The 57,671-nt window shown below is 39.4% G+C and carries 42 protein-coding genes (1 of these 42 running past the window's edge); 6 read left to right on the forward strand and 36 right to left on the reverse strand.

Annotation, left to right across the window (positions count from 1 at the left end; genetic code table 11):
* Positions 1-114: 114 nt before the first annotated feature.
* The 3 genes from frr to bshA all read right to left on the reverse strand — a co-directional run bounded on the left by frr (position 115) and on the right by bshA (position 2,628).
* Entirely contained in the window at positions 115-678 is a 564-nt protein-coding gene (frr, locus tag J2X77_RS22695; protein ID WP_209581773.1) for a ribosome recycling factor, read from the reverse strand.
* A gap of 28 nt (positions 679-706) precedes the next feature.
* Positions 707-1,411, reverse strand: coding sequence for a UMP kinase (gene pyrH, locus J2X77_RS22700; protein ID WP_075991132.1), 705 nt, complete (start codon positions 1,409-1,411; stop codon positions 707-709).
* Between the two features lie 74 nt (positions 1,412-1,485).
* Positions 1,486-2,628, reverse strand: a complete 1,143-nt coding sequence (gene bshA / locus J2X77_RS22705; protein WP_209581770.1) for an N-acetyl-alpha-D-glucosaminyl L-malate synthase BshA — start codon at positions 2,626-2,628, stop codon at positions 1,486-1,488.
* A gap of 360 nt (positions 2,629-2,988) precedes the next feature.
* Between bshA and J2X77_RS22710 the strand changes: the two genes are divergently transcribed.
* The 5 genes from J2X77_RS22710 to J2X77_RS22730 all read left to right on the forward strand — a co-directional run bounded on the left by J2X77_RS22710 (position 2,989) and on the right by J2X77_RS22730 (position 6,796).
* Positions 2,989-3,708 carry a DUF1003 domain-containing protein gene (locus J2X77_RS22710; protein WP_209581766.1) on the forward strand — a complete coding sequence of 240 codons (720 nt, stop codon included), beginning with the start codon at positions 2,989-2,991 and terminating at the stop codon, positions 3,706-3,708.
* A complete protein-coding gene (arfB, locus tag J2X77_RS22715) occupies positions 3,705-4,109 on the forward strand; it encodes an alternative ribosome rescue aminoacyl-tRNA hydrolase ArfB (protein WP_209581763.1) in 405 nt (134 codons plus the stop codon). The genes J2X77_RS22710 and arfB overlap by 4 nt, the downstream gene beginning before the upstream one ends.
* Positions 4,110-4,244: 135 nt before the next feature.
* Entirely contained in the window at positions 4,245-4,613 is a 369-nt protein-coding gene (locus J2X77_RS22720; RefSeq protein ID WP_209581760.1) for a BlaI/MecI/CopY family transcriptional regulator, read from the forward strand.
* A gap of 29 nt (positions 4,614-4,642) precedes the next feature.
* Entirely contained in the window at positions 4,643-5,887 is a 1,245-nt protein-coding gene (locus J2X77_RS22725; RefSeq protein WP_209581758.1) for a M56 family metallopeptidase, read from the forward strand.
* A gap of 18 nt (positions 5,888-5,905) precedes the next feature.
* Entirely contained in the window at positions 5,906-6,796 is an 891-nt protein-coding gene (locus tag J2X77_RS22730) for a hypothetical protein (RefSeq protein ID WP_209581742.1), read from the forward strand.
* Between the two features lie 22 nt (positions 6,797-6,818).
* Here the strand turns inward: J2X77_RS22730 and J2X77_RS22735 are convergent, their stop codons facing one another.
* The 12 genes from J2X77_RS22735 to J2X77_RS22790 form a co-directional block, all read right to left on the reverse strand.
* Positions 6,819-7,109 (reverse strand): chaperone modulator CbpM, encoded by a 291-nt coding sequence (locus J2X77_RS22735; RefSeq protein ID WP_310082643.1) that lies wholly within the window; start codon positions 7,107-7,109, stop codon positions 6,819-6,821.
* Positions 7,110-7,113: 4 nt separating this feature from the next.
* Positions 7,114-8,049, reverse strand: a complete 936-nt coding sequence (locus J2X77_RS22740; RefSeq protein WP_209581739.1) for a DnaJ C-terminal domain-containing protein — start codon at positions 8,047-8,049, stop codon at positions 7,114-7,116.
* A 157-nt stretch (positions 8,050-8,206) separates the two neighbouring features.
* Positions 8,207-9,781, reverse strand: coding sequence for a M28 family peptidase (locus J2X77_RS22745; RefSeq protein ID WP_209581736.1), 1,575 nt, complete (start codon positions 9,779-9,781; stop codon positions 8,207-8,209).
* A 177-nt stretch (positions 9,782-9,958) separates the two neighbouring features.
* Complete coding sequence (gene rpiB, locus J2X77_RS22750; protein WP_209581732.1) at positions 9,959-10,405, reverse strand: ribose 5-phosphate isomerase B; 447 nt, start codon at positions 10,403-10,405, stop codon at positions 9,959-9,961.
* Between the two features lie 13 nt (positions 10,406-10,418).
* On the reverse strand, positions 10,419-11,279 hold the full coding sequence (tatC, locus tag J2X77_RS22755; protein ID WP_209581730.1) for a twin-arginine translocase subunit TatC: 861 nt from the start codon (positions 11,277-11,279) through the stop codon (positions 10,419-10,421).
* Positions 11,280-11,355: 76 nt separating this feature from the next.
* The gene (accC, locus tag J2X77_RS22760; protein ID WP_209581726.1) at positions 11,356-12,711 is read right to left on the reverse strand and encodes an acetyl-CoA carboxylase biotin carboxylase subunit; all 1,356 of its coding nucleotides are present in this window, start codon (positions 12,709-12,711) and stop codon (positions 11,356-11,358) included.
* A 74-nt stretch (positions 12,712-12,785) separates the two neighbouring features.
* On the reverse strand, positions 12,786-13,265 hold the full coding sequence (gene accB / locus J2X77_RS22765) for an acetyl-CoA carboxylase biotin carboxyl carrier protein (RefSeq protein ID WP_209581723.1): 480 nt from the start codon (positions 13,263-13,265) through the stop codon (positions 12,786-12,788).
* Positions 13,266-13,339: 74 nt separating this feature from the next.
* Positions 13,340-14,329: a beta-ketoacyl-ACP synthase III gene (locus tag J2X77_RS22770; protein WP_209581697.1), complete on the reverse strand. Its 990-nt coding sequence runs from the start codon at positions 14,327-14,329 to the stop codon at positions 13,340-13,342.
* 7 nt (positions 14,330-14,336) lie between these two features.
* On the reverse strand, positions 14,337-15,275 hold the full coding sequence (gene plsX, locus J2X77_RS22775) for a phosphate acyltransferase PlsX (protein WP_209581695.1): 939 nt from the start codon (positions 15,273-15,275) through the stop codon (positions 14,337-14,339).
* Between the two features lie 106 nt (positions 15,276-15,381).
* A complete protein-coding gene (gene rpmF, locus J2X77_RS22780; protein ID WP_046672269.1) occupies positions 15,382-15,573 on the reverse strand; it encodes a 50S ribosomal protein L32 in 192 nt (63 codons plus the stop codon).
* 14 nt (positions 15,574-15,587) lie between these two features.
* A complete protein-coding gene (locus J2X77_RS22785) occupies positions 15,588-16,124 on the reverse strand; it encodes a DUF177 domain-containing protein (protein ID WP_209581693.1) in 537 nt (178 codons plus the stop codon).
* A gap of 102 nt (positions 16,125-16,226) precedes the next feature.
* Entirely contained in the window at positions 16,227-16,895 is a 669-nt protein-coding gene (locus J2X77_RS22790; protein ID WP_310082653.1) for an epoxyqueuosine reductase QueH, read from the reverse strand.
* Between the two features lie 160 nt (positions 16,896-17,055).
* Between J2X77_RS22790 and J2X77_RS22795 the strand changes: the two genes are divergently transcribed.
* Entirely contained in the window at positions 17,056-18,216 is a 1,161-nt protein-coding gene (locus J2X77_RS22795) for a hypothetical protein (RefSeq protein ID WP_209581689.1), read from the forward strand.
* 8 nt (positions 18,217-18,224) lie between these two features.
* Here the strand turns inward: J2X77_RS22795 and J2X77_RS22800 are convergent, their stop codons facing one another.
* From J2X77_RS22800 to J2X77_RS22900, 21 genes are all read right to left on the reverse strand, one after another.
* The gene (locus J2X77_RS22800) at positions 18,225-19,073 is read right to left on the reverse strand and encodes a transglutaminase-like domain-containing protein (protein ID WP_209581687.1); all 849 of its coding nucleotides are present in this window, start codon (positions 19,071-19,073) and stop codon (positions 18,225-18,227) included.
* A 100-nt stretch (positions 19,074-19,173) separates the two neighbouring features.
* A complete protein-coding gene (locus J2X77_RS22805; RefSeq protein ID WP_209581685.1) occupies positions 19,174-19,833 on the reverse strand; it encodes an ABC transporter ATP-binding protein in 660 nt (219 codons plus the stop codon).
* 106 nt (positions 19,834-19,939) lie between these two features.
* Positions 19,940-22,342 (reverse strand): ABC transporter permease, encoded by a 2,403-nt coding sequence (locus J2X77_RS22810; RefSeq protein WP_209581683.1) that lies wholly within the window; start codon positions 22,340-22,342, stop codon positions 19,940-19,942.
* A 254-nt stretch (positions 22,343-22,596) separates the two neighbouring features.
* Positions 22,597-25,035: an ABC transporter permease gene (locus J2X77_RS22815; protein ID WP_209581681.1), complete on the reverse strand. Its 2,439-nt coding sequence runs from the start codon at positions 25,033-25,035 to the stop codon at positions 22,597-22,599.
* A 205-nt stretch (positions 25,036-25,240) separates the two neighbouring features.
* Positions 25,241-25,465: a helix-turn-helix domain-containing protein gene (locus tag J2X77_RS22820; RefSeq protein ID WP_209581680.1), complete on the reverse strand. Its 225-nt coding sequence runs from the start codon at positions 25,463-25,465 to the stop codon at positions 25,241-25,243.
* Positions 25,466-25,711: 246 nt separating this feature from the next.
* Complete coding sequence (locus J2X77_RS22825; RefSeq protein WP_209581677.1) at positions 25,712-28,108, reverse strand: ABC transporter permease; 2,397 nt, start codon at positions 28,106-28,108, stop codon at positions 25,712-25,714.
* Positions 28,109-28,135: 27 nt separating this feature from the next.
* The gene (locus J2X77_RS22830; protein ID WP_209581675.1) at positions 28,136-30,541 is read right to left on the reverse strand and encodes an ABC transporter permease; all 2,406 of its coding nucleotides are present in this window, start codon (positions 30,539-30,541) and stop codon (positions 28,136-28,138) included.
* A gap of 192 nt (positions 30,542-30,733) precedes the next feature.
* On the reverse strand, positions 30,734-30,967 hold the full coding sequence (locus J2X77_RS22835; protein ID WP_310082659.1) for a hypothetical protein: 234 nt from the start codon (positions 30,965-30,967) through the stop codon (positions 30,734-30,736).
* Positions 30,954-32,228, reverse strand: coding sequence for an FtsX-like permease family protein (locus J2X77_RS22840; RefSeq protein ID WP_209581670.1), 1,275 nt, complete (start codon positions 32,226-32,228; stop codon positions 30,954-30,956). The genes J2X77_RS22835 and J2X77_RS22840 overlap by 14 nt, the downstream gene beginning before the upstream one ends.
* The gene (locus J2X77_RS22845; RefSeq protein WP_209581667.1) at positions 32,219-33,136 is read right to left on the reverse strand and encodes an ABC transporter permease; all 918 of its coding nucleotides are present in this window, start codon (positions 33,134-33,136) and stop codon (positions 32,219-32,221) included. The genes J2X77_RS22840 and J2X77_RS22845 overlap by 10 nt, the downstream gene beginning before the upstream one ends.
* A gap of 32 nt (positions 33,137-33,168) precedes the next feature.
* Positions 33,169-35,556: an ABC transporter permease gene (locus tag J2X77_RS22850; protein WP_209581665.1), complete on the reverse strand. Its 2,388-nt coding sequence runs from the start codon at positions 35,554-35,556 to the stop codon at positions 33,169-33,171.
* A 51-nt stretch (positions 35,557-35,607) separates the two neighbouring features.
* Entirely contained in the window at positions 35,608-38,001 is a 2,394-nt protein-coding gene (locus J2X77_RS22855; RefSeq protein ID WP_209581663.1) for an ABC transporter permease, read from the reverse strand.
* A 75-nt stretch (positions 38,002-38,076) separates the two neighbouring features.
* The gene (locus J2X77_RS22860; protein WP_209581661.1) at positions 38,077-40,437 is read right to left on the reverse strand and encodes an ABC transporter permease; all 2,361 of its coding nucleotides are present in this window, start codon (positions 40,435-40,437) and stop codon (positions 38,077-38,079) included.
* A 97-nt stretch (positions 40,438-40,534) separates the two neighbouring features.
* Positions 40,535-42,925 carry an ABC transporter permease gene (locus J2X77_RS22865; protein WP_209581659.1) on the reverse strand — a complete coding sequence of 797 codons (2,391 nt, stop codon included), beginning with the start codon at positions 42,923-42,925 and terminating at the stop codon, positions 40,535-40,537.
* A 215-nt stretch (positions 42,926-43,140) separates the two neighbouring features.
* On the reverse strand, positions 43,141-45,504 hold the full coding sequence (locus J2X77_RS22870) for an ABC transporter permease (RefSeq protein WP_209581656.1): 2,364 nt from the start codon (positions 45,502-45,504) through the stop codon (positions 43,141-43,143).
* A gap of 55 nt (positions 45,505-45,559) precedes the next feature.
* A complete protein-coding gene (locus tag J2X77_RS22875; RefSeq protein ID WP_209581653.1) occupies positions 45,560-47,968 on the reverse strand; it encodes an ABC transporter permease in 2,409 nt (802 codons plus the stop codon).
* Positions 47,969-48,011: 43 nt separating this feature from the next.
* The gene (locus tag J2X77_RS22880; RefSeq protein WP_209581650.1) at positions 48,012-50,414 is read right to left on the reverse strand and encodes an ABC transporter permease; all 2,403 of its coding nucleotides are present in this window, start codon (positions 50,412-50,414) and stop codon (positions 48,012-48,014) included.
* Between the two features lie 69 nt (positions 50,415-50,483).
* Complete coding sequence (locus J2X77_RS22885; protein ID WP_209581647.1) at positions 50,484-52,904, reverse strand: ABC transporter permease; 2,421 nt, start codon at positions 52,902-52,904, stop codon at positions 50,484-50,486.
* Positions 52,905-52,964: 60 nt separating this feature from the next.
* Entirely contained in the window at positions 52,965-55,370 is a 2,406-nt protein-coding gene (locus J2X77_RS22890) for an ABC transporter permease (protein ID WP_209581644.1), read from the reverse strand.
* A gap of 44 nt (positions 55,371-55,414) precedes the next feature.
* A complete protein-coding gene (locus tag J2X77_RS22895; RefSeq protein WP_209581775.1) occupies positions 55,415-56,092 on the reverse strand; it encodes an ABC transporter ATP-binding protein in 678 nt (225 codons plus the stop codon).
* A gap of 90 nt (positions 56,093-56,182) precedes the next feature.
* A protein-coding gene (locus J2X77_RS22900) for an ABC transporter permease (protein WP_209581640.1) crosses the window boundary here: on the reverse strand, positions 56,183-57,671 show its 3' portion. 878 nt of this gene lie beyond the right edge of the window; 1,489 of the gene's 2,367 nt are visible here — the last part of the coding sequence; its start codon lies beyond the right edge, outside the window — the gene reads right to left on this strand; its stop codon occupies positions 56,183-56,185.

Genomic DNA, 57,671 nt, shown 5'->3' on the forward strand with positions numbered 1-57,671 from the left:
CACTATAAATATATGAAAATCAAACAATTAAAACAAATTATAAGCCTTAGATAATGCAAAAAAAAGAGACTGTCATTTTGAGACAGCCTCTTTTTCCCATTTAAGTAGGAAGACTTAAACAGTCATGATATCTTTTTCTTTTAGTTCAGCCAATTTATCAACTTTTACAATGAATGCGTCCGTTAACTTTTGGACTTCACCTTCGGCAGTTTTAATTTCATCTTCTGACGCACCATCATTTTTCAATTTCTTGATGGACTCATTGACATCCTTACGGATATTACGAATACCGATACGGCCTCTTTCAGTTTCCTCTTTTACCTTCTTAACTAGATCACGTCTCCTTTCTTCTGTTAAAGGGGGAACATTCAGACGAATAACGATACCATCGTTCTGCGGGTTGATGCCTAGGTTAGCGTCTGTGATAGATTTTTCAATTGCGTTGATAAGCGATTTCTCCCAAGGCTGAATAACAATAGTCCGTGCATCAGTCGTATTGATGTTTGCCACTTGTGAAAGTGGAGTGGCGCTACCATAATAGTCTACTGAAATACCATCTAACATAGATGGAGAAGCTTTACCGGCACGAATTTTAGTTAATTCGGATTCGGTGTGAGCAACTGCTTTGGACATCTTGTCTTTACAATCGTCCAATTCAATTGAAATTAGTTCGTTCATATAAGATTACGTTTTTAACAGATTTAAATTATTTAACCACAGTTCCAACATGTTCACCATTAGCAAGTTTTAATAAATTGCCTGGTTTGTTCATATCAAATACGATGATTGGTAATTTGTTTTCTTGACAAAGGGTAAAGGCAGTCATATCCATGACATTTAATCCTTTCTCATAAACCTCTGTGAATGATATTTCCTCAAATTTTGTTGCACTAGGATCTTTTTCCGGATCAGCAGTGTAAATACCATCTACACGTGTTCCTTTCAATACTGCATCTGCATTGATTTCGATCGCACGTAAAGATGCCGCAGTATCCGTTGTGAAGTAGGGATTTCCAGTACCAGCTCCGAAAATAACAATACGGCCTTTTTCCAAGTGGCGAACGGCTCTTCTACGAATAAAGGGCTCACATATTTGCTCCATTTTGATCGCAGTAAGCAAACGTGTCTTTTTCCCAACTTTCTCAAGTGCATCCTGCAGTGCCATGCTATTGATGACTGTGGCAAGCATGCCCATATAGTCTGCTTGAACACGGTCCATTCCTGATTTTTCAGCGCTTAAACCACGGTAAATATTACCGCCACCGATAACAATTGCAATTTCTAAACCTTGATCGTGAATTTCTTTGATATCATTAGCGTATTGTGATACACGGTTAATATCGATACCATAGCTTTGGTCACCCATTAAGGATTCACCGCTAAGTTTTAATAAGATACGTTTGTATTTCATAATTGTTTTTTTGGAAATTTTCCAAAGGTCAAAGATAAAATATTTTTTTTATCCCCTAGGACTTAAAGTGATATTTATTGTGGTTTTATTGTTTCACTAATGACTTTTTGGTAATATTGCTCATAAAGAGGCATAATATTAGACAATTGGAATTCTTTGGCGTGATTTAATGCTGCTTCTTTAAATTTATCTAGACGCTCACCATCTTCCAGAATATAAATTGCATTTTTTGCCATGTCATCCACATCGCCCACCGCACTGAGAAATCCAGTTACACCATTTTCATTCAGTTCAGGTAAACCACCGGTATTGGAAGAAATCACCGGAACTTGACAGGCCATGGCCTCTAGTGCTGCGAGTCCGAAGCTTTCCGAGCTTGAAGGCATTAGGAAAAGATCCGATACAGACAGTATTTCTTCCACTGCATCTTGTTTACCCAAGAAACGTATGTCTTGACATACATTAAGTTCTCTCGAAAGCTCTTCTGCGTTTCGACGCTCAGGACCATCTCCTACCATTAAGAGCTTCGAAGGGATTACATCATGTACTTTCTTAAAAATACGAATGACATCTTCAGTATTTTTAACCTTTCTGAAGTTGGACGTATGAACCAATATCCGTTCATTGCCCGGAGCAATCGCTTTTTTGAAATGTGAACGGTCTTTATTGCTGAACCTGTCCAAATCAATAAAGTTTGGGATCACCTTGATGTCGCGGGTAATGTCAAAGTATCCCAGCGTCTGATCTTTTAGATTCTGTGATACAGCAGTTACGCCATCTGATTGATTGATGGAGAATGTAACAACGGGACTAAAACTCTTGTCCTTACCTACAAGTGTAATATCTGTGCCATGCAAGGTTGTTACTACCGGAATATTAATGCCATAGGTAGTAAGCAAGATCTGTTTTGCCATAAATGCCGCTGATGCATGTGGGATTGCATAGTGGACGTGGATCAAATCCAACTTTTCGAAACGAACAACATCTACCAGTTTGCTGGCTAATGCAGATTCATAGGGTAGAAAGTCAAAAAGCGGATATTGCGAAACAGCTACCTCATGGTAGTATAGGTTTTCAGAAAAGAAATCCAGCCGTGCAGGTTGTCGATAGGTAATAAAATGGATCTCATGTCCATTAGCGGCCAAAGCCTTTCCTAGTTCGGTTGCAACTACACCACTTCCACCAAAGGTGGGATAACAAACAATTCCTATTTTCATCTGCGTAATTATGTCTGAGCGTATATTTAACTGCATCTCTAGTATGCACTGTTCAATTTTGTTTAAAGGCTAACGTGAACCTCATGTTAGTATTCCGACTATTTTCGTCTAAACACATGCGATGTTTATCGCATATATAGTACATTTATTCATCAGACAACGAAGAAGCAATTTTAGTCTAACGATTGTCTTCTTCAATCATTTCATGAAAACATGAAAAATTGAGGATGCTTATTCCTAAATTTTGTGCTGCAAATTTCGACTATTTATGCGTAAAATAACAAAAACCAATTGCCATAGTTTTGTGAATTTTTTGATTGGTTAAAAAGCGCTATCTTTAAATAGACATTTAATCGGTATATGGATAACTTTATAAGTGATATTTCAGGACAGCAATTTCCTTCTGAACAACGTATTTTGGGGGCTTCAATTCGACAGCCAATTTTTAAACTTATAAAAAAGGAGTATCCGAGCTTTGGTAAAGATAAATACATCGCTTCCACAGAGTTGACACGGTTCAAAGAAGCTTATATATCCGAATTTTTAAGGGATGAGTCGGGACAGTTAAGTCAACTGGATCAACAGGTAATTGATAGCTTCAAGGAAAATAAGGTAATCAGCGCGAGTCTGGATGGAGATACAAATGAACCGATCAGCTTAGGGGACAAAGTTGCAGATAAAGTGGCTGAATTTGGTGGAAGCTGGGTATTTATTATTTCCTTTATCTTTTTTTTGATCGTTTGGATCTTAGCCAATATCTATTGGTTAAATAATAAAGGTTTTGATCCCTATCCCTTTATTTTACTTAACCTGATTCTGTCCTGTGTGGCAGCGTTACAGGCTCCCGTTATTATGATGAGCCAAAATAGGCAGGAAGATAAAGATCGCGAACGGGCAAGAAATGATTATATGGTTAACTTAAAAGCTGAACTCGAAATTAGGGAATTGCATGAGAAAATTGATCACCTCATTATCCGCAAAGAGCAAGAACTTGCCGAAGTACAACGGGACCAAGTGGAAAAATTGGGTTTTTTACTAAAAAAAATGGAAAAGATAGAAGAAGCATTTAAAGAAAAATGAATTTAGAAGGAGTAATAGGCGAACTGACGTTTAAGTTTTCCAGGTCGGGCGGAGCAGGTGGACAACACGTAAACAAGGTGTCATCCAAAGTATTGCTGCAGTGGAATGTCGAGGTTTCCACAGCTGTTTCTGTTGAAGAAAAAGCGATGATTTATACAGTTTTGGCAAATCGCATAAATAAATATGGAATATTGCAACTGGAATGTGATATCGATCGATCACAGATTCGGAATAAAGAAATTGCAATCGATCGCTTTAGGCGTATTTTGGAGTCCGCGCTTGTACCAATAAAGGCCCGAAAGAAAACAAGAATACCTTATTCAAGCATTTTAAAAAGGTTAGACAGAAAGAAGCAACAAGCTCAACTGAAAGCTTCACGCAAGAAGAACTTCGAAGATTAAATTCGAATCTTTAATAAAAAGTATTGTTTATCAGTCATTTATTTTAAAACTAAAAATATAGTTGTAAAACTAAATATTTAGTTTTAACTTAGAGAACGTATTATTATTACAGTATTTTTTTATTCTATAGAGGTTATGGAAGATTTTAAAGAGTTAACGAAAGCTGAAGAGCAAATTATGAAAGAGCTCTGGGAGATGGAGCGTGGCTTTGTCAAAGAGATTATTGATCGGTTGCCAGAACCGAAACCTGCCTACAATACAGTGTCGACTATCGTTCGTATTCTCGAAACGAAGGGTTTTGTGACGCATGAATCTTTTGGAAAAAGCCATCAGTATTTACCGAAGATTTCAAAAGAGGAATATAAGAAAGGTCTTACAGGAAAATTACTAACCAATTATTTTGATAATTCCCCCAAAAGTATGCTTTCTTATTTTTTGGAAGAGAATAGATTAGACGTTAGGGAACTTGATGAAATCCTGTCTATAATTGAACGTAATAAATAACAACCAAAACCTTTATAAACTTTTTGATTATGATTTATTTATTGATTGTCAATGTTTCATTGATTATCAGTTTTGTACTCTATAAACTGATTTTTAGAAGGCTCACTTTTTTTCAATGGAATCGGATCTATCTCATCGGAATGTCCATATTTTCGCTATTGGCTCCGGTAGGTATTTTTATTGAATTACCAAAGACTGAGCTGATTTCCAAACATCTTGTAAAGATCGATCTGGGAACATATGTGGATATAGGAATTGGAAACTCAATTGAAAAGCCCTTATTTTTTTTAGATATAATTGTAAAGATTTATTGGATAGGGGTGGTACTCGCCTGCCTTTTCCTAATGATCCGAATCAGCTATCTTTTTCGGGTATTGCGTTCTTCGCCTGATCACCTAAGTTTTTCCTTTTTTAATAGGATTGTAATCGGGAGATTGACCTACAACAAGGAAAATATTGCATGGCATGAACAGATCCATACTGAACAGGGGCATTCATACGACTTGCTATTGATTGAGATCCTGAAAATTTTCAATTGGTTCAATCCTGTTGTCTATTTTCTTCAAAGAGAAATACGGTTTCAACATGAATATATTGTAGATGAAATTTGTTCTGCCGATAAGGTGGCCTATGCAGAAATGTTGGTCGCTCATGCATTGCGAACAGACCAATTGGTTTTTTCACAAGAATTTTCGAATCATTCGTTTTTAAAGTTGCGCATCAGGATGTTATTTAAAGATAAATCGAAACCGAGACAGCGCCTGTTATACGTAACGGTGTTACCCATGCTATTGTTGATAACCTTATCTACTTTAGTATTCAATACGAGTAGGGCAAAAGGAATGGTTTTAGCTGTTGAGTCAGGGGTTAAGCAGGTGGCAGCATTCGATCATCAGACCTACCCGCCTAAACAAACAAAGCGTAGCCACATACAGTCCAATGAACAACCGGATACGATGCCTTTTGATCAGGTCGAAGTGAAGCCAGTTCCAGAAGGAGGAATGCAGTCATTTATGATTTGGGTAGGCAATAATTTTCAGTTTCCAAAACAGGCTGTGGAACATGATATCAGTGGTATGATTGAAGTCAATTTTATTATTGAAATAGATGGTAGCTTATCCCATATTAAAGTTAAAAAGGATCTCGGTTATGGCACCAAAGAAGCAACGTTGAAACTCATGGAACGTGCAAAGCGATGGAAACCGGCGCTCGTCGGCGGTAAACCAGTACGAGTTGCCTATACATTGCCCATTCGTCTTAATCTAGCAAAATAAAACACCAAGTATTATAGTATGCACACCATAATCATCCGAGTCTTCTATGTCATTATCGCCTTTGCGACGCTCTCTTCATGTAAATCTTATCAGGTCGTTCCTAACGGTTTTGCTGTCGAGGGAGACGAATATTTTGTTAATCTCAATAAAGAGCTCACCGTATTTTTAGGGGATGATATTATGGAGGATAAAAATTGGCAAGGCAATACGAGTCCAATCAATGCCGATAAAGTTACGCGTAGGTTTCGCAAGGTGTTACGCCACTTGCGATATTCGGACACTGCTTACAGCGTGCTATTTTCTGGACATTTAGCGGGGAAATATAGCTATGATATGCTTGCCATAGTGAACAATTCACCAAATGTAAAAGGAAAGAAAAACCATCTGCTGAATCTAAGTTATTTTCAGCGTGAGCAGCATAAAGAAGGTCGATATTTTTATAGCATCACAACGTTTAAAAGGCAGAAGTTGCTTCATTTTGTCATCCCTTTTAACGGCCGCCTTTGGCAAGAAAAAATGGTGTCTTTGATTTTTCTCGTCCCCGAGAATTTTACCGACGTTGCATGGGCTAAGGATATTGTAATGTCGAATGTGGCCATGTATCGCGATCGTTATAAGTTTACACCGAGCCGTACCGAAATTTTATGCCCAGATGACGGCATTAGCCGTTCACATTTGGATTATAAAATTCCTGAAGAAAAGGTAAACAAAACAGGCTTTATGTTAATGAAAGCCTATGGTGTGGTTGAGGGGAAAAGAAAATTGGTTGTTTATCGTGTAATGAAGCCCAATGATTTTTATGGATCCTTTGTCACCTGTAAAGGAGATTATGAAATTCTGTACACGACTTTGAAAGATAAAATTGTTTGGCAGACCAAAGTAAATACAGAGCGAGATGTCGAATTTTAGAGAATAAATTAAAATCCTTGGATCAGTATTCCAAGGATTTTAATTTATTCTTTAAATGCAAGATTTCGTTTTGAAGCTGTTCCACTTTTTCCAATAAATGGCTAGCCACCTCAATTCCGGCAGGATTCACTTCTAGCTCGTAATAGAGATTTGAAAAACGTTCCAGTTTCTGAAGATCGTCTTCATCGATATATTGTTCTTCCTGTTGAATGACGATGTGTATGAGCCCATATTCCACCATAGTTTCCAAAAAGGTTGTTTCAACCTTTCTAGACTGACAGAAGTCTATGACTCTTATAAGTGTCGTTTCCATAATATTATTTCTTTAGATCCTTCAATTGTTGAAACAATGTTTTTTCTTCGGCAGTCAGATTGCTCGGCATTTGTATATTCAATGTAACATATAGATCTCCAAATTCGCCCTCCTTTCGATACACAGGGAACCCTTTTCCTTTAAGACGCATTTTTGCACCATTTTGACTTTCAGCTTTTATTTTTAATTTTATTTTTCCACCGAATGTATCTAGCGTAGCCTCGCCGCCTAAGATAGCGGTGTAGAGATCGATGTCAAGTGTTGTATACAAGTCGCTTCCCTGACGTTTAAAACGACCATCGGGGGCGATGTTGATTGTTATGTAGAGATCTCCCTTTGGACCACCATTTATACCATCGCCTCCATAACCTTTAAGTTTGATTTTTTGGCCATCCTCGACTCCCGCATGAATCGTGATACGGATATTTTTTCCGTTGATATTAAATGTTTGTGAATGGGTGGTGTAAGCCTCTTGTAAAGATAAGCTGAGTTCGGCATTAAAATCCTGTCCACGGAATGTGCTTTGCCGTCCGCCACCACTTCGGCTCCCAAACATCTGTTCAAAGAAATCAGAAAATTGGCTGTCGTCAAAGTTTCCGGTATACTCGTGAGAACCGCTGTTTCCGCCAAAGGGATTGCCAGTTCCGCCAAATGGATTGCCTCCAGCCGACTGGGATTGGCGGTATTGCTGTTGCGCTTTTTCATATTCCTCCCCATGTTGCCAGTGCTCACCATATTGGTCATACTTTTTACGCTTTTCAGGGTCAGATAATACCTCATTTGCCTCATTAATCTCCTGAAATCTTTGTTTTGCCTCATTGTCGTTAGGGTTGACATCAGGATGGTATTTGCGGGCTAGTTTTCGATATGCTTTTTTGATCTCATCAGCTGAGGCTGTCTTATCAGTGCCAAGCACTTTATAGTAATCTACAAAAGCCATAAATTATACTTGTTTTTTTGTATTAAAGTTAACAATAATTACCCATAAAATGTTTATTCTGAAGGTCATTTTACCGTATAAAAAAAGCAAGTAAACTTTTGTTCACTTGCTTTTTTTATACGGTAAAATAATTTTAATTACAGCGGATAATTCGGTCTTATTCCTTATTGGTGTCAACAACGAGGCGATTTTCCCGATTGGCAATTTGCCATGCAGTAAAGAATGCAAGTTGCTCGCGCTTTACCATCAAGGGAAAATCGATCTTGTCATAGGTGTCCGCAGGTGTGTGATAGTCCGGATGCAATCCCGAAAAATAAAAGACTGAGGGTATACCTTTTTTTGCAAAGTTGTAATGATCTGAACGATAATACAAACGCATGGGATCCTTTGGATTGTCATAGGTGTAGTCGATCTCCATTTTCGTATGCATCTCATTCTCATTCTTATTGATTTGATACAACTCCGAGCTCAATTTATCCGAACCAATCGCATGGATGTAATTGTGATTTCCTTTGAGATGCTTATCGTCGACACGACCAATCATATCAATATTAATGCAGGCTACAGTATTTTTCAATGGGAACACTGGATTTTCGGTATAAAATTTGGATCCTAATAATCCTTTTTCCTCTGCAGCGTAGGTAATGAACAAGATACTGCGCCTAGGGCCATTTCCAGCAGATTTAGCCTTTGAAAAAACACGTGCCAACTCGAGAACAGCCGTTGTGCCCGAGGCATTGTCATCGGCCCCAAAGAAGATATTTCCTTTGGAATCTATTCCATCATGGTCATAGTGGCCTCCAATCACCACGACTTCATCTTTTTTATCTGTTCCTTCCAGGTAACCAAGAATATTTGGGTCAGTTAGAGTAGTGGCATTGGTGCCAAACTCGGCTTTAAAATTAGTAGGAATAACAAAAGAACTTGGCTGTCCAGATCGATTAATCTTTGAAACTATAGCGGCAAGGTTAGTTCGCGCTAGATTCAAAACATAGTTGGCTGCATGATCAGTAATATTGACAACAGGGATCATAGGCGACTTCTCCGGTGCGGGCTGATCTATCGCTAAATTATAGCGTCCTTCTGTAGCCCGGTCTCCAGCATCTTCCAAAAGTTGAGATAATTGACTGTTAATAGCCAATATCATCTTAGGATTGTGTTTAAGGATTTCCTTAACTTTTTTATTTCTGGTTGTCGACCAGTTAGACGGAGTCTTTGTGCTGCTAATCCATGAATTACCCTTTTCATCCGTTGGTTCATGCTCATTGATTAGCATAACAATCTTATTATGGAGATCCATACCAGCGATATCCGAATATTGGGGATCATCAATACCATAGCCAATAAAAACAATTTCACTACCCTCGAAAAACTTGTTTTCATTGTTGCCAATGACAAAAATATCTTTGCCATGTTGAAAAGGTCTCTCATTAATACTAAATTGCTTTACCTTGAAGCTATTTCGAATAAGCTGCAGGGGTTGGAAATAAGACCCATTGACAGGTGCAGTAAGGCCATATTTTTTAAATTCATTGGCAATATATTCTGCAGCCAGGCGTCCGCCTTTTTGCCCCGTTCCTCTGCCTTCAAAATCAACAGAAGCTAAGGTGCGTAGATGCTTTTGCGTAGATTCTACTGTGATTTCCTCCGCATATTTACTGTTTACGTCCTGTGCTTTAGCACAGCTCATCAGCACGCATGCGATCCAAAGCAGGTTGTATATTTTTTTCATTGTTTATTTTTTACTGTTACTAGTTTGTAAGCTTTATCTTGAGTTTTCAGTTGGCTCCACCGCCGCTATCTTCTTACAGATAGATGTAAGCACGTTCAGTATCTGCACAATATATAAAAAAAAGCGGATGAAAAGTATTGTTTACCTTTCATCCGCATCTTAAAATATGTTAATTTATTAACAGCTACAAGCGATTTTGTCTACCCGATTAGCGTGACGGCCACCTTCGAATGCTGTGTTTATAAATGTATTGATAATCTTTTTAGCAAGCTCAAGATCGATAAAACGTGCTGGGATACACACTACGTTAGCATCATTATGCTGACGGGCCAAAGCAGAGATTTCCTCTAACCAACAGATAGCAGCACGAATATTTTGGTGTTTATTGGCTGTGATGGCAACTCCATTTGCACTGCCACAAATTAAAACTCCGGCATCTGCTTCTTTATTTTCCACTGCTGATGCAACTGGGTGTGCGAAATCTGGATAGTCAACTGAGTCTGGAGAATTTGTCCCAAAATCTGTTACTTCATAACCCAGTTCTTTCAAAAAGCTTACCAAAGCTGTTTTGTAGTCAAAACCCGCGTGGTCACTTCCAATTGCAATTTTCTTTACGCTGCTCATTTTTATTGTTATTTTATTTTTCTTGTGCTAATTTTTTTCTTTTAACATCCGCAGAAACCATAATACTGATTTCATATAATAGGAACATTGGTGCCGCAACTGTCAGCATGGTGATTATATCTGCCGAAGGTGTAATAACCGCAGCTATCACTAAAATAATGACTGTTGCATAACGACGGCTGGCTCGCATAAATTCCGGAGTCATAATACCGATTTTAGAGAGAATAAATACCAGTATCGGAAGTAGGAAGACAATACCACAGCCCAATGTTAAAGTTGAAATGGTCGAAAGGTAATTATCAATGGTAATCTGGTTGACGATTTCATCACTCAGCGATACATTTGCTAGAAAGTTGATGGATAATGGTACAACAATGTAGTATCCGAAGAGTGCCCCTAAAATAAACAATAGCGAAGCATAAAATACAAACCCACGGGCAGATCGTCTTTCTACGTCTGTTAATGCTGGTTTTACAAATAACCAGATTTCAAAAAGAAGATAAGGAAAGCCCATCATCAAAGCCATCAATAAACAGGAGTTTATCTGAAGCATAAATTGACCTGCTAGTTCAGTATTGATGATATTAAAAGGAATTTTTTTTACACAAAAGTCTGCCAGATTAAAAGCGTCGGCTGCTTTACACATCATGCGATAGGTCCAAAAATTTAGATTTTTTGGCCCCATGATGATATCGTTGAATACGAAATCATAGAATGTAAAAGCAATACCTGCAAAGATACAGATCGCAATTGCTGAACGGACCAAATGCCATCTTAAAACCTCAAGGTGGTCAAAGAACGACATCTCTGCTTCTATGTTCTTCCCTTTATCTTTAATAGCTTGTATAAGATCTTTCGAATTAGGTGTACTCATAAAAATTGTTTGGAAACAAAAATACCATTCTTATTGTAAAGAATGGTATTTTTTATGTGTGTAAAGATAATTTTATTTAATCTTCTACAGGATATTCAGTTAGGTCGAAAGTTTCCATAAACTTCGTTGTGAAATTACCTGCTCTAAAATTAGGATCACGCATCAATCTTAAGTGCAAAGGGATGGTTGTTTTGATTCCTTCAATGACAAATTCGCTTAGTGCTCTTTCCATAGTGCTGATTGCTTCCTCACGCGTTTGTGCCACAGTGATTAATTTCGCAATCATCGAATCGTAATTAGGCGGAATGGTGTATCCTGAATATACATGGGTATCTACACGTACTCCATGCCCACCTGGTGAGTGAAAGTTCGTGATCTTACCTGGAGAAGGGCGGAAGTTATTAAAAGGATCTTCTGCATTGATACGACATTCAATGGCATGCATCTGCGGTTCATAATTTTTTCCCGAGATAGGAATTCCTGCTGCCACTTTAATCTGTTCTTTGATCAAATCAAAATTGATGACTTCTTCCGTTACTGGATGTTCTACCTGGATACGGGTATTCATTTCCATAAAGTAGAAGTTACGATGTTTGTCAACCAGGAATTCGATCGTACCAGCGCCCTCATAGTTCACCGCTTTGGCACCTTTGACAGCAGCTTCACCCATTTCGGCTCTCAACTCAGGAGTCATGAATGGAGATGGAGATTCTTCGATCAATTTTTGGTGACGGCGTTGAATTGAGCAGTCACGTTCAGATAGGTGACATACAGTGCCAAATTGATCACCTACAATCTGGAATTCAATATGACGAGGTTCTTCTACATATTTTTCAAGGTAGATTCCATCATTACCGAAAGCCGCAGCTGATTCAACACGTGCAGAATCCCACGCCGGTTCGAATTCTTCATCTTTCCAAATGATACGCATTCCACGACCACCACCACCAGCAGTTGCTTTGATGATAACAGGATAACCGATTTCATTTGCTAATGAAATGCCTTCTTTTACATTTGATATCAAACCTTCAGATCCGGGCACTGTAGGAACACCAGCTTTTTTCATGGTATCCTTAGCACGGGATTTATCACCCATTTTCTCGATCTGTTCGGCTGTAGCACCAATAAATTTGATGCCATATTCTGCACATATCGCTGAAAAGCGCGCATTTTCGGATAAGAAACCATATCCTGGATGGATTGCATCAGCATTTGTCAGTTCGGCAGCAGAAATAATATTCGGAATGTTTAAGTAAGAGTCTCTACTTGGAGGAGGACCGATACAAACGGCTTCATCCGCAAATCTTACGTGTAGGCTATCTCGGTCAGCAGTAGAATATACTGCAACACTTTTGATACCCATTTCACGACAGGTACGGATAATGCGCAGGGCAATCTCTCCTCTATTTGCAATTAATATTTTTTTGAACATTGTCTTGAATTATGAAGTTTGCAAAAAAATGTAGCCCTTTGGAGGCTACATATATTCATTTACGCAATTGTAAATTATTTAGGCTCAACTAAGAATAATGGCTGGTCGAACTCAACAGGTTGAGCATCTTCTACCAAAATCTTAACGATTTTACCTGAAACTTCAGATTCAATTTCGTTGAATAATTTCATTGCTTCAACGATACATAATACAGAACCTGTATTGATATCATCACCAACATTGATGAAAGACGGTTTGCCAGGTCCTGCCGAACGGTAGAATGTACCGATCATTGGTGATTTGATTGTAATCAAGTTTGCATCTGCATTTGCGGCTGGCGCTGCAGGACTAGCTACAGGAGCTGGTGCCGCTGCTTGCGCAACTTGAGGAGCAGCGATAGGGGCAACAGCAGGAACAGAAGCTGTCACATACGTAGGCTCTTGATTTGTTTTTATTGTAATTTTAAAATCTTGCTCTTCAATCGAGACTTCATTCACACCTGATTTTGAAACGAATTTAATCAAGTCCTGAATTTGTTTGATATCCATACCCATAGTATTCTAGGTTTTGTTTGTTTCTAAAAAATTCTAACTGTCAAAAGTAATAAATTATACCATAAAATGGACAATTAATACGCCCATTTTAAATAGATGGATCCCCAAGTGAAACCACCGCCGAAAGCGGCAAGGATAAGATTATCTCCTTTCTTCAATTGCGATTCCCATTCCCATAAACACAAAGGGATTGTACCACTTGTTGTGTTACCATATTTTTGAATGTTCACCATGACCTTCTCATCCGGCAATCCCACGCGCTCTGCTGTAGCATCAATGATACGTTTATTGGCCTGATGAGGTACCAACCACGCGATATCTTCCGATTTAAGATTGTTTTTGACCATCACTTCGTGCGCAACATCTGCCATATTGGTTACCGCGAATTTAAATACTGTGCGGCCTTCTTGATAGGCATAGTGCAATCCTGCATCTACCGTTGCATGCGAGGCTGGGTTAAGTGATCCACCACCTTTGATATTCAAAAATTGTCCACCAGAACCATCGGTTTTTAAAATTGCATCTTGTATACCTAAACCCTCTTCATTAGGTTCCAATAGGACACAACCACAACCATCACCAAATAGGATACAGGTATTGCGGTCTTGATAATTGATGACCGAAGACATTTTGTCTGCACCGATAACGAGTACTTTTTTATGTGTACCGGCAATGATAAATTGCGTTGCCGTGTTCAAACCGAATAAAAATCCTGAGCATGCAGCCTGAAGATCAAATCCCCAAGCATTGGTCGCTCCAATTTTATCGGCAAGAATATTAGCTGTGGCAGGGAACAGCATATCTGGAGTACTGGTACAAAAGATGATGAGATCAATATCTGTAGCAGCTATGCCTCTTTTTTTCAATAAACCTTGAACGGCAGGTACAGCAAGATCTGAAGTAGCAAGCCCTTCGCCTTTTAAGATGCGACGCTCTTTGATTCCCGTTCTGGAAACGATCCACTCGTCGTTAGTGTCGACCATTGTTTCCAATTCTTTGTTGGTTAGGATGTAATCCGGAACGTAACCATTTACAGCCGTAATTGCGGCGTGAATCTTTGACATAAATATTCTAATTGAAAATAGATCTGATGCTGTCAATGAACTTAGACTCGATCATATCTCTTGAAAATAAAACCATATTTTTAATGGCCTCAGGTGTCGAAATACCGTGGCCAATAATGACAGGAGCATTTACTCCCAGGATGGGGCTACCGCCGTACTGTTCGTAGTTGAATCGGTCGAAAAAATCATCTTTAAAACCCTTTTTCAACGTTACTACATAAAATGATTCTGCAAGTTTCAAGACGACATTTCCTGTAAATCCATCACAGACATATACGTCCGCATGGTCACTGAACAGGTCGCGACCTTCTGCATTTCCGATAAAGTTAATTTTGTCGTTGGCTTTTAGTAGGGGGTAGGTAGAGGTTGTTAGGATGTTTCCTTTTTCTTCTTCTTCTCCGATATTCAATAATCCGACTTTAGGGTTGGATACATTGAACACATGTTCGGCAAAGACACTTCCCAAGATTGCAAATTGGTTCAACATCTCTGGTTTACAGTCCGCATTTGCGCCGACGTCCAATAAGATCCCGAAGCCTGATTTCAATTTGGGTACGATGGATGCTATAGCAGGACGCAATACGCCTGGGATAGCTTTAACGCTGAACATCGAGCCCACGAGCATAGCGCCGGTGTTACCAGCAGAAGCAAATGAGTCGATTTCTTTGTTTTTTAAATAGTCAAACCCCTTCGCAATACTTGAGTTGGGTTTTTGAGCTATTGCTTTGGTTGGATGTTCACCCATCGCAATAATTTCTGGAGCTTCAACATATTCAAAGTCAGATGAATTTCCTCCGGCTTGATTGATTAATTGTTTTGTCTCTTCAGTTTTACCAAAAAGGACTATTTTTTGGTCTCCAGTAAGCTGCTTTTGTGCTTCAATAGCACCTGTTATCGTTGCTTTAGGAGCATAATCTCCTCCTAAAATATCTAAACCAATCTTCATCCGTTATTATTTAGTAAATCAATAATACGCAAAAAACATCCCAAAGTAAAGCAAATTTCTGAAATAGTGCTTGTCTGGGATGTTTTGGCGTTATGAAAGGTTTACCTTAGACAACAGCTGTATTTTCAATGATCAATTTACCGTTGTAGTACAAATTTCCGTCTACAGTATATGCACGGTGAGGTAAATGAACTGCGCCAGTTTCTTTACATACTGTCAAGCTTGGAGCTTCAGCTTTATAATGTGTTCTTCTTTTGTCTCTTCTTGATTTAGAAGTCTTACGTTTTGGATGTGCCATCTCGTATTCTTGTTTTAGTTATTTTTAATATTTCTCAATGCTTCCCAACGTGGGTCGATAATTTCTTCTTCTTTTTGTTCCTCTGATTCTGGCTCGCTTGTGAATAATGCGAGCATCTCAGGATCACATTGTATGCCTTCTCCCTGCTCTTCACATTTGACGATATAGGGAACAGCTAAATTAATGTATTCATACAATAGCTCAGCTATATCCAACTCATGGTCGCTTTTGGATAAAATCAATACCTCTTCGGTGTTATCTGTCCAATCTTCATCCGTGAATTTGACTAATATCCGCTCTTGAATTGAAATCGGTGACATAAACTCTTTTAAGCAGGTATCACAAGTCAACTGAATTTCACCTTGGATATCAAAATGCAATATCAACAGGTTCTCCTGTTTTTGCAACTCAACTTCTGCTTCCAGATTGCCATCTTTTACAATCGAATGTTCGTAGCAGTCAAAGAACTTTTTATTAATGTCAAACTCAAAATTGTGCTTTCCAGCGTTGAGCCCCGAAAAGGGAATTCTATATTGTTTTAGATGTTTCACAATCTTGCATTTGAGCCTGCAAAGGTATGTATAAAATCATTAGGATCGAAATATTTTTTTAAATATTCTAAGGCCAAGCTTTATACCTACCAATGATAGGGCTTATTCATAATAATTTTTGCCTAACTCTATCTTTTCGCGCCCATTTGCCATGCGCCATTTATTCGTGTCGCGCAGCGAATAAGCGCAGCCGCAATACTCCTGCATATAGAATTTCTCCTTCTTGGAGACTTCCAACATACGAGCCGATCCACCTTTCTTACGCCAGTTGAAGGTCCAATATTCCATACCTTCATGGCGCGAAGCCGCACGTAAGCCGCAATCGTTGATTTGCTCCATATTTTTCCAGCGTGAAATGCCCAGTGAACTTGAAATCACATCAAAGCCATTCGCCGCTGCATACTCCGCTGTTTTTTCAAAACGCATATCAAAACACATCGTGCAGCGAATACCTCTCTCCGGCTCTTGTTCCATCCCCTTGGCTAAATCAAACCAATGGTCTACATCATAATCTGCATCAATAAAAGGAATATGATGTTTTTCTGCAAATCGAATGTTCTCGTCTTTGCGTAAATCATATTCTTTGCGTGGATGAATATTGGGATTGTAAAAATAAATCGTAAAATCGATATCTGAAGCAATAAGTGCTTCCATTACTTCTCCAGAACAAGGAGCACAGCAGGAGTGTAAGAGTAATTTCTTGCCTTCTCCAGGTAACGTCAATGTCTCCCTTACAAATTCCTTATTTTCCATAATCGTATATGCTAACAAAAACAAAGGCAATTTTAATCAAAAAGTAGCGAATTGACAAATATTTCCGTTTTACTTTGAAGGGGCTGCCCTTAAAAGAATCATATAAATTCATTTATTTTCTACATATATTAGTAGATTTGTATGTTTAACGCAATACGCTATTTTTAATAAAAAAAATATGAAATTTTCGTTTCAATCCTGTATTATTATAGTATTCATCAGTATTATAGGTTTTGTTTCCTGTAAGAAATTGGATGATGAACCAACCAACGAAGGACGAATCACGCAGATATCGAGATTGTATATCTCTTTTTTAGATTATGATCCGAATAATTCTTCCCTGAAAAATATGATGATTGTTGATCCAGCAGATACCAACAATTTGGATAATATCTATCAATATCTATCTCCGGCTAAAGGGGGCGGGCCAATTCTCTTTGATGCGAATGCCAAGGCTGTTTTCCAGGCAAGTATTACTCCGCAGGATACATTTATACAGGTTATCCCATTTGCAAATGATATCTATGGTATTCCCGGTACTTCAGGTGCAATTGGATACCGAGGTTTTACAAATGTCAGGGGCTTGGCCTACTACACTTTTTCGCAACAAAATAGTGCTACTTCAGCTACAACCATTCCTTTTCTTTTAGCCGTGACAAACCGCGGAGCCGGTAGCTCCATGTTGTATGCCGTAAGTACGCCTACTGGGAAGGTCGGCTCGAAGGGGGGAGCCCCTATTATTGACAAGCAGATCAACTTAGGAACTATTGTACCTACGTCGCTGACGTTGCTCAATGGTAGCAATAATAATGATAAGTTAGTGCTTATTGGCTTTGATAGGGAAGGAACAACAAATAAAAGTGGATTTGCGGTTTATGCCAATCTACAACAACAATTGATTAATCAGGCGCGTGATACAATTGTCGATTCAGATAAATTCAAGCCTATGATGAAAGTCTATATCAAAGGAAGAACCCAATTGGGCCCCGTATCTTATGCACCCAATAAGGGCTTACTAGCGGTAACATCGGGTAAAGAAGTATTATTTTTTAAAGATCCTAAAGCATTGTTTAGTGGGACTACAGACAAAACAGATGTAGAGCCTGATTATGTTGTCGGTGGCGCAAATACGGGATTAGAAAAACCTTGGGGAGTAGCGATTGATGACCGGGCCAACGAAGGAAAATTCTTTTATGTTTCTGATCTAACGAATCGTACAATTTCACGCTTTCCATTGTTAAATGAAGGTGATATTAAACCCGATATCACAGCGAAAACGTACGGAACTCTAAATCCAAATTATATCTTTTTGGATGGTCGCTCGACTACAAACTTTTAATAAATAGTTTAAGCAAGCAGTTCAAACAGTGTTTTGATTTCCTGTTGCTTGCTTGAACTTTCATGCTCTTCGTAGGCAGACATCAAATTTCGTAAAGCACGTTTAATGATTGTGACATTATCGCAGGGATAGGTAAACGCGCTATCTGGATATAGGTTCAGTTGCTTCAGAAATGAATTTACATCACTTTTTTGCATTACCTGACCCCGGTTAAATGCATTGATGTAAAATAAAACTTGTTCATTCCCTTCTTCGTCCATATCCATATACGCCAACACAAAATGCTTTGGTAAATTAATCCCATAGATTGGAATGTCCAGTTTCTGTGCAATGATGCTGTAGATGCAGGATAAGGTTAGGGGATTTCCTTTTTTGGTGTCCAGCACCTGACCAATATAGGAGTTCTGTGGGTGATGATAGTCCTTCGTATTTCCTGCTAAGCCGAAAGACCCAAAAAGAACATGATTCATCAGGTTCACTTTTTCCAGCGGAGTCATGTCGTAATGAAGACCTCGCCATACCTCAGTTTTGAGGTCTTCTATCGCCAAAACAATTTTATGGTTTTCATAGGAAGGATATTGATAATTATTGAGGATAATTAATCCTTCCAGTAGGTTGAATGAGTTGCTCAGGTTCCATATTTGTAACTCATTTTTGGTCCGATCAAACTGAATTTCATGAATGATATTTTCTAGACGGCCCTGTACATGGGGATCAAAGCTCGATTCCCAAAATCTTTCCAAATGGGGTATGATCTCAGGACCTTGACTTTTTAATTGGTGTTCAATTTCCTGAACAATCTGTTGGTCGGTGTCGTCCAACAGCGATACTAGCGATTTCAACTCTCTCTCATTCATCCTAACGAAGTTAAAAAATTGATTCGAGAAATAATATAAAAAAATCCCCCCAGTAATTTGCTTACCGGGTAGGGATTATTCAGGTTAATTTGGCGTACAATTATTTGAGCTGACCATCCAGCATATTCACAATTCTTTTGCCGTATTCTGCATTCTTTTCCGAATGCGTTACTTGTATGATCGTCACACCGTCATCGTTGAGCTGTTTGAATAGATCCATAATTTCTTCACCCTGTTTGGAGTTTAAATTCCCTGTAGGTTCATCGGCCAGTAATAATTTAGGCGAACCTGCCAATGCACGTGCAATACCGACAATCTGTTGTTGACCACCGGATAACTGCGCTGGAAATAGGTCTTTCTTTCCAACGATGCCAAAACGATCGAGCATATCGGCCACAATGGCTTTTCTTTCTTTGCTTGAAATGTCTTTATAAATCAAGGGCGTTTCGATATTTTCGTATACAGTCAATTCATCCAAGAGATGATAGGCCTGAAATACATAGCCAATATGGGACTGGTAAAGCTGCGTTCTTTTTTTCGCTTTCATTTCCAATACATTCTCGCCCATAAAAAAATACGCCCCCTCGTCAGGTTCATCAAGCATGCCGATAATATTCAGCAGAGTAGATTTTCCAGACCCCGATGGACCCATGATGGAGATAAAATCGCCTTCAGCAATATCGAGACTTACATCTTTAAGGACGAATGAGCGTGTGCCACCTACATTATACCACTTGAATAAATTTTTTAATTGTATCATTTTTTAATATTGAGATCTTAGATATTCGTATTTATATTTTTTCTAGTAGCCACAATTGGTATTCGATTGCAGCGTAAGGACTGGCATTGGTTCTCTTCATTTTTTATTATTCTTCCCGCAGACTGTCTACTGGATTTGTTTTTGCGACTTTTATAGATTGAAAGCTGATGGAAAATAATATCAACATAAATATGCATAATATTGGAATCAAAAACGACCACCAGGATAGCTGTATATGATAGGCGAAATTGGAAAGCCATTTGTTCATAAGCATATAGGCTATTGGAATTGCTATCCCGATTCCGATAACAAAGAGCTTGAAAAAAGGCTTGTTTAGTTGAACAAAGAGTAAGTGTACCGATGCTCCCAGTACTTTTCGGATGCTCATTTCCTTTTTTCGTAATGCCGCCTGATACGCTGCCATGCTGAACAGCCCTAAGGCCGCGATGATAACCGAAAGGCTTGTGAAACTATTAAAAGCAGTCTGTAATTCTTGCTGCTTTCTGTGCTGTAAAGCATATTGCTCATCCATAAAAGAATAATCAAGGGGCAAATCTTTTGCACTTGGGTTTTTTGACCATTCTTGTTTGACCGTATTGATGGCCTGATCAACCATTCCTCGTTTTGTTTTAACCATGAGTGTGGTTTGAAAGCGCATACTGCCACATTCACTTTTAAATGAATAGAGGGTCGGTTGAACTACATTTTCAAAGCCATAAGCTTTACTGTCTTTGACCAGACCAACAATTTCAAAGTTGACATCACAGCCCTTTATTTTTACGCCTATGGGGTTTGCAAGTCCTAAATTTTTGGCAGCAGATTCGTTGATGACCGCATAGTTCGATAGCGAGTCGCGGAGCAACTGGTCCATGGACAGGTTGATATTCCCCGCTAGATGAGGGATATTTAATGTCTTGAAATATCCAGGATCAATACCGACATGTGCAAATGAAACGGTTTTTTGAATATAGGAAAAATCCTTTTTCGGAGGCTGTTCGCCTTCCCCTGGGATATTTGTCGCTGATGCGACTGAGGCAATACTCCGATCATTCTCTAACAGACGTTTTAATTGTTGATAAGAACCATCGATTTTATTATCGTAATACATACCGACACCTCTGAAATTGACGACCTGTGCAGGTTCAAATCCTTTATCCGCCTGCTGCATATAATTTAGCTGTGCTCGAATAACTAGCATGCCCGAAATAAATAGGATGGCCATACTGATTTGGAAAGTTAGCAATGCGTTGCGAAATGTGCCCTTTTTGAGATTAGAAGTCAGTCCACCTTTTAGGAGATTGACAGATTTGAAGCCAGAGAGTACGATAGCTGGATATATTGCCGATAGAACCGTTGTCATTAGTACGGCAATAGCAAGTTGGGCGATTGTTTCCGAACTCAAAATATAGCCTTTAAGGTCATCATTGAACCATTTTTGAAGGATATTTCCTGTGAGGGCCAAAGTGACAACAGTTAGGACTGCCGCACTGAATGTCAGAATAAATACTTCCAGCGCCAATTGTCTGACGATAGCCCAGCGGGAGCTTCCCAGTATTTTTTTGAGTGCAAGTTCCTTAATGCGTTGATCCGCCTGTGCCATAATCATGTTGGCAAAATTGGCTGAGGCGAGTAAGAGAATCAAAACAGAGAGAATACCAATAATCCACGTAATGATATAAGCCGTGTTACTTCCCGTTTTTGGCCGAAGGTGAAGGTTGGTCAATGGATCCAGATAGATCATCCCTTTGGTATAACTAGAGGAGCGAATTTTATCTTTCGGTGCGATTTCTTTCTGGTAAAGCGCATTGATGCGACCCGTCAACTTCGCGATATCCGTACCGGGCCGAACCTGAATAAAAGTTTGATACAAAAAAGGATTGTTATCGGCAAAGAGATCCTGCGGTTCACGGATAAAAAGGAGATCATAATCAATTATGGATAGACCTTTTTCTTTGATGGTGCCATAAATCGTCTCGTGCACACCTAGAGCAAGGCTTTGAGCTGGAATCGAATGGGGACTGTCGAAATTTAGGTCCTCTTTTTTGAATAGTTGTTCGGCGATATGGCTTTTGACCATGGTCGCATCCTTTTGTTCCTTGTTTTTGTAGAGTGGCCCAGTTGCATTTTCGATTTGAAAGATGCGTGCCGCAGAGGAGTCAATGAGCGCAGCATTTTTAATAAGGACTGTATTTTCACCAAAAAGGGGATAACTGCCGTAGTTGTAGACTATTTTTCGACCTGCATAGATGATTTCAGGTAAATTTTGTTTTAACAAAGCAGCCATAGCAGGCGAGGTCTCATCTGTAAAAGCGCCTTCGGCTTCCAAACCAATTTGATAGATATCCTTGAAATGTGGATTCCATGTATCATAACTCGTTTCGCGATTGATGTATTGATACGAAAGGATAAAACCTGTAAAACCAAGGGTCAGTCCGATAATGTTCAAAAATGTGAAACCCTTATTTTTTAAAAGTTTACGCCAAGCCAGTTTGAAATCATTTTGTGCCATTTTACGCTGGATATGTATGTTTAAACCAATTCGAACTATTTCACCTAATTAAAAATGCAATCCCCTTGCCATTGTTGTAATTGTTTTGCTATAAGTGTCTTATGTTGTGTTTATCTTGTTTTTGGATGTCCGATTTCGGACAGTTTTCGTTCGCAATCGAACATTTATTCCCCTTTAGCCATTGGCATTGCCCTCCACGCAACAGGCAAGCAATGACCAAGGCAACAAGCACCAATTTTTAAGATCTTCTGACTTTATTCATCTCTTAGACTATCGACGGGGTTGGTCCTGATAGCCTTCCAGGTCTGATAACTAATGGTACCTAAGGCGATGAGGACAGCGCCCATGCCCGCCAGAAAAAAGTATATCCAGTTGATATCTATTTTATAGTTGAAGTCTCTGAGCCATTGGTTCATTGCCCACCACGCAACAGGTGAGGCAATAACCAAGGCAACAAACACCAATTTTATAAAGTCTCCGGACATCAGTTTCAGTAATCTCATCGTACTTGCGCCAAGCACCTTCCGCACACCGATTTCTTTTGTCCGCTGTTGTGTCACATAGGTGGCTAGTCCAAAGAGACCGAGGGCAGCCACAAAAATGGCGACGATTGCAAAACAGCTGAATATATTTTTCGTCCGTTCAACATCTTGATAAAGGGAAGCAAAGCCCTCATCCAAAAAACTGTAATTGATCTTTTGATTGGGTGAAAATTTATTCCATACACTGTTAATTCCGTTCAGGGTCTCCTGTAGGTTTTCGGGTTTAACTTTAATGGATAAAAGTGAGGGATAACCCCGTAATACCATACATAAGCCAGCGTACCCTTTACCTTTCAGCGACTCAAAAATAAAATCGTTCACAACACCAACGACTGTCCAGGTATCGCCATTGGTTATTTTTGCTCCGATGGGATTTTTTAATCCCAGGTCATTCGCCAATTTTTGGTTGATGATGGCAGCCGTGCTGTCTGTGGCCATTTTGGGATCGAAATTTCTACCTTTGGTCAGTTGCAATCCGAAGGTCTCAAGGTAATCCTGGTCAATCTCCCAGAACTGTCCCTGTGTGGCCATATCGATCTCCCGTCTGCCCTCATTCCAAAATGGGTTGCCGTTTCTTTTGGCACCATCAATGGGAACTGGAATAAAATCGCCTAAGGAAACGGAACTTACATTTGCAATGGACTTCAACTCATTTTTAAGGCTTGGGATCTGATTCCCCAATGTACCAATACCTCGGAGGATAATGACCTGTTCCTTTTTGAAACCTAAATCTTTTTCAAGGATATAACGTATCTGTTGATTGGTCACCAAGGCACTTACAATAAGGATGATGGATGTAGCAAACTGAAAGACGACAAGGCCATTTCTGAATAATGAAGATTTGGCTCCGGTGGTCTTGTTTTTCAATGCGGCAATCGGTTTAAATCGGGATAGATACAAAGCTGGATAGATTCCGGCCAGGCTGCCGATGAACAGTATTGCCAACAATAATGATGGGAAAAAGTAAGGGGATGTCCATGGGATGGTCAGGGACTTATTGGCGAGACTGTTGAATATGGGCAACAAAACCCAGCTCAACAATAGACCAACAAGCAAAGACAATACACTATAACAAATCGCCTCGAGCAGGAATTGTCCGATCAATAATGTCCTTGTCGAACCAATTGTCTTCCGGATGCCAATTTCTTTGGCCCGTGTAGCGGCATTGGCGGTCGATAGGTTAATAAAATTGATACACGCTATCAAAAGAATAAACAATGCGACGATGGCAAAAGTCCAGACCATGCGGATATCTCCCCGATTCAATATACTGACTTTATCGTCATCGATATCGGAAGACTTCAAATGGATGTCAAGTGCATTTTGTAAGTTGATTTTTGCCTGTTCGAATAAAGGATTGAGCTTGCGCCCTGATTTTTTATATTCAGGTAAATAGTGCGCTTTATAATTTCTTAAAATCTCCTTTTCGGTTTGTTCAATATTAACTTGCGGCTTTAATTTAACGTAGACTGTGTAATTGTTACTGAGCCATTGGTTCTGTTCGCCGGGATAAAAGGGTTCGCCTGCGAGCGACATGAAAAAGCTATAACCTGCTAAAGTGGAGTTTTTGGGTATATCTTCGATCACGCCGGTAATGGTATAGAGTTTGGATCTGTTATTGTTCAGATAAATGGTCTGTCCAATAGGATCATTTTTAAAGTATTTTTCCGCTTTACTTTTCGTAATGACAAGTGTATTGGGTTGATCCAATGCATGGGCAAGAGTTCCTGAAACCATGGGTGTCGGAAACATGTCAAGAATAGATTGATCAATATACACAAAGCCATCATCATAAAAGCTTTGCGGGTTATCATTCAGGGAGAGCTGGTTACTTCCTGCGCCAAATAAAGGGTTAGGGAGTATCCGGCCTGTTTGTTCTATGGAAGGAATTTCAGCTTTCAGTGTCGGGGCAACGGGAGCCGAGAGTGATACCCAACGTTGAATTTTACCTTCGATCGGAAGCTGAACGACGAGACGATAGGTGCGATCCATTGCTGGATAGAACTTGTTGTAGCTGGTCTCATGCTTGATATACAGTACGATGAGCATACAGACTGCAATACCAAAAGCAAATCCCCCGATCTTTATAAAAGAATAGAGCTTATTTTTTGCCATGTTTCGCCAAGCGACCTTAAGACTATTTCCTATCATAACAATACATTTTTAACATCTTATTGATCGGTAATCGACCGGTCAATCTAGACATTAGACTGAAGTCAATTGTATTGCCGTTTTATTAAGTTGCTGTTTTTCAGTGTTTTGTTTTGTTTGTTGGATTTTGTGGCTGTACGATATCGAACAGTTTTTCGTCCAATACCGCACAGATCATCTTATTAAAGGGCTCTAGGAAAGTATCCTAATCCTTAATCTGTTTTAGTTGGAGGTGCTCGCAGAGTTCGAGCATCATTTTGGCCGGATCTGTATCGATGGCCAGAGCAATCAAGTACATTTCATCTAAACGTAATTTAGCGGTCTCAGTCATGGTCAATTCATTGATTCTCGCTTTACTTAATCCTGTTTTGCGGGCAATCTGGGATTTATTCACAGATTTCTTCGCTAAAAAATCGCCTAGTTTTGTCATCCTTTTATTTAATAATCTGTCCTTTTGTATAGATAAAGATAGATAATGTTATTTTTATTTATACAAATGTTTTTGTTTTTGAAATATTTTCTATTTCTTTGTATCGAAAATCTATATGATTTCAATGTGTGAATGATGAAAACAGCGAAAATCCAAAAAACTTATACCAATTATAAACTTTCATTCCCTTTAGCTAAATAACAGTTTGCACTATTTAAATTTCGCACACCTACGGCTTATTTTTTATTATTCATCCCGTAAACTATTGACGGGATTGATGCGGGCCGTCTGGAATATCCGGACAGCAATAATCGTTAACGTCGTCAAACCCATAAATAATCCCGTGAAAACAAAGAGAGCAATCGGAACATCGATATGGTAGTAAAAATTTTCCAGCCATTTGTGCGTAAACCACCATGCTATGGGGAAGGCGATTAGAATCGCAATCAGCAAGAGCACGATAAAGGATCTGGAAATCATATAGCTGATCGTATTTACCGAAGCACCGAGCACTTTACGGATACCGATTTCTTTTACCCGTCGTTCTAACGTATAAATGGCAATGGCTACGATCCCTAAGATAGCAATCAGCATACTGGCTCCTGTAAAAAGTGCCAATTGCTGGTACTGCTTTTTCTCTTTGTTATATTGATGCTGCACCTGATCTTCCTGCCAGTTGAATTGCGCGATCCGATTAGGGAAAAAGTGGTTCCAGGTGCTGTTTACCAGTGCTAAAGCTTCCTTTTTCTTACCTTCTTGCACGCGGATAAGCATGCAGCTGCCTTCCCATTCATTTTGCGCTTTAATCACAAAAGGACCGATCGGAAACTTTAAACTTGCTCCGTTGAACTCTTTAAATACGCCTACAGGTGTATTGTTTAAAGGCTCATTGCTCTTATTAAGTTTTAAAGACAGCCGCTGGGCGGTCTGTTCGGAAACGAGCATATTGGTAAGTACCCGTTGTCCGGCCTGAATCGAATCTGTAAACGGTCTATCCAGCGCATAGTCCGCACTTAAAGGCCGGCCATTAAGGAGTTTTATGCCCATTGTTTTGATGTAATCATAATCCGCATAGACAAATACCACTGGGAGTTCTTTGTTCGGATTGTTAGGGTCTGCTACTGTTTTAAAATCCACACTACCACTAAAGGGCGTCCAGCTTGTGAGACTGACCGAAGAGATGTACGAATGTTTTAATAGCTCCTGTTTGAAGGCCTGATCCTTCCCCTCCCAGGAGGTATAATTGATAGCCAAGAGATTTTTGGGCTCATAGCCAAGATCTTTGTTGTACAGATAGTGCAATTGCGCCCGCATGGACATCATACAGATCGCTACGACGATGGCAATGGCAAACTGGAAAATCACCAATACTTTGGTAAATGCCATATTTAGGGGGAGCTTGAAGAAAGAAAGCTGTTTCCGAAGTTCTAGGGACGGATGTGTTTTTGATAGTGACAAGGCTGTAGGTATGCTACAAATCCAGCCCAGAACGATCCACATAGATAGCAGTCCAACAAACATGAAGAAGGAATGTTGATAGCTCATGGTCAAAGGATGTTCTAAATAGTGTTCAAATGCAGGACTGATAAGCACATAAACAAAAAATCCAATCAGAAAAGAGCCGGCAAAGAGCATGGTACTCTCAAGGCCCATCTGTAGGATCAGATTTTTTCGGCTTGCTCCCAGTACTTTGCGGATACCGATCTGTTGTGTACGTTTGAGCGCATGGGCAAAGCTCAGGTTGATGTAATTGATACTGACCAATACAAGGATCAAGATCGCTATTCCTGCTAGCAGATAAATGTCTTGCATAGGATTCTCCCAGCCTGTAATACTTCGCAAGTGTATATCTGTGATGGGTTCAATGAAAAGATTGTGCTCTTTCAGCCAATCACCTAGTTTTTGCGTATTATACCACTTGTTTATCTTGTCTGAAAAACTTTTAACATCAGTTGTACTTTTGAGCAATAGAATTTGTGTTTGTAACGAACTACTTTTTTCGGGATTGAATTCATTCACCTTAGGCATCAGCACAAAGGCTTCGGCCTGAAAGGAAGAGTTATGGGGCATATCCTCGATAATTGCATTAACATAATAAGCTTCGGGTTCCCCTTCTTGTGGTTTATTGTAGAATGTGCTACCGAGCACGTCTTTGCCACCGAAGTATTTTTGTACCCCAGAGGCTGTCAATGTGATATTTTTTGCTCCGGCAATAACCTGTTTCGGATTACCTGCGATGATTTTTGTATCAAAAAGATTGAAAAAACCGCTGTCGATTTCCAGCGTATTGATTTCGGTAAACTGCTTTGAGCCCTTGTTTATTGTTAATTTTGTTGAAAATGAATGGATTGAAGTATAGCCAAGTACTTCTGGGAAATGAGCTTTTAATGTTGCAGAGATACCTTCAGGAGCTCCCGAATTATTGTTTGTGAATCCTTCCTGTATTTCTTTGGGCACAATTCGCATTCTGTAGAGCTCTTTGGAGTTGCTCCATTGTCTGTCGTAGGAAAGCTCATCAACCACAAGCGCACTGATTAGCATAAAAACCAGCAGGGCAATCGTTAAACCAACGAGGTTTGATAGCGAATAGATACGATTGCGCATCATTGTCCGCCAGGCGGTTTTAAGATGGTTCTTTATCATACTGTTTATATGGATTGGTTTCTGACATTATTCATCCCTCAATTTTTCAACCGGATTAAATCGGGTGGCTCGAAATACAATAATGGCAACCAATAAACTTAGTAAACCAATTAATGTTCCTAGTGGTAACAAGTAGGTAAGAACATTGATATCTATGCGGATGATGTAATTTTGAAGCCAGTATTGCATCAATAGATAACTCAGTGGAACCGTCGTCAATGCCGCAAATAAGAATATTCCGTAGTACTCCTTCGAAAATAACACCATTAAATGTGCTAACGATGCACCGAGTACTTTGCGGATACCGACTTCTTTATTCCGCAAATGGATGGAAAGCGATATTAATCCGGTGAGCCCCAATGCCACGATCAGCAGCGAAACGACCGTAGCCAACTGTGATGCACGATGCAGCTGCAGTTCAGTTTCATATAAATTTTTGATGCGTTCATCCATAAATTGATATTCGAAAGGAGCATCAGGCATCAACGTTTTCCATTTTTTTTCGAGTTGTTGTACTGTATTGGAAAGAGAGCCTTGCTGTAAACGGATGCTAAGGTATCGATATTGTAAGCTTTCCTGTACATCTGTCCATACGATAGGAGGAGAGGCCTGGTGAAGTGAATTGGCCACAAAGTTTTCAGCAACGCCTAAAATAGTCATTTTGTAACTTGGATCAGCTAGAGCAATCTGCTGACCAATAGCTTGCTCGGCATTTTTAAAACCAAAATCATCCATGGCTTTTTTATTGATAACAACTGGCCTATTATTCGCATTGGCAACATAGTTTTTAGGGAGAAAAGTTCCAGCAACTAGTGATATCTCATAGGTCTCCAAAAAGTGACTATCACTTGTAATCCGTTGTACCTGGATTTCTTTGTCGTCAGTCGTCCCGAATACTGGCTGCATATTAGATCCCAGCAATCCAGGTATCTCATAAGATAAGCTTACTGATTTAACTTTTGGTTGCAAGCTGAGTTCTTGTTGCACAGTCTCCATTTTGCGAACGCCATTTTCGGACCAGTCTCTGGGTACTTGGACAGTTAATAAATAGTCTTTGTTGTAGCCTAGATTGCTATGGAGAAATAGATCAACTTGTTTAGAAATAATTAGCGTACAGACAAGCAGGAGCAAGGCTACCCCAAATTGAAAAAATAAAAGAACTTTTCGCACCAGCTGTTTGCCTCCTAGCGTCGAAAACTGGTTTTTGACTGCAGGAAGTACCGCTATATTGGAAAGTTTAATTGCTGGATATAGACCCGCCAGTAAACCAATTAATAACGTCATTATACCCAATAATCCAAAAAAGTAAATCGGCAATTCCACTAAGGTGGGCAGCTTACGCATCAAGATATGCTCAAAAATTGGACTTGCGATGATATAAAGCGGCAGACTTATCAATGCTGCTATGCTCACGATTAGGATATATTCGGTCATCAATTGTCTAATAAGCTGTATTCGAGATGATCCCATCATCTTGCGAACACCGATTTCCTTTAATCGGGTAATGTGCTGAGCGATACTAAAATTGATGAAATTGATGATAGCCATAATCAGGATAAAAATGGCCGTCCAAATCAATGTCTGTATCATTTTACGCACGGCCCCTTGGTTGTCATCCAAATAATAGGTTTTCAATGGTTTTAGATCAGGGCTATATTCACTGGAAAATTCCTTATCGGTATTTTTTCTTACCAACGTTTCAATGGCGGCATCTACGCGATCCAAGCTTACACCTGGTTTCAATTCGATATAACCGGCAATATAAGGGTTATTCCAATTGTCTATAGATCGACCAAAGAATTCCTCATTGATGATCGGTAAAAATATGTCTGCATGCATATTCTTTGTGAGATCCATAATGGCATTTTGGACGTCGGATCTAATGATTGCGGTAATTTCAAAATCGTGTTTTTCACCCTTGAAATTTTTTATCTGTAGCGATTTGCCGAGTACATCCACATGCCCGAAATATTTTATGGCAGCTTTGTCAGTGATGACAACTGAAAAGGGATTATTTAAAGCCGTATTAGCATTGCCTGCTAAAATCTGGAATCCGAACATCGTCAATAGACTAGGATCGCCAAGAGACATCCCTTCTTCATGGATTGTCGAACCGTTGGCTACGATACCTGTCAATCCATCAATCCGATAATAATTAGAAACCAGATTGGGATACTCCTCATGTAAGGCTTTAGGGAGCGCCCCTAATGTGGTTAAGTTTATACCAAATCCTTCTTTCTTATACTTGCTTTGCAACAAAAATTGCTGGTCAATATTTCTGATGTTGCTATTCACTTGATGTACATCCCATATATAGGCGCCTACAAGTAGTAGAAAAGTAATACCGCAGGTCAATCCAATTAGATTGATCAGATTTTGCACTTTTTTCTTTCCGATATTTCGCCAAGCAATTTTGAAGTTTGTAAAGTTCATTGTTTTATACTAAGAATTTATTCCGGTCGTGGAGCTGCTAATAGCTTGTGTGCTCCACTTAAAAAATTAAAAATACAAATGTTTGGCCAAGCAATTATCCTGTTGATCATTAACGGGTTGCCTTCCTCATTCTTTTACTTGCTGTTCGATATCGGACAGTGCTTTGTCCACCGCTGAACAGACAAGTCTATTTTATTCATCACGTAGACTGTCAACAGGCTTTGTTATGGCCGCGCGTATCGCTTGTGAACTTACAGTAATTAAAGCAATAAAGACGGCTAGAGCTCCAGCTAGCACAAACATCCACCATTGCATCTCAATACGGTACGCGAAATTCTCTAACCATTTGTGCATTATCCACCAAGCTAGGGGAGAAGCAATGATAATGGCACTGAGAACGAGTTTGACGAACTCAATGGAAAGCATGCGTGTGATATCTGAAACTGTAGCCCCAATAACTTTTCGGACCTATTTCTTTTCTGCGTTGATTGGCGGTGAAAATAGCCAAGCCGAATAAACCAAGGCAGGCCACAAAAATAGTCAGTCCTGCAAAGATGCTCAGTAACTTACCCGTTTTCACTTCTGCTTGGTAGGTTTGTGCGTATCGGTCATCCAGAAAGGAATAGCTGAATGGAATGTCTGTTGGAAAGGAGCGATAGAGAGACGCTAATTTTTGAATGAGCTTATCCATATCGGCTGTTTGTATTTTGAGAATCAAACTCCCGGCTTGATCGCTAAGAACCATGACAAGCGGTGAGATCTGCTCATGTAAAGAGCGAAAATGGAAATCCTTAACGACACCAATAACACGATAGCTTTTGTTGTCTTTATTGGTCAATATTTTACCAAGGCTATGATCGTTCCAACCTAGATCTTTTGCTGCGGTTTCATTGATGATGACAGAAAGGCTGTCATTACCAAATGTTTTTGCGAAATTTCGTCCTTCTTTAAGCTGCATACCCATAACCGGAATATATTCTTCATCTATATCGTAACGAATCGTTTTGACCCATTGATCAGTATTGTCATCTGGATAGATGAAAAAATTGTTGTTGTTACTTTCTCCGGCAGGGAGATAGGACGAATGAGAGACATGCTTGATTCTGCTATCTTGCATCAATAAATTATAATATGTCTTTTCGTTTTTCCCTAAAGGCCAGCTCGGTATAATAAGGACATTATCCTTGTTATATCCAAGTTTAATATGACGCATATAATCCAGCTGCTGAACAACGACCACGGTTTCAAAGATAAGTCCAACGGAAATGATGAATTGAAATACAACAAGTCCACTGCGTAAATTAAGGCCTTTAGTCGAACGACTTATTTTCCCTTTTAATACACGAAGTGGATTAAATGAGGACAGATATAACGCGGGATAGCTGCTGGAAAATAGACCGACGACTAAACCAAAAGTTAGCAGGAAGGGAATAATTTTAAAAGCGTCAAGTTTTTGAATTTCAATCTCTTTTCCTGAAATTTGATTAAATAGAGGAAGGGCAAGTAAAACAATTCCCAAAGCTATTCCTAAGGCAATATAGGTCAGGAGGACACCCTCCAACATAAACTGTCGCATCAGGTTTTGCTTGTCGGCACCCAATACTTTTCGTACGCCAACTTCTTTACATCGTTTAAAACCACTTGCTGTAGATAGATTAATGAAATTAATCGTTGCAATCAATAGCATAAAGAGCGCAATAGCGCTGAAGATGTAAACGTACCGTATATCCCCAGGGCGCTGAGGTCATAGTTGAAATTCGAATGTAGATGGATATCTGTGAGCGGTTGTAGGTAAAGACCGATCTTATTTCCCGTTTTTTTGAATTCTTGGTAACTCATGCCAAAACCTGCCATAAATTGTGTGGCAACATGTTTGTCGAATAGGGTGGCTAAGTTTTTTTCGAGCTTTTCACCTGGTGCATTTTTCGAAAGAAGCGCATACGTATAGCATTCGGAGGTCATCCATGAATCTGAACGTGAATCTTCCAGTGCATCCAAAGAGGTAAATACATCAAAATGAAAATGGGAGTTTTGAGGAACATCTTTGATTACTCCAGTAATTTTGAGAATATTTGTATTGTCTTTTATGATGAGGTCTCGACCGACAACATCGTTTGTGCCGAAGTATTTTAAGGCGGTGGATTCGGATATCACTGCAGAATTAGGGGAAGAAATAGCTGTAGACAAATTCCCTTTGATAAAAGGGAGCGTGAAAATTCTGAAGAAAGAAGCATCCACAAAAGCCATTTTTTCTTCGTGAAACACTTTATTATTGACGACAAATAGGGGAGAGCCACCGATTCTTAAGCGCGTGGTTTCTTCAACTTCGGGCAGCTCCGCCTTCATGGTCGAAGCAACAGGTGGCATCACATGTGCCTCATTGATTGTTCCGCCCTTAACAGTTCCTCTGAAAACGACACGGACAATGCGATCTGCATGCACATTAAAACGATCAAAGCTAAATTCATCGCTTACGTATAAACTGATTAGCAAACAGGTTGCAATCCCCATCGCTAACCCCGTTATGTTGATCAGTGAAGTGGATAAATTTCGGGTTAAATTCCGCCATGCTATTTTTAAATTGTTCTTGATCATATGGATGACGCTTAATGCTTTTATAATATAACTTACTCATCACGCAAACTATCAACGGGATTCACTAAAGCTGCTCGTATTGTTTGGATATTGACGGTAATGATACAGATCAAAAACACGACAAGAGCAGCAAGGGTAAAGTACCACCATTGTACCCCCACATTGTAGGCATAATCTTCGAGCCATTTTTTTGAAAGATACCACCCTATAGGACTGGCAATAACAATAGCGAGGGAGGTTAAAATGAGATAATCTTTTGAAAAGAGATGCGATAGGTCCAGCACTGTTGCGCCTAGGACTTTGCGAATGCCAATTTCTTTCGTTCGCTGTTCAAGATTTTGCATAATTAAACCCGTAATACCCAATGCAGAGATCAATAACGCCAATGTACTGAATAAAATAAATAATTGCACTTGCTTGCCCTCTTTTTCATATTGCTGTGCAATTAGCTCATCGATCCATTGATAAGACAGGTATTTGTGAGGATAGGTATGCTGAATAATTTTAGATACCGATTGAAGGATATGTTGTTCTTGTCCTTCCCCCACTTTTATCAGTATATTGCCGCTTCCATTAAAATCTTTAGCCAAAATCACCGTCGGTACGATCTTGAAACGAAAAGACTCACTATGAAAATCTTTAATGATGCCGACGGGGATAATCTGAAGGTCTTTATACAGGACACCGAGTCTGTCTATGCCAAGCATTCTTGCTGTACTTTCGGTTACAAGAGCATTGTTGACTCCGTCCTCTACCAACCCCATTTCAACATGTGTGTAATCTTCGGGAGTTAATAGTCGTCCCTTAACCAATTGGATTCCCAATGTCTTGGAGAGATTGATATCACCGCCGATGAAACTGACTTGGATTTTTTTTTCAGGACTATACTTGTCTGCGATTGTCTTGACAAGATAGCCTGAACCAATTGTCGGTGTCCAGTTAGCTATGCTGACCGATTCAACACCAGTGAGTTGGCTTATTCGGTCTTTTATATCTGTATTTTGTGTTCCCGTGTTGAAATAATCGATGTTGAGCACATTACTGACCTCGATCCCCAAGGGTGCTGATTGCATATAGACAAGTTGTGATTTGATTGTTATAAGTCCAATAATGACGATAATAGTGATGCTAAACTGTATTGTGATAAGTGTTTTTTTAATAAACATTTCAACATTCGGAATTTTGGATAGCTTATTTTTCAAGGCATCCGAACTCTTAAGTCCAGAAACCATCCATGCGGGATAAAAGCCAATCAATAGACCAAGAGCGAGCGATATCGTCAAAAAGGACAGTACCAATGGAAGCTGTATGGACCTTATATAAGCGAGATTATAGCCTATAAAGTTTTCCAGTTGGGACAATCCAAGTTTAAAAAGAAGTAAGCTACATAATGCGGAAATAAAAAACAGCAGGGTTGTTTCAAATAGCATTCCTCGAACCATCTGGGGGCGGCTGGCTCCCATGATCTTATGGATATGCAGCGTTCTTAATTTTTTAACGGTTCTTACAGCGTAGATATTAATAAAATTGATGAAGGAAACAATAAGGACCAAAATGGCAACGCCTACAAATATGTTTGTTATTTTTTGGTCGCCACTGATTTCTACACTTCCTAATGGCTCCATATAGATATCCTGAATAGGCTGCAGGCGAAAGGAAGCCACATGTTGTGTGTTTGGAATCAGGTATTCTCTATACCAATGATTGAGTTTCTGTTCAAGCGTTATCCTTGATGTCCCGGCTTTTAGCTGTACAAATTGTTCTGTGTAGTAGCCTGAGCCATCTTTACTTAATTCCATCGATATTTTTGGAACTAAAGCAATGATGGAAGCTCTGAGCGTTGAATTATAGGGAAGATTATCCATGACACCCGTAATGATATATTCGGAAGGCTGATCAGCATAGGGGTCGGCACTTTGGATAATCTTTCCAATGACATTTTCGTTCTTAAAGTACTTTTCTTTAAATTCTTTGTCAATGAGTAAGTTTGTTTTTCCTTGAACGAGTTGCTTCGGATTGCCTTCAAGAATCTGGATGCTCAGCATGTCCAAAATACATGTTTCCGATTCCAAAGCCTGTACTGCTATGGGCTGCGTGGTGTTGGAATCCGGTTTTAGATAATATTTTCTAGATTCTATACGAGCTTCATTTCGAATTTCTGGAAATACTTGTTTCAATTCTGTACTTAAATTAACCAACGTTCTCGACATTTGTCGTTCAAGACCAGCAGTAGAATCTATAGTAACAATACGGAAAAGATGATCGGCATTTTTCCAGGTTCTGTCATACGAATTTTCTTCAATAACCAGGGCAAACACCAGAAGACACAAGGAGAAACCCATGCTTAAACCTAAGATATTGATCCAAGTGTATTGCCAGTTTTTAATAAGGCTGCGGAGGGCAAGTTTGAACGAATTCATAGTCATCTATCCGGTATAAAGCTATCGAAAAAAATAATGGTAAACGTTAGGCTACTCATCACGCAAACTATCAACGGGATTCACTAAAGCTGCCTTAATCGTTTGATAACTTATAGTAGCCATACTGATTAAAATTGCCATCAATCCAGCAACGGCAAAGTAATACCAATGGATCGCTATTCGATAGCTATAATCTTGCAACCACTGGTCCATTGCCCACCAAGCGATAGGCGTTGCTATAAAAATAGCGATAACGACAAGTTTGATGAAATCGATAGAAAGTAAAGACGTTACTTGGACTACACTTGCGCCAAGAACTTTGCGAACAGCAATTTCTTTCATGCGGGTTTCCGCCATGTACGCGATCAGTGCCAGTAAGCCTAAACAGGAAATAAAGATCGTCAATCCTGCAAAAACCATCGCTAATGTACCTATAGCCTTTGTTTCCTTAAATTTTTGTTCATAGGTTTTGTCAATGAACTGATATTCAAATGGGTAATCTGGGTTGAATTTTTTAAAGATAGTTTCAATTGTCTTTAAGTTGTCTGCGATGTTATGGTTTGTATTTAAACGATAATGAATCGTTGTAAACCAAGCCTTTGGACCCAATATCACCATAGGTTTTTTGTCCCCAAAAGGCGATCCTATAATAAAATCTTTGACAACGCCAACGACTGTCCATTTGGTGCCATCGCCATCCACAATGCTATTTACAGGATTTGTAAGATGAAGACTTTTAACGGCAGATTCATTTAAAATTAATGCAGTACTGTCTGTTGCAAATTTATATATGTCGATGTCACGTCCTTGAATCAAAGTGAGACCAAGATTCTTTACCGCATCAGCGTCCGTACTAAAGCGGTTGTAAGAAATTCTTTTGTCCTCTTCGGTCGGTGTACCGGAGGTAAATCCCCAACCATTGCTATAAAAGTCTGTTACTGGCGACATGTTCTTCGATACAGACACTACAGCATTGCTGGCCAAAAGCTCGTCCCGGAGGATTTTATAATTCTTCTCCAGGTCACCTTTAATACTGCTGTAGAGCAAACCATTTTCATTATAGCCGCGGTCGCGCTGTTTAGTGTACTGGATCTGTTTTGCCACAATGACTGTAGCGATAATCAATATAATAGCGAGGCTAAACTGTATAACCACGAGTATCGAACGGATGTTCAACCCTTTAGTCTTCGATACAAATTTTCCTTTCAAAGTTTTGATCGGTTGAAAAGAGGAAAGGAAAAAGGCCGGATAAGTACCCGCTAATATCCCTGTAAATAGTGCGAACGCAAGTAGAAAAAGCCAGGTTTGTAGACTTAATAAGGAAAGACTGAGATTTTTTCCAACAAGGTCATTAAAAAAAGGCAGCACTATAAAGACAAGTAGAGTTGCGAGAACCATCGCAATTAAGCTAATTAGTATGCTCTCAACGAGAAACTGAGCCATTAAGCTTGTCTTACTGGCACCAATTACCTTACGGACACCAACCTCTTTTGCGCGACGCTCAGAACGTGCTGTGCTTAAGTTCATAAAATTGATGCTGGCTACTAATAAAATAAAAACACCGATCCACGCAAAAAGCTTGACAATATCAATCCGTCCCGATGTATAATTTCCACCTTTACCATTGTTATACAGAAAAGAATCGGGATAAGGAAAGGCAAAAATCTCCCCTGTATTTTTCGCTGATAAGCGACCCTCTGCCTTATTGCTGGCATTGATATGATCCCTTAAATAGGTCTTGATCTTACTATTAAATGCTGTTAAAGAAGCACCATCTTTTAATAAGACATAAGTACTTATTGAATTATTGCTCCAGTTGTCATCCACATAGCCAATTATTTTTGCATATTCAAAAGGAAGGAGCATGTCAAATCTGAAACTTGAATTACTCGGGATATCTTTGAGAACAGCCTGTACATCAACTTGATTGACCGAATCTATTCTAACCGATTTGCCTATTGGATCCTCATCGCCGAATAGCGACTTAGCATATCTTTCGGTAAGAACAACACCTTTTGGGTGATCAAATTTAACATTCTGTTCGCCTTTGATAAAAGGAAAAGAGAACATCTTGAAAAAGCCGGGATCGACAAAAACTGTGTTTGCAATAAGCTTCTTTTCTTTAAATGTCGTTAAAAATTCATGTCCCTCGTTGTATCGTGTAAACGCTTCGATATCTGGGAAATCAGCGGCCAATGAGGGGCCTAATATTTTAGGTGTATACGCCCAGGCCGATTTATCACCCTGAAATTCATCACGATTACTCAATACATGCAGGCGATTCCCCTTTTCATGAAAGCGGTCCATTGTCATCATGTTCTGTAACCAAAGCACTATAAGCAATGCTCCGGCCATGCCTATTGCCAACCCAATGATGTTAGTCAGGGAAAATGACTTATTCTTCATTAGGTTGCGCCATGCTATTTTGATGTAGTTGCTTATCATAATTATCTTTTTTCTCTATTTGTTTTTAAAGTTGGTTTTAAGGCCTAATTTTATTTATTAACCCGTAATTCTCCGCTATTCATCTCTTAATGTCTTCACTGGATTACTGCTTGCGGCTCTAATGGCTTGGCTACTAACAGTAATGAGAGCGATCAGTATGGCGGAAGCTCCAGCGAAACCAAATGTCCACCACTGTATTTCAATGCGATAGGAGAAATCCTGAAGCCATTTATTCATAGTCCACCACGCAAGCGGAGATGCAATTAAAATGGCAATGACGACAAGTTTGACAAAATCTCTAGATAACATTGCTGTGATTCCCGAGACGGATGCGCCAAGTACTTTACGTATACCAATTTCTTTTGTTTTCAATTCGGCCATATATGATGCAAGTCCAAATAGGCCTAAACAGGAAATGGATATGGCTAATAGCGAGAAGATAAATGCTAACTTTGCCGTCTGTTGTTGATCGCCGAATTTTGAAGCGAACTGTTGATCAACAAATTTGTATTCAAAAGGATAAGCTGGATTAAATTTCTTAAGCGTCTTTTCAATTTGATTCAACTGATCGCTAAACGATGATGTAACATTGACCCGAATAACCATGTTTAATAGCCAATTTTTGTTCGCATATATCAGCAATGGGGAGACGGGATTATAGGGAGATCCGCTAATGTGATCATTGATAACACCAACAATCGTATATGTCTTATCGCCCCATTTTAAGTAATTGCCAACCGGATTTTTGAGTTTCATTTCTCTAATGGCAGCTTCATTGAGCAATATTGACGAACTATCTGCTAGCATCCTACTATAATCGATATCGCGGCCTGCTATGAGTTTTAATCCTACAGTCTTTACAAAATCACTTTCTGTTTTTCCAAGATTGAAGACAATTTTATTGCCTTGTTCAGGAGTAGCACCCTCCCATAAAAAACCTCCGCTCGTATTCGATGCATTTTGTGTAATAGACCAACCGGTGCGTGTCACCGATTGCGCTATGTTGGCGCTAATCAGCTCCGATTTAATTGCTTCGTAATTTCTTTCCATGTTACCTTCCATTGGTATTTCGATGAGCTGTGAACTGTTGTAACCGATATCACGTTGCGCCGCATAATTGATTTGCTGTCGTACAATCATCGTTGCTATAATCAGTATGATCGCGATACCAAATTGGAAAATGACCAGTAGCTCTCTGAAATTCAATACAAACTTGTTGGAGCGGCTTAGCGGTTTCAGTGTTTTAACTGGTTTAAATGCCGATAGGACAAAGGCAGGGTATAATCCGGCCAATGTGCCTGTAAAAAATGTGAATCCAGCTAACGATATCCATATGATTGGATCTGTTAAGGAAAATGATAAAGGCCTGTCTACTATTTTATTAAATAAGGGCAATATACCGATAGCCAGACCAATAGCGATTAGTCCAGAAATAAGTGCTAATAAGACAGATTCAGTAAGGAATTGGGCAATCAGGTTGAAGCGTTGGGCGCCCACCACTTTGCGAACCGCAACCTCTTTTGCTCTTTTCTGACTTCTTGCCGTACTGAGATTGACAAAATTGATGCAGGCGATCAGCAGAATTAATAGGCCGATACCGCCAACCAGTTTGACCTGGTCTATCTTTCCCCCCACAGGTATTCCCTGTTCGAATTTGGAGTAAAGATGCATTTTTGACAAGGGATATAGGAAAAGTGATCCCTTCGAGACATTGTTCGTTTTTTTTGTGATGAAACCGACCAGTTTTTTATTGAAAGCTTCTATATCAACACCTTTTTTCAGCTGCACATAGGTGTAAAATGAATTGGAATTCCAATCCGGCGAGTAATTCTCCGGTTGAACCAAGGGGATTAAATAGGTAAAATCAAAATTTGTATTACTCGGCAAATCCGCGATTACGGCAGTCACTTTATAAGGCTCTTTATCGTCGAGCATAACTGTCTTATCCAAAGGGTCGACGTCGCCAAAGATATTTCTTGCAAGGCTCTCTGTGAGAACAATACTTTTCTTGTCTCCTAGCGCATTGTTGTTATTTCCCCTAAGGATTTTGAATTCAAAAATTTGCATAAAAGCGGGGTCAACTTCGTTTCCTTTAGATTTGATTTTTTTCTCATCGAAAGACAATAATCTATTGGAGCTCCAATAGATTCGTGCAGCGTGTTCTACCTCTGGATATTCAGCTTCCAGTGCTGGTGAGGCGAGGCCCGAAGTAACTTGTTGAAGATTAATTTTTCCCTCGTCTTCATATTTGTTCCAAAGTTTGTAAAGACTGGTATTATTGCTATAAAAATTGTCAAATTGAAATTGATTTTGTATCCATATTCCGATAATCAACACCGCAGTCATGCCAATGGACAACCCAATGATATTGATGGCGGAATAACCTTTATTTTTCCAAAGGTTACGCCAGGCTATTTTGATATAATTCTTAAGCATTTTTTGTTTAGGTTATCGATAAATAGCAAAACAAGAATTTACAAAGTCTCCCGCGTGTTATCTATCGGATGCATTAGTTAATTAGTCACTTTAATAATTATTCGTTTCGTAAACTCTCAATAGGGTTTACGATTGCTGCTTTTACAGTTTGAAAACTGATGGTTATAAATGATACCAGCAATGCGCTGATTCCAGCCAACATAAATATCCACCAATCCAACGTAATGTGATAGGCAAAATTTTCTATCCAGCGATGCATAGCATACCATCCCAATGGTACACTAACTAGCAGGGCAGAGCAGACTAAGATCATAAAGTCAAAGCTTAATATCTTGACAATTTTGATTGTTGAAGCACCTAATACTTTACGTATTCCTATTTCCTTAAAACGTTGTTGGACGGCGTAGGCCGATAATGCAAATAGTCCCATGCAGGCAATAGCAATGGTAATGATAGAAAATAACTGCATGACGCGCGTGGTTTGTTGATCCTTGAGATAAAGCTTGTCATAATCGTCGTTGAGAAAGTGATACTCAAAGCTATTTTTTACGTCAATGTTTTGTACGACAGACTTAACCTGAGCTAGCGCATCTTGAACAGGTGTACTTGGGTTGAGTCGAATAAAAATATTGCCGAAATAATCATATTCTGGAAAGAGTACGATCGGCTTAACCTCACTATGTAGCGAAGCAAAGTTAAAACTCGCTACGACCTGCTTAATACTTCCTTTACGCCCGTTTAGGTTGATTTTCTTTCCAATCGCTTGTTGAGGTGTAAACCCCATAGCGGATGCCGCTAGCGTATTGACAACAAAACCATATTCAGGTGAGACTGTATCCTGTGCACGTAAGATATCCGTGTCTGATAGCGGTTCGCCGGCAACAGACTGAATGTGAAAAACAGAAACAAAATCCTTTTCAATCGGGATCGCAGTAACATCCATATCAAAGTCATTGGGTTGACCTTCTACCTCCCTAATGCTATATCCTCCTTGTATATTGACTGGATTATCGTAGGAAGCGGTGACACCCTCGACACTGCTAAGCTGCATCAACTTTTCTTTTAGTAGTTGCCTTTCTTTATCCTGCCATCCTCGGCCGTCCATGACCAACATCCCTGCACGATCAAGGCCAGTGTTTTTAGACTGGATGAAATCCATCTGCCTACCTGCGAATAAGGTGCAGATAATAAAAAATATAGAGATACTGAATTGAAAAGTTACGAGCACTCTGCTCAGGGATATGCCACTTTGTTTTTCAGTCAATTTTCGTTTAAAAATTGAAATAGGTTTTGAGCTAGCTATGGAATAGGCTGGCCAACCGCCAGAAAGCAATGTTATTAATACTACAAATACAGCCAAAACTGCATAAAAACGGGGGTCGGTCCATATGGTCAATTTTATCTCGGCGCCCATAAACGAACTAAATACCGGTAATAAGAGTACCGTTGTCAGAAGACTAAAGCCAACAGCTAGAAAGACCATCATACTACATTCAAAGAAGAATTGAAAGAATATTGTTTTCTTTGCAGCGCCCAGCACTTTCTTGACACCGATTTCCTTTTTACGTTCAAGCGCATGTGCTAATACCAAATTTGTAAAATTGATACAGGTCAAAATAATAAGCGCAGCACTTAATGCCATTAAGATATAGATATAAGTGATGTTCCCGGTCCCTGCTGCTTTGGAGTGAAGATGGATATCGGTCAGCTTTTCCAGGACGAATCGAAATTGATAGCCTTGTTTTGTTGCTTCGGCGAATTTTGAATTAGTCATTTGATCCAATTTCTGTTGGATCAAACCGAACTGATGTTTGTTTTTTAAGAGCGCTATGGTTACATCATTTGCGGATGACCAAGCCATTTCTTTGTAGCGTTCTAATCCCTTATTGGAAAGGAGTGCGGAGAAGTTCAGCTGTGTATTCGTGGGCAAGTCTGCGATAATGCCTGTGATTTTCCAGTTGACTTTGTCAATGGATAGTGTTTGACCAATCGCCGACTGATTGGGAAAATATTTCTCTGCGAGTTTTTTCGTCAAGACAATCTGATTTGGTTCCGCCAGGGCTGATTGTGAATCACCTTCGAGAAAGGTATAACCTAAAGTTTTAAAAACATTCTGATCAGCATACAGTAGGCCTTTTTCAGTTATTACTGCCTCTTTAGATTCTATTTTACCGCCTTTGGAATAACTGTAGAATCTGGTTGCCTGTTCTACATCTGGAAATTCAGCCTGCAAAGTAGGTGCTAGCCCTGTTGGCGTAGCCGAAGAATTAACTTCTTCAGTGCTATTAGGTGATTTATAGGTGAGGCTAATATAAGCTAGGCGGTCTGCGTGGGGAAGGAAACGTTCATAGCTGGATTCATGATATATATACGCTGCCAACAATAGAAAACATGTTATTCCGATACTTAGGCCAAACATGTTTAAAAGAGAAAATCCTTTGTTTTTAATGATATTCCGCCAAGCGGTTTTAAAATAGTTTTTCAACATGATACTGCGTATTTACATAATTAATTAAGCTATATTGTTGTCAATAAACACGCTTTAGTAGAAAGCATTGTTATTCGAAAAATAGCAAAGTCAACCAGTTCAATTGGTTTGCCATAAATGTAATGTATTGATTTTTAGGTTTTTGATGTGTTTTTGTGGTGGTTTTAAATGTTCGGAAACGGACAGTACAGTGTCCGTCCCCGAACAAATTAATATTATTCGCTTCTTAGGGTTTTTACGGGATTTGCTAAAGTAGCTTTAATCGCTTGGTAACTAACGGTTAATAGGGTAATGAGTAATGCGGTTAAGCCTGTGATAGCAAACACCGTCCATGTAATTGATATGCGGTAGACATAGTCTTCGAGCCACGATTCCATCAACAGATAAGCCAGGGGAGATGCAAGCATAAAGCTGATGCCCGTGAGCCAAACGTATTCCGTGGATAGTAATCGCCATAAGCCGACTTCTGAAGCACCCAATACTTTTCGAATACCGATTTCCTTTTCACGTTGCTCCGTAAGAAAGGACACTAAGGCGTATAGACCGAGACAGGAAATGAGAATGGCGAGACCTGTAAACAGACTTGTCAAACTTTTGATCATCTCCATCTGCTGAAATTCTTTAGCATATTCCTGATCAGTAAATGCATAATCGAAGGTAAAATCCGGATCGATTCGATTGAAGGCTGTAGCAATGGCTTTTAAGTCCTGCTTAAGATCTTGACCATCGTTAAATTGCAGCGTGATCTTGTTTTTCGGTAAAAATTTGAGGAAATAAGCTGTCGGCGTAATCGATTTAAAAGGGGATTCGGAAAGTGTATTCTTGATAATCCCAATAATTGTATAATTGATACCTCTTTTAGACAATTGTTTACTGTTGAGGTCTGTCACTCCCATAAATTGAGCAGCGGCCTCATTCAAAATAACAGCGGTTGAATCTGTTTTAAAATCTTTTGAAAAATTACGGCCCTGTATAAAATTCCATTGTACAGTCTTTGCAAAATTGTCATCAACGGTAAAGATCCCCATAATAGCACCATCTTTGCTGTCATTTCCCTGCCAATTAAACCCACCTCCTGTTAACGAAAGTCGGTTAACAAAGTTAGACGAAAGGGCAGCGTCCTGAATTAATCGCTGTTCGATTAGTTTTTTTCGGAGGATAGCGAAGTTGTTGACGATCGTGGGATTGGAGGAGGTAATATTCACCAAATTAGAACTCTTATAGCCTATAGGACGTTTTTTTGCATAATGTAATTGCTGGATCACTAGATAGGTGGATATCATCAGAAAAATGGAAATGGCAAATTGGACAATCACCATCGCTTTTCGCGTTTGCGATCCGCCTTTTCTACTAGTGATCTTACCTTTCAAGGCCAGAATAGGGTTGAAACCCGATAAAAATAAAGCTGGATACATACCCGAAAGGATGCCTATAACGATTATTCCCAATAGCGAGAAACCATAAAAACGAAAATCGGCAAAAGGTATGTGTAGCGTCGTATGCGTGATTGTATTGATCCAAGGAAGGAGCAAGGTTGCCATTAACACAGCCATCAAAAAAGCACAACATACCGCCATTGTCGATTCAACCAGAAAACCCGCAATAAGCTGTCGGCGGTTGACGCCAACAGATTTTAAAACCCCGATTTCTTTTCCTCTTTTTAGACTTCTTGCAGTACTTAAATTGATAAAGTTTATACTGGCCAGCAACATAATGAATATACTGATCCACCCAAACATCCATACATATTGAATTTGTCCACCTACGTTCTTCCCATTTTTAAAGGAATCGTATAAATGCCATTTCGACATGGGATGTAAGAGGATCTCAGGTTTTATATCCGTTAGTTTTTTGTTGATAATATTTGTCAGCTTGTTTTCCAACGCGGGAATCGATGCCGGATTATCAACCTTAACGAACGTGCTAAAGAAGCAGCTAGACCAGCTATCTGCAATGTCTTGATCTTTAGCGAGGTAGTCGACAAATGGCAATACATAGTCCAAACCATAAAACGTGTTGTTTTCAGGAATATCTTTATAAACACCTTGAATAGTATATTGTTCCTTCCCATTGAGCTGAAGAATTTTTCCGATAACATCGGCGTTTTCGAAAAGCCGTTGTGCCAACGATTCGGAGACAATGATGGTATATGGGGCAGTTGGCGTACTGCTGGCCCCCTGTAAGGATTTAAAGGAAAATAATTCAGCGAATCTTCCCATGGCATAAAATCCGTTTGCATTCAACTTTTTATCACCTACTTTAATCGTATTACTTTCAGTCGTAGTAATCAGCGCAGCTTCTGGCATTTCATTTTTGAAATCCGTTGCAATTGTTTTGACCAAAGGAATAGGCGTAGAGCGATCAGTAGATTTTTCATCGTTGAAAGTTCCGGTCATCATGACCTGATAAATATGTTGATAATTGGAGTAATGCTTATCGTAAGAAAATTGTTTCAGCACCCATAACGTACTGATCAGAGCAACAGTAAACCCCAGTGCTAATCCCAAAATATTTATTGTCGTATTTAAGGGACTGCGCTTTAAATTTCTAAGCGCTGTTTTTAGAAATAACTGAATCATTTTATTGTTGTTGTTTGGTATTTAATTATAAGCTACTCATTATTTATCAACTGTTCTATTCGTCCCTTAAACTATTTATTGGATTTGCTTTTGCTGCAAAGATACTTTTGGTTGAAAGTACAATACTCGCAAATGAAATCAATCCCAAGGCGGACAGCCCAAAAATCCAGGGACTGATTGTCGTTCGGTAGACAAAATCATTAAGCCAATTATGCATAAAATAATAGGCAATTGGAAAAGCTATTATACATGCTATCGCAACCAGTGATAGCAAATTTCGAAGCAGTAGGAATGTGATCTGGGAAACAGATGCCCCCAATACTTTACGGATTCCAATTTCCTTTGTGCGTTGATTTGCCGTGAAGATGGCAAGTCCGAATAAACCCAGTCCAGCGATGATTACAGAAAGTCCCACTGCCCAGGATAAAAGCTTGGAAAGCTGCTTTTCTTGTGAATAGAAGTTTTGGATTACCTCGTCCACAAATCGTAGATCCAATTCATCATCGGGGAAAACCGATTTATAACTAGACGTTATTTTATCGATCGCATTTTTCCAGTTTTCAGGATGCGATTGATCCAATGCGATATGGAGTACATAACCTTCTTTACTACCCATATAAACAACCGGTTTAACTCCTTGTCGCGCTGAAGCAAGATCAAAATCTTCCATCACACCAACAATGATGTTATGTCCATTTTCGAAGGTTTTACCAATGGCATCGTGTGGTTTTTTGATATGTAGGAGTTCAAGGCCTTTTCTATTGATCAACATTTCACTGGTTGAATCCAATAGGCGTATATTCCTTCCTGCTAAAAGCGGAATCTGATAAACGTCTAAATAGTTTTCATCACCCGATCGACTATCAAAAGTCAAGGATTCCTTGTCGGGCGATTGATCGTAGGAGATTGCAGTGGTCATCCAGCCGTTCATCGCTGGAGCGATGTTCCCAAAACTGATTGCTTTGACATCTTTTAACTTCTTAAGCTCGTTTTTGAGAATGACGCCTTTAGCGGAATTTTGAAAAGCTCCCGGAATATAGATATTAACAATGGCATCTTTCTGAAAGCCCATATCTCTATGAGTGGCGTAGTTGATTTGGCGAACAACGATAAGTACACATATAAGGAACGCTTGGGCCATGACAAATTGAAAGATGGTCAGCGCTTTACGTATCCATGCACTTCGGGAAAGGTTGGTGTTTTTCCCAAGTTGATTTTTGAGCGCCAGCACCGGCGCATATCCTGTCAGTACCCAGGCAGGGTAGAATCCTGCAAGTAAAGTGACTAAGATCAATTGCCCCAATAGGAACAAAACAATAACGGTCTTGTCCAAGCGTTCTATGCTCAGGTTTTTTGGAATAAATCCTTCGAAGACATGTAAAAACAAAGGAAGCAATAAAATAGCAAATAATGTTGCCGTCAAACTTATGAGAAAAGTTTCGATCAAAAACTGTTTAATCAATGTCGTTTTAGAACTGCCCAGGGTTTTGCGAATACCCACTTCTTTCGCTCTTTCGATGGATTGCGCAGTGGATAGATTGATGAAATTTACCGCACCGAGTGCCAAGAGGAACAAGGCCAGTAGAATGAGGTTGCGTAGTGCTTCGGGGTGGGTTGCATCATAATTAAATCGCGTATCAAAATGTACATCTGCCAAGGCTTGCAATTCCATCTTATCGCTGATCTTTTCTCCTTCTTTGTATTTATATTTTTTAAGGAGATTTGCAATATTGTGCTCCAGTAGATGCGGATTGCTGTGGGCTTTTGTTTTGATAAGTACTTGATGGGAGTCGGATATGCTATTCCAGGCTTCCCAGTTATACATGTTCTTTAAGTTATTGTCAATAGGGATCGTCGCATCAGCAATGAAACTTTCAAAATTGAAATCCGAATTATGTTGCGGATTTTCAATCACTCCAGCGACTTGAAGCGGGATACTATCCGCATAAATAATCGTTCTACCCATTACATTGGATGGAAGTTCTTTGCCATAAAACTTTTCTAATGTTGTTTGTGTAAGAATAATATTGCCCGAGGAATTTAAAGCTTGTGCGCTGCCAGCTAACCATTTCGAAGGGAAAATATCGAAATATTGACTGTTGGTAAATACCATCTTCTGTTCTTTAGGGAAAATCGGGAATTGATCGGTTGCCAAAGAAACTTTAAGTTTTTGGATATGGCTGCGGTAGATCGGGGCTACCGTTTCTACGTTTGGGAGTTCTGCTTCCATCGTACGAACCAATGGGACGTAGACACCAGCATTTTTAAATTCGCCATTGTTAACCACACGATATACTCGTTCTTTACCTGGTACATGTTTATCAAAACTATAGTCGTATTGAATCATGAGGAAAATAACCAACGTAGCCGTAATTCCAATAGCGAGACTAGTAATATTGATGAACGTGATCAACTTATGTTTTTTTAAGAAACGATACGCCGTTTTAAGTGAATTTACAATCATTGTTATTTCTTTTTTTAAACCCCAATTTTATAATCTAGTGTTGTTATTCGTCCCGCAAACTATTTACAGGATTTAGTAATGCAGCTTTGAACGTTTGAAACCCAATGGTAATAAATGCCACAAGGGTAACTGTCATTATCGCGACCCCGTAGGCCCACCACGGCATCTCGATATGGTATACAAAATTATCTAGCCAACTATTAAATAGGTAATATGCAATTGGTCCTGCAATAAGAAATGCTATACAGATCAATTTGATGTAGCTGGCAGACAGTAAATGAATAATACTGCTGATACTTGCACCTAAAACTTTACGGATACCGATCTCTTTACTTTTTGATTCAGCTGTATATGCCGCTAGTCCTAGTAAACCTAAACAGGCAATAAATAGCGTCAGAAAAGAAAATAGCGTCATGATATTGGACGAGCGAATTTCATTTTCATATTGATCCTGTACATGTTGATCTAAAAAAGAGAAGTCAAAAGCGGCGTCAGGGACAATAGCTGTATAGATTTTTTTTAACTCCTCGATATAAGTTTGCAAATCTGTGGTTTTATACCGTATTAATAAATTACGGGGTGATTCAGAAGGATCATTCATGGTATAATAGGTATATCCGCCGATCTCAGATTTTAGGTTAGCATAATTAAAATCTCGGACAACACCGGATATAATGGAGTTAGTCGCACTCATCTCTGTGATGATATGCTTTCCTATCGCCTCTTCGGGTGTCTTGTAACCTAAAAATTTCATTACTTTTTCGTTGATCAATACATAACATGTTGAATCAGTACCGCCGATAACATTTGGTAAATCCGCTCCAGCAAGTAACTTTAGCCCTAAAGTATGGATTGTATTACCGAAAGTAACACAAGTTGAAGTTGGTAGTCCCTGTTTGTCGGTTGTTAATCTGTAAGTTGTTTTTCCGCTTTCATTGAATCCGGGTATAGATTGTGCGAAAGTAGTGGAAACGGTATTGTTCAGGCTGCGAACTCGCTGACCCATTGCATGTAGCTTTTCTTTATTTTTTATAGATCGAATTGAAATGGATACAACATTTTCGGGCTCATAACCCAAATCTTTGTTGCGGATAAAGTTCATTTGTGTGAGCATAATGATAATACCGATAATGAGTACGATCGAAATAGAAAACTGGCATACAACCAATACTTGCCTAATGAATATTGTTTTTCCCTGTTTATTGTATCCTTTGTTCATTAAAGATATCGATTTGATGTTCGAAAGAAATAGTGCAGGATAGCTACCAGCAACAAGTGTAATGATCAACCATGCCAGTGCCAATATCCCAAGCATATCCCAATGAAGTAGATGTTGAAGCGTGATATCGGTCTTACCGAAAAAATTGAATACAGGGATAAGTATAATGGCGAGGATTACCCCGATGAGCATTGCAAAGAAACTTATCGTTGCCGTTTCCACAAAAAAGCGGATAATAAGCTGTCTACGCGTAGCACCAAGTACTTTATTGACACCTACTTGTTTCGCATTCTTCTGTGATTTTGCTGTTGCTAGATTCATGTAATTGATACAAGCAATCATAATGACTAAAAAAGCAAGAGCCGATAGTGTCTTGATATTGTTTATATTTCCAGTACGTGTTGTCACTCCACGCGTCAAATCGGAAGAGTAGAGGTGTACTTTTGATAAAGGTTGGAGGAAAAATTGCGTATAATATTGATTGTCTTTTTCGACATACTTATCAATCAATTTAGTAGCTTCTTGCGCAATGGAGCCTGGATCTGCGCCTTTTTTCAACAGAATATAGGTTTCGTAACTCGCATTGGTCCAATACACATCTTGCCCCATCCATGAATCCATTATATTCATGACCATGTTACAGTCTAATGTGCTATTGGCAGGGAAATCTTTAAATACCCCAGTTACCTGAACGGTATCTCGTTGATTGATAGTGATTATTTTTCCTACAGCTTCCTGTTTACCAAATAGCTTCTCTTTCGATGATTGAGAAAGAACAATGCTCTTCTTGTTTGAAAAAGCGGTATGCGCATTTCCTTCAATAAATTGAAAATCGAATAGGGAAAACAAAGAGGAATCTGCGAGATATAGTTGCTTTTCGGAGAAATTCTCATTTTCGGTGCGGAGAGAAGCGGTTGCACCATAGCCATCTTTTACAACACGTACCATATTATCTACCTGTGCAATGTCTGCCTTTAAAGCTGGGCCTACCGCATTCGGTAGCGTGAGCATTTTTTCCTCATTATATGCTGCGGATAATTTCATGTACACCCTATAGATATTATCTGCTTTAGAATACATGGTGTCAAAACTTAATTCCTGCCGGATAAAGGCAAATAAAAATAGCGATACACAAATACCTATAGCCAGTCCACTAATATTGAGGATACTGAAAAATCGGTTTGCTATGATCGTTCGCCAAGCTGTCTTCATATAGTTCTTTAACATGATCGTATGGGTTTTTCTGTTGCTGATGTATATAGTGTTGTTCTACCAAATATGCTTTATTTATACTATTTATTCATCCCGTAAACTATCTACAGGGTTGGCTCTTGCGGCCTTCAACGTTTGATAGCTCACCGTTACTAATGCGATAATGATTGTAGCAAAACCAGCAAAGACAAACATCCACCACTGTGGGTCAATATGATAAGCAAAATTGTCCAGCCACTTTTTCATTGCCATCCAAGATAGGGGAGTTGCGATGAGCAGGGCCACAGCCAACAACTTGATAAAGTCCGAAGAGAGTAGAAGGATTAAATGATAGATGGAAGCACCAAGGACTTTCCGTACGCCAATTTCTTTGGTACGCTGTTGGGCTGTATACGTAACAAGTCCCAATAAACCTAAACAGGCAATAAAAAGTGCCAGTCCGGAGAAGGCTGTAAAAAGTCTTCTAAAATTAAAATCCGCTTCATATTGTCGATTGAAATTGTCGTCAAGAAAGCTATATAAAAATGGACGGTTTGGTACAAGTTCATTCCACAGCTTGCCGATTCTGGCAACGGTCTCAGGCTGGTTTACATGTTGGATATTCACCGTTAAATACCGGCTGCTGTTTGGCTCAAGTCGCAAAGCTAAAGGCTCAATCTTACGATGTAAAGAAAGGTAATTGAAATCTTTCACTACACCGATAACCGTTCCTTCTCTTCCCCATTGACGAAATTGTTTGCCAATAATATCTTGTGGATTTGAATAGCCCCATTGTTTTGCAGCAGATTCATTGATAACAAGTGAATGGGCCGTATCCGCTGGGAAATCTCTGGAATAGGCACGCCCTGCGGCCATTTGCAGACCAATATTAGGAATAAAGTCAACATCGACTTCATATAAGAAAGGAGCAAATTGACGCATTGTTCCGTTTGCTGACATGATTTCTGTTCCTGCATTTGGAAAAAATGTTCCCGGTACCGTACGTGATGCAGTGACAGACAAAACATCTTTATCTTTTGCTAGTGTAGATTTTATCGCTTCCAGATTATTGTTTACCTTATCATCGAAATTATAATCTATCACAAGCCGTTGATCTTTTTGAAATCCAAGATCTCGTTGCTGTAATTGATCTAGTTGAGAAAAAACGACGACTGTACCTGCAATGAGCGCAATAGAAAGGCAAAATTGAAAAACCACTAATACCCGACGTAACGATGTACCCCCTTTGCTGTTGCTATAACTTCCTTTAAGTACTGCAATCGGTTTGAAATTTGCTAGAATCAACGCGGGATAGCTGGCAGCAAGAAGTCCTGTAAGAAGGGTAGTGAATAGGAATATTGCCCAGGTCGTCCCATTTTGCAGGGACGAATAATTGAGATGTTTGCCCGAGAATGCTTCCAAAAAGGGGAGAAAGGCTATAACAAGCATTATCGCCAAAATACTACTGACGAATACAAGAACCAATGATTCAGACATAAACTGAAAGATCAGATTGCTTTTACTCGCGCCTATCGTTTTTCGGACGCCGACTTCTTTTGCTCTTTCCATTGACCTTGATGTAGCCAGATTCATAAAGTTCACACAGGCGATCAGTAATATGAATCCGCCAATAATGCTGAATATGTATAAATTCTGATAGCTTCCATTGGTGCCGGGCTGACGATCCGCAGACGAGTGCATGTAAGCCTGTAGAAGTGGTTCAATATGGAAATTGTATTTTGCGTTGGCGTTTTGGTTTGTTGGGATATGACGCTTGAGAAAATCGGGTGTCTTTTGGTTGAATTTAACAGGGTCAAAGTCTTTTGAAGCCAGAAAGTAGGTGTAGAAGTCTACATAATCCCAACCTTCTTTGTCAAAGACTTCCGGTCTTGCTTTTCGAAATGTACTCATCGAGAGCAGTGCATCGAATGTAAAGTGCGAGTTCGGAGGTACATCGGCTATTACTGCTTTTACCGTATATAAACCGGCTTCGGCACGGCCCGCGGCTAAGCCCCCTTCAAGCGTTTTGCCAATGGGATTTTGATCGCCGAAATATTTCTTAGCAGTGCTTTCTGTCAATACGACAGAATAGGCATTATTTAAGGCTGTATGCGGGTCGCCGGCCAAAACCTTCCAACTGAAGACATCAAAGGCAGTAGAATCCATGAAAAATACATTTTCCTCTTGGAATCTTTTATCGCCTTTTTTGAGTAGGATAGACGTTTGCCCTGAAAATTGAACGACCTTCTCTATTTCAGGGAAATCAGCCTTGATAGCATCACCGACGGGTGCATTGCCCCAGATCTGATGCTGCTCTGTACTGCTTACATCCTTATAGTCATGGACGATGCGGTAAATTCGATCTTTATTCGCATGATAATTGTCGTAAGACAATTCGTTTTGTACATAAAGAGCTATTAATAGGCAACAGGCCAATCCTATTGCTAACCCAATTATGTTGATGGTTGAATATCCTTTATTTTTAGAGATATTGCGCCAGGCTATTTTTATATAGTTCTTGATCATAGCTCAATTTCTTAAATCGTAGTGTGTATAACAATCAATTAGTTTCTTATATTCCAGCTTTTACTCATCTCTTAAACTATCAACCGGGTTTGCGCGTGCCGCTTTTATGGATTGGTAGCTCATCGTAAAAAATGCAATCAGTAGGGTCGCCGCAGCTGGAATCGTAAACATCCACCAGGTTAGATCTATCTTATACGCAAAATCATCCAGCCATTTGTGCATCATCCACCAAGCAATTGGGGTAGCGATCAATATAGAAATGAGTATAAGTTTGATATAATCTTTTGATAATAACCCAATAATCCCCAGTACCGTACTTCCCAACACTTTACGAATACCAATTTCTTTTGTACGTTGTACCGTGGTGATGGTAACCAGGCCGATCAATCCCAAGCAGCTGATGAGAATTGTCGTCGATGTAAATAGATTGATGATCTTCGAGAATTTTAGATCACTGCTATAGAGTTCTTTAATTTGTTGATCATAAAAATCATATTTGAAAGGCGCTTTTGGGTAATACTTTTTCCATTCTTTTTCAACCTGTTTTAATGTTTCGGTCCAGGTCGCTGAATTACTGTTGAGTTTGATAATAAGTCTATTTAGTTCCCATTTTTTTATGGAACTCAGCATGACGACAGGTTGAATGGCTGCATGGAGATTTTTGGTGTGGAAATTGTCTGTTACACCGACAATTTGCCGCTGTTTGTCTGTAAACGTAATAAAGCTCCCAACAGCATTTTCAGCGGATTTGAAACCTAATTTTTCCACGCTGGCTAAATTTAAAACAATGCCTGTACTCGTATCAGCCAACTGCAGTGGGCGGCCTGCAAGCATTTTAAAATTAAAGAGCTTAAAGTTGTCCTGGTCGACAAATTTCATTTGTACGTCTGCTTGTACCTGGCCCGTATCACTCTTTGAGAACACTGCATTACCCCAATGATCATTACTCATGGGCAGATGACCCAAAGAAGCCTGCTCTACGCCTGCGATGTGTTTAATCGCCTGTTTGAAAACAAATGGATCAACATGGCTATCCTGATAGCTTTTACTTGGAAAACGTAGGGTGACAATAGCGTCCTTATCAAAACCAGGGTTGTTCTGAAGTGCATGTTTCAGCTGTAAACCAATGATGCAAGTTGAAATAACAAAGAGTTGCGCAATCAAGAATTGAAAAATAATGAGCATTTTTCGAAAAGATAGATTGCCAAATTTGAGACTTTGCGCATGTGAAATTTTAATGACTTCAACAATCTTGATTTTGTTTGTTAATAAGATCGGATAACCCGCGGAAATGAAAGTGATCGTAATTGTAAGTATTGCTAGAAAGAGCGAAACGCCCCACGGATCGGGATACAACTTAAGTTGATCCGGAATATAGGCGGATAAAATTGTTTGAACAACGAGCAGTAAAGGCCAAGATAAAAGTACCGAAAAAGCGGTGATACAAAATGTTTCTAGTAAAAAGAACGTTGTAATTCTCTTTTGACTTTCTCCTAAGGTCTTTCTGATACCAATTTCCTTAGCGCGTTGTGGAATTTGCGCGGTAGCAAGATTGATGTAATTGACACAGGCAAGTAACAGCAGGAATACACCAATACCAATAAGACCATACATTATTTTCTTATCCACGTTATTTTGAGCGTAAGATGTAAAGTGTAAGTCTTTTAAAGGGACGGTATTGATGTGCATTTTAAATCCAAACTTATCAAATTCAGCATGTGTCATCTCATAGACTTTTTTGTCGGCTGTTTGGATCATGTTTGGGAGAGAAGCAGATGATTTTACTTTAATAAAGAGCTGCCAATTTGAATTTGAATTGTTCCAATTTGTACTCTGCCATTCCTTTTCTGGAATCCGGATAAACTCTTTAGCCAAAAAGCTGCTGGGATGAGCTAAATCTTTTACAACACCAGCGACATTGTACAGTGTACTATCGTAGGACAATGTCTTTCCTACGATTTGATCTACTGGCATATTTGGAAAATACAATTTCGCACGCGATTCCGTCAGGACGACTTCATGGCTATTTTGTAGTATATTTCTTGGGTTGCCAGCTAACCAAACATAAGGTGTCATTTTGAAATATTCTGCTGTGGTGCCGATGATTTCGGACTGATCTTCAAACTCTATTTTCTGGCCACCACTCTGATTACTGACCCGCTCGAAGTATTGTTTAAATATAGGTACTGTCAGTTCGACATTGACAAAGTTTTCCTTGATATATGCCGGTAACGGTGCAGGAACACCATCGAAATGATCTAATTTATCCTTTTCTTCATAAGAGGTGTGAACCTTGTAAATCTGCTCGCTTTCCGGGTGATGTTGGTCAAAACTAAATTCATAATTGACGATGCGGAAAATAAGCCAACAGGCACTTATTCCGATGGCAAGTCCAAATACATTTAAAAATGTGAAAAGACGGTTACGCCATAGTTGTCTAAAAATTAATTTAATCGTACTCATCATCTATAGGTTTTTTATGTCAATTTATTCGCTATATCATCCTTGTCTTACACCGAAGTGGTTTCCATGATCACCTGTCCATCCAACATGCGGATCACTCGGTCAGAAAACTTGGCATCGTGTTCACTGTGTGTTACCATGACGATAGTTGTGCCGGCTTCGTTCAATTCTGTCAGGAGCTGCATGACTTCGTTACCATTATTGGAGTCTAGGTTACCTGTAGGCTCATCCGCCAAGATCAGTTTGGGGTTATTAACAACGGCACGGGCGACAGCAACACGTTGTTGTTGACCACCGGAAAGCTGTTGTGGGAAGTGATTGCGACGGTGCATGATCTGCACTTTTTCCAATACTTCTTCGACCCTCTTTTTGCGCTCTGCTGCTGGAACATTGGTATAAACCAAAGGAAGTTCTACGTTTTCAAATACAGTGAGTTCATCAATCAAATTGAAGCTTTGGAATACAAAACCGATATTATGTTTACGAAGATCTGAACGACCACGTTCTTTGAATTTGGCTACCTCAATGTTGTTGAACAGGTAACTTCCTTCATCCAGATCATCCAATAACCCAATAATATTGAGTAACGTCGATTTTCCACAGCCTGAAGGCCCCATTACAGCAACAAATTCTCCTTCTTTAACATGGATATTTAGGTTGTTTAAGGCTACGGTTTCAACTTCTTCTGTGCGGTAATACTTTTGAAGGTTGGTGATTTTGATCATATTTTTTATGCTCATGGTTTTTATGTTTTGGATCCTTGGCAAAATTGCTTTGGATGTATACTGTTCTGTTATTAAATTCTTTTTAATTTTTTACTGATCTCTTAGCGTTTTAGTCGGATTAGCTATCGCTGCTTTAAATGCCTGTGAACTGATGGTCAATAAGGCAATGACAATAGCTGTCAAACCGCTGATGATAAAAATGGTCCAGGAAATATCGATATGATGTGCATAATTAGTTAACCATTTATTCATGATCACCCACGCAATAGGAAACGCAACGATGCATGATATTGCCACTAGAATGACGAATTCACGATTGAGCATTTGGATGAGTTTCGAAACTGAGGCACCCAAAACTTTCCGGATGCTGATTTCCTTGGCACGCTGTTCGGTGGCGTAGGCCGCCAGACCAAAGAGTCCCAAACAGGAAATAATGATGGACATGATGGCAAATACGCTGGATAGTTGTTGTACAAAAAGCTCGGCTTGAAATTTAGTGTTGAAGCTATCGTCCAAAAACTTGTAGTCAAAAGGAAAACCAGGATTATTTTCGGTGATGATCTTCTCGATTTGCTGAATTGCATCCGGTAAATCGACTCCAGCCTTTGTCTTGATGGTCATGATGCCATCATCTCTGTTCATCGGCAGAAACAGCATTGGCTCAGGATCAGCATACACATTGTTATAAACAAAGTTCTTAACGACACCAACGATGGTGAATTTTTCCTCACCGTAACTGATGATATTACCGGCCACAAGGCCATCTTTTTTGATCATTTTTGCAAATGCTTCGTTGATGACAACCGAGGTGCTATCACCTACAAAATTTTGATGGAAGTTTCTACCGTCAAATAGCTTTAGATCTAAAGCCGGAATGAGTCCTTCGTCCGAACGTAACATGCCAATTAAAATACTGGCATTTGGATCTTTTCCTTCCCAGCTAAAACCCGAAGTATTGGAGTTGATATTGAGAATACTCATGTCACTGACACCGACTCCTTGCACAACTCCTGTTGCTAATAATTGATTCTTAACGAGCGGCAGATGTTTGGCCATATCACCTTGTAGCGCTGTAGTCAACACCTGACTCTTGTCAAAACCGAGATCCCTGTTCTTGTTGTGCTGAATCTGTTGGTAGATGATAATGGTACAGATAATTAACACAACTGAGGCTGTATATTGTAGGATGACCAACCCTTTACGGACGAAAATTCCGCTACCGGCCTTCTGTTTTGCCCCTTTGATCGTTGAAAGCGGCTTGAATGCCGAAAGGAAAAATGCGGGATAGCTACCTGCAAATAATCCACATGCTAATGTTATTGTCGTTAAAAATAGCAGGTGTGAGGGGGCTAAAAGATTAACCTGAAGATCCTGGCCTATCATGGTGTTGAACGGCCTGATGAAGATATAGATTAGTAATATAGCAACAAGAGAGGAAATAATTGCCAAAACAACGGATTCTCCCAAAAATTGCATAATGAGCGATTTGCGACTTGCACCAACCACTTTGCGCATCCCAACTTCTTTTGCTCTTTTTTCAGACCGTGCGGTTGCGAGATTCATAAAATTGATGCACGCA

Origin of the sequence: Sphingobacterium sp. 2149 (assembly GCF_031455655.1) — a bacterium.
Lineage (GTDB): Bacteria > Bacteroidota > Bacteroidia > Sphingobacteriales > Sphingobacteriaceae > Sphingobacterium.

Bases quoted from the DNA above. Each gene is read 5' to 3' on its own strand.
- frr (WP_209581773.1), bottom strand. From the start codon at position 678: ATGAACGAACTAATTTCAATTGAATTGGACGATTGTAAAGACAAGATG.
- pyrH (WP_075991132.1), bottom strand. From the start codon at position 1,411: ATGAAATACAAACGTATCTTATTAAAACTTAGCGGTGAATCCTTAATG.
- bshA (WP_209581770.1), bottom strand. From the start codon at position 2,628: ATGAAAATAGGAATTGTTTGTTATCCCACCTTTGGTGGAAGTGGTGTA.
- J2X77_RS22710 (WP_209581766.1), top strand. From the start codon at position 2,989: ATGGATAACTTTATAAGTGATATTTCAGGACAGCAATTTCCTTCTGAA.
- arfB (WP_209581763.1), top strand. From the start codon at position 3,705: ATGAATTTAGAAGGAGTAATAGGCGAACTGACGTTTAAGTTTTCCAGG.
- J2X77_RS22720 (WP_209581760.1), top strand. From the start codon at position 4,245: ATGGAAGATTTTAAAGAGTTAACGAAAGCTGAAGAGCAAATTATGAAA.
- J2X77_RS22725 (WP_209581758.1), top strand. From the start codon at position 4,643: ATGATTTATTTATTGATTGTCAATGTTTCATTGATTATCAGTTTTGTA.
- J2X77_RS22730 (WP_209581742.1), top strand. From the start codon at position 5,906: ATGCACACCATAATCATCCGAGTCTTCTATGTCATTATCGCCTTTGCG.
- J2X77_RS22735 (WP_310082643.1), bottom strand. From the start codon at position 7,109: ATGGAAACGACACTTATAAGAGTCATAGACTTCTGTCAGTCTAGAAAG.
- J2X77_RS22740 (WP_209581739.1), bottom strand. From the start codon at position 8,049: ATGGCTTTTGTAGATTACTATAAAGTGCTTGGCACTGATAAGACAGCC.
- J2X77_RS22745 (WP_209581736.1), bottom strand. From the start codon at position 9,781: ATGAAAAAAATATACAACCTGCTTTGGATCGCATGCGTGCTGATGAGC.
- rpiB (WP_209581732.1), bottom strand. From the start codon at position 10,405: ATGAGCAGCGTAAAGAAAATTGCAATTGGAAGTGACCACGCGGGTTTT.
- tatC (WP_209581730.1), bottom strand. From the start codon at position 11,279: ATGAGTACACCTAATTCGAAAGATCTTATACAAGCTATTAAAGATAAA.
- accC (WP_209581726.1), bottom strand. From the start codon at position 12,711: ATGTTCAAAAAAATATTAATTGCAAATAGAGGAGAGATTGCCCTGCGC.
- accB (WP_209581723.1), bottom strand. From the start codon at position 13,265: ATGGGTATGGATATCAAACAAATTCAGGACTTGATTAAATTCGTTTCA.
- J2X77_RS22770 (WP_209581697.1), bottom strand. From the start codon at position 14,329: ATGTCAAAGATTCACGCCGCAATTACGGCTGTAAATGGTTACGTTCCG.
- plsX (WP_209581695.1), bottom strand. From the start codon at position 15,275: ATGAAGATTGGTTTAGATATTTTAGGAGGAGATTATGCTCCTAAAGCA.
- rpmF (WP_046672269.1), bottom strand. From the start codon at position 15,573: ATGGCACATCCAAAACGTAAGACTTCTAAATCAAGAAGAGACAAAAGA.
- J2X77_RS22795 (WP_209581689.1), top strand. From the start codon at position 17,056: ATGAAATTTTCGTTTCAATCCTGTATTATTATAGTATTCATCAGTATT.
- J2X77_RS22800 (WP_209581687.1), bottom strand. From the start codon at position 19,073: ATGAATGAGAGAGAGTTGAAATCGCTAGTATCGCTGTTGGACGACACC.
- J2X77_RS22805 (WP_209581685.1), bottom strand. From the start codon at position 19,833: ATGATACAATTAAAAAATTTATTCAAGTGGTATAATGTAGGTGGCACA.
- J2X77_RS22810 (WP_209581683.1), bottom strand. From the start codon at position 22,342: ATGGCACAAAATGATTTCAAACTGGCTTGGCGTAAACTTTTAAAAAAT.
- J2X77_RS22815 (WP_209581681.1), bottom strand. From the start codon at position 25,035: ATGATAGGAAATAGTCTTAAGGTCGCTTGGCGAAACATGGCAAAAAAT.
- J2X77_RS22820 (WP_209581680.1), bottom strand. From the start codon at position 25,465: ATGACAAAACTAGGCGATTTTTTAGCGAAGAAATCTGTGAATAAATCC.
- J2X77_RS22825 (WP_209581677.1), bottom strand. From the start codon at position 28,108: ATGATAAAGAACCATCTTAAAACCGCCTGGCGGACAATGATGCGCAAT.
- J2X77_RS22830 (WP_209581675.1), bottom strand. From the start codon at position 30,541: ATGAACTTTACAAACTTCAAAATTGCTTGGCGAAATATCGGAAAGAAA.
- J2X77_RS22835 (WP_310082659.1), bottom strand. From the start codon at position 30,967: ATGCTTTCCATTGAGTTCGTCAAACTCGTTCTCAGTGCCATTATCATT.
- J2X77_RS22840 (WP_209581670.1), bottom strand. From the start codon at position 32,228: ATGCTATTGATTGCAACGATTAATTTCATTAATCTATCTACAGCAAGT.
- J2X77_RS22845 (WP_209581667.1), bottom strand. From the start codon at position 33,136: ATGATCAAGAACAATTTAAAAATAGCATGGCGGAATTTAACCCGAAAT.
- J2X77_RS22850 (WP_209581665.1), bottom strand. From the start codon at position 35,556: ATGAATTCGTTCAAACTTGCCCTCCGCAGCCTTATTAAAAACTGGCAA.
- J2X77_RS22855 (WP_209581663.1), bottom strand. From the start codon at position 38,001: ATGATAAGCAACTACATCAAAATAGCATGGCGCAACCTAATGAAGAAT.
- J2X77_RS22860 (WP_209581661.1), bottom strand. From the start codon at position 40,437: ATGCTTAAGAATTATATCAAAATAGCCTGGCGTAACCTTTGGAAAAAT.
- J2X77_RS22865 (WP_209581659.1), bottom strand. From the start codon at position 42,925: ATGTTGAAAAACTATTTTAAAACCGCTTGGCGGAATATCATTAAAAAC.
- J2X77_RS22870 (WP_209581656.1), bottom strand. From the start codon at position 45,504: ATGATTCAGTTATTTCTAAAAACAGCGCTTAGAAATTTAAAGCGCAGT.
- J2X77_RS22875 (WP_209581653.1), bottom strand. From the start codon at position 47,968: ATGATTGTAAATTCACTTAAAACGGCGTATCGTTTCTTAAAAAAACAT.
- J2X77_RS22880 (WP_209581650.1), bottom strand. From the start codon at position 50,414: ATGTTAAAGAACTATATGAAGACAGCTTGGCGAACGATCATAGCAAAC.
- J2X77_RS22885 (WP_209581647.1), bottom strand. From the start codon at position 52,904: ATGATCAAGAACTATATAAAAATAGCCTGGCGCAATATCTCTAAAAAT.
- J2X77_RS22890 (WP_209581644.1), bottom strand. From the start codon at position 55,370: ATGATGAGTACGATTAAATTAATTTTTAGACAACTATGGCGTAACCGT.
- J2X77_RS22895 (WP_209581775.1), bottom strand. From the start codon at position 56,092: ATGATCAAAATCACCAACCTTCAAAAGTATTACCGCACAGAAGAAGTT.